Origin of the sequence: Pseudaminobacter salicylatoxidans (genome assembly GCF_003148475.1) — a bacterium.
In the GTDB taxonomy this organism is placed as follows: domain Bacteria; phylum Pseudomonadota; class Alphaproteobacteria; order Rhizobiales; family Rhizobiaceae; genus Pseudaminobacter; species Pseudaminobacter salicylatoxidans.
Genome location: NZ_QGGG01000004.1, coordinates 56,222 through 111,549, shown reverse-complemented (window position 1 = coordinate 111,549; position 55,328 = coordinate 56,222). Strand labels below are relative to the sequence as shown.

Annotated in this window: 58 protein-coding genes and 1 riboswitch (2 of these 59 running past the window's edge); of the genes, 27 read left to right on the top strand and 31 right to left on the bottom strand. The window is 64.4% G+C overall.

From position 1 onward, the window contains the following. Positions 1-427, top strand: partial view of an AI-2E family transporter gene (locus C7441_RS07120; protein ID WP_244916080.1) — the 3' portion only. 776 nt of this gene lie to the left of the window's left edge; 427 of the gene's 1,203 nt are visible here — the last part of the coding sequence; the start codon falls outside the window, past its left edge; it ends in the stop codon at positions 425-427. A gap of 20 nt (positions 428-447) precedes the next feature. Here the strand turns inward: C7441_RS07120 and C7441_RS07115 are convergent, their stop codons facing one another. Continuing rightward, complete coding sequence (locus C7441_RS07115) at positions 448-1,020, bottom strand: TetR/AcrR family transcriptional regulator (protein ID WP_109612270.1); 573 nt, start codon at positions 1,018-1,020, stop codon at positions 448-450. Positions 1,021-1,147: 127 nt separating this feature from the next. On the opposite strand from C7441_RS07115, the gene C7441_RS07110 reads away from it, so the two are divergent. Beyond that, on the top strand, positions 1,148-2,434 hold the full coding sequence (locus C7441_RS07110; RefSeq protein ID WP_109612269.1) for an MFS transporter: 1,287 nt from the start codon (positions 1,148-1,150) through the stop codon (positions 2,432-2,434). 42 nt (positions 2,435-2,476) lie between these two features. Here C7441_RS07110 and C7441_RS07105 read toward each other — a convergent pair whose 3' ends face one another. Continuing rightward, complete coding sequence (locus C7441_RS07105; protein ID WP_109612441.1) at positions 2,477-3,226, bottom strand: class I SAM-dependent methyltransferase; 750 nt, start codon at positions 3,224-3,226, stop codon at positions 2,477-2,479. A gap of 119 nt (positions 3,227-3,345) precedes the next feature. Here C7441_RS07105 and gloB point away from each other — a divergent pair, with 119 nt between their 5' ends. Continuing rightward, entirely contained in the window at positions 3,346-4,113 is a 768-nt protein-coding gene (gene gloB, locus C7441_RS07100) for a hydroxyacylglutathione hydrolase (protein ID WP_109612268.1), read from the top strand. Beyond that, the gene (locus C7441_RS07095; protein WP_170125037.1) at positions 4,113-4,556 is read left to right on the top strand and encodes a cupin domain-containing protein; all 444 of its coding nucleotides are present in this window, start codon (positions 4,113-4,115) and stop codon (positions 4,554-4,556) included. Before gloB ends, C7441_RS07095 begins: the two co-directional genes overlap by 1 nt. Positions 4,557-4,572: 16 nt before the next feature. Here C7441_RS07095 and yddG read toward each other — a convergent pair whose 3' ends face one another. Beyond that, the gene (yddG, locus tag C7441_RS07090; RefSeq protein WP_109612267.1) at positions 4,573-5,460 is read right to left on the bottom strand and encodes an aromatic amino acid exporter YddG; all 888 of its coding nucleotides are present in this window, start codon (positions 5,458-5,460) and stop codon (positions 4,573-4,575) included. A 76-nt stretch (positions 5,461-5,536) separates the two neighbouring features. Further along, positions 5,537-6,379, bottom strand: coding sequence for a DUF3108 domain-containing protein (locus tag C7441_RS07085; protein WP_244916079.1), 843 nt, complete (start codon positions 6,377-6,379; stop codon positions 5,537-5,539). 172 nt (positions 6,380-6,551) lie between these two features. Between C7441_RS07085 and C7441_RS07080 the strand changes: the two genes are divergently transcribed. From C7441_RS07080 to C7441_RS07065, 4 genes are all read left to right on the top strand, one after another. After that, positions 6,552-7,145 carry a biotin transporter BioY gene (locus tag C7441_RS07080; RefSeq protein ID WP_109612266.1) on the top strand — a complete coding sequence of 198 codons (594 nt, stop codon included), beginning with the start codon at positions 6,552-6,554 and terminating at the stop codon, positions 7,143-7,145. A 156-nt stretch (positions 7,146-7,301) separates the two neighbouring features. Further along, entirely contained in the window at positions 7,302-7,595 is a 294-nt protein-coding gene (gene rpmB / locus C7441_RS07075) for a 50S ribosomal protein L28 (RefSeq protein WP_109612265.1), read from the top strand. A 96-nt stretch (positions 7,596-7,691) separates the two neighbouring features. Then, entirely contained in the window at positions 7,692-8,372 is a 681-nt protein-coding gene (locus C7441_RS07070; protein ID WP_109612264.1) for a queuosine precursor transporter, read from the top strand. Positions 8,373-8,375: 3 nt separating this feature from the next. After that, positions 8,376-9,071, top strand: coding sequence for a spermidine synthase (locus C7441_RS07065; protein WP_109612263.1), 696 nt, complete (start codon positions 8,376-8,378; stop codon positions 9,069-9,071). Between the two features lie 9 nt (positions 9,072-9,080). Here the strand turns inward: C7441_RS07065 and C7441_RS07060 are convergent, their stop codons facing one another. Beyond that, positions 9,081-9,575 carry an Lrp/AsnC family transcriptional regulator gene (locus C7441_RS07060; RefSeq protein ID WP_483407029.1) on the bottom strand — a complete coding sequence of 165 codons (495 nt, stop codon included), beginning with the start codon at positions 9,573-9,575 and terminating at the stop codon, positions 9,081-9,083. 56 nt (positions 9,576-9,631) lie between these two features. On the opposite strand from C7441_RS07060, the gene C7441_RS07055 reads away from it, so the two are divergent. Continuing rightward, positions 9,632-10,732 (top strand): saccharopine dehydrogenase family protein, encoded by a 1,101-nt coding sequence (locus C7441_RS07055; protein WP_109612438.1) that lies wholly within the window; start codon positions 9,632-9,634, stop codon positions 10,730-10,732. A 93-nt stretch (positions 10,733-10,825) separates the two neighbouring features. Here the strand turns inward: C7441_RS07055 and C7441_RS07050 are convergent, their stop codons facing one another. The 5 genes from C7441_RS07050 to C7441_RS07030 form a co-directional block, all read right to left on the bottom strand. Beyond that, entirely contained in the window at positions 10,826-11,812 is a 987-nt protein-coding gene (locus C7441_RS07050) for an esterase-like activity of phytase family protein (RefSeq protein WP_109612261.1), read from the bottom strand. A 454-nt stretch (positions 11,813-12,266) separates the two neighbouring features. Then, the gene (gene cobT / locus C7441_RS07045; protein ID WP_109612260.1) at positions 12,267-14,165 is read right to left on the bottom strand and encodes a cobaltochelatase subunit CobT; all 1,899 of its coding nucleotides are present in this window, start codon (positions 14,163-14,165) and stop codon (positions 12,267-12,269) included. 11 nt (positions 14,166-14,176) lie between these two features. Continuing rightward, on the bottom strand, positions 14,177-14,524 hold the full coding sequence (locus C7441_RS07040) for a GFA family protein (protein WP_109612259.1): 348 nt from the start codon (positions 14,522-14,524) through the stop codon (positions 14,177-14,179). Between the two features lie 13 nt (positions 14,525-14,537). Beyond that, positions 14,538-15,524, bottom strand: coding sequence for a cobaltochelatase subunit CobS (gene cobS, locus C7441_RS07035; RefSeq protein ID WP_019172264.1), 987 nt, complete (start codon positions 15,522-15,524; stop codon positions 14,538-14,540). Between the two features lie 119 nt (positions 15,525-15,643). Beyond that, on the bottom strand, positions 15,644-16,255 hold the full coding sequence (locus tag C7441_RS07030; RefSeq protein WP_019172263.1) for a J domain-containing protein: 612 nt from the start codon (positions 16,253-16,255) through the stop codon (positions 15,644-15,646). 156 nt (positions 16,256-16,411) lie between these two features. On the opposite strand from C7441_RS07030, the gene C7441_RS07025 reads away from it, so the two are divergent. After that, positions 16,412-16,714 (top strand): BolA family protein, encoded by a 303-nt coding sequence (locus C7441_RS07025; protein WP_019172262.1) that lies wholly within the window; start codon positions 16,412-16,414, stop codon positions 16,712-16,714. A 153-nt stretch (positions 16,715-16,867) separates the two neighbouring features. Here C7441_RS07025 and metA read toward each other — a convergent pair whose 3' ends face one another. After that, entirely contained in the window at positions 16,868-17,806 is a 939-nt protein-coding gene (metA, locus tag C7441_RS07020; protein WP_109612258.1) for a homoserine O-acetyltransferase MetA, read from the bottom strand. 56 nt (positions 17,807-17,862) lie between these two features. Continuing rightward, positions 17,863-17,941: riboswitch (SAM riboswitch) on the bottom strand. 135 nt (positions 17,942-18,076) lie between these two features. Between metA and hisC the strand changes: the two genes are divergently transcribed. Both hisC and C7441_RS07010 read left to right on the top strand, forming a co-directional pair. Next, positions 18,077-19,189 carry a histidinol-phosphate transaminase gene (hisC, locus tag C7441_RS07015; protein WP_109612257.1) on the top strand — a complete coding sequence of 371 codons (1,113 nt, stop codon included), beginning with the start codon at positions 18,077-18,079 and terminating at the stop codon, positions 19,187-19,189. A 3-nt stretch (positions 19,190-19,192) separates the two neighbouring features. Further along, positions 19,193-20,137 (top strand): prephenate/arogenate dehydrogenase family protein, encoded by a 945-nt coding sequence (locus tag C7441_RS07010; RefSeq protein WP_210205612.1) that lies wholly within the window; start codon positions 19,193-19,195, stop codon positions 20,135-20,137. A gap of 44 nt (positions 20,138-20,181) precedes the next feature. On the opposite strand, the gene C7441_RS07005 is transcribed toward C7441_RS07010, so the two are convergent. Beyond that, positions 20,182-21,168, bottom strand: a complete 987-nt coding sequence (locus tag C7441_RS07005) for a DUF2125 domain-containing protein (RefSeq protein ID WP_109612437.1) — start codon at positions 21,166-21,168, stop codon at positions 20,182-20,184. Positions 21,169-21,322: 154 nt separating this feature from the next. Here C7441_RS07005 and C7441_RS07000 point away from each other — a divergent pair, with 154 nt between their 5' ends. Then, a complete protein-coding gene (locus C7441_RS07000) occupies positions 21,323-21,844 on the top strand; it encodes a gamma-glutamylcyclotransferase (RefSeq protein WP_109612436.1) in 522 nt (173 codons plus the stop codon). Positions 21,845-21,974: 130 nt separating this feature from the next. Then, positions 21,975-22,925: an aldo/keto reductase gene (locus C7441_RS06995; RefSeq protein WP_109612435.1), complete on the top strand. Its 951-nt coding sequence runs from the start codon at positions 21,975-21,977 to the stop codon at positions 22,923-22,925. A 150-nt stretch (positions 22,926-23,075) separates the two neighbouring features. Here C7441_RS06995 and C7441_RS06990 read toward each other — a convergent pair whose 3' ends face one another. The 4 genes from C7441_RS06990 to ftsE all read right to left on the bottom strand — a co-directional run bounded on the left by C7441_RS06990 (position 23,076) and on the right by ftsE (position 26,466). After that, complete coding sequence (locus C7441_RS06990; RefSeq protein WP_109612255.1) at positions 23,076-23,861, bottom strand: lysophospholipid acyltransferase family protein; 786 nt, start codon at positions 23,859-23,861, stop codon at positions 23,076-23,078. A gap of 142 nt (positions 23,862-24,003) precedes the next feature. Then, complete coding sequence (locus C7441_RS06985; protein ID WP_019172253.1) at positions 24,004-24,720, bottom strand: YdcF family protein; 717 nt, start codon at positions 24,718-24,720, stop codon at positions 24,004-24,006. Positions 24,721-24,818: 98 nt separating this feature from the next. Beyond that, positions 24,819-25,814, bottom strand: coding sequence for a cell division protein FtsX (locus C7441_RS06980; RefSeq protein WP_019172252.1), 996 nt, complete (start codon positions 25,812-25,814; stop codon positions 24,819-24,821). Further along, positions 25,807-26,466, bottom strand: coding sequence for a cell division ATP-binding protein FtsE (ftsE, locus tag C7441_RS06975; protein WP_109612254.1), 660 nt, complete (start codon positions 26,464-26,466; stop codon positions 25,807-25,809). The genes C7441_RS06980 and ftsE overlap by 8 nt, the downstream gene beginning before the upstream one ends. Before the next feature lie 188 nt (positions 26,467-26,654). On the opposite strand from ftsE, the gene C7441_RS06970 reads away from it, so the two are divergent. The 3 genes from C7441_RS06970 to C7441_RS06960 are packed head-to-tail and all read left to right on the top strand — an operon-like array spanning position 26,655 to position 28,511. Beyond that, positions 26,655-27,299, top strand: coding sequence for a hypothetical protein (locus tag C7441_RS06970; RefSeq protein WP_109612253.1), 645 nt, complete (start codon positions 26,655-26,657; stop codon positions 27,297-27,299). A gap of 4 nt (positions 27,300-27,303) precedes the next feature. Continuing rightward, positions 27,304-27,846 carry a hypoxanthine phosphoribosyltransferase gene (gene hpt / locus C7441_RS06965; RefSeq protein ID WP_019172249.1) on the top strand — a complete coding sequence of 181 codons (543 nt, stop codon included), beginning with the start codon at positions 27,304-27,306 and terminating at the stop codon, positions 27,844-27,846. 8 nt (positions 27,847-27,854) lie between these two features. Continuing rightward, positions 27,855-28,511 (top strand): glutathione S-transferase family protein, encoded by a 657-nt coding sequence (locus tag C7441_RS06960; RefSeq protein WP_109612252.1) that lies wholly within the window; start codon positions 27,855-27,857, stop codon positions 28,509-28,511. Here C7441_RS06960 and C7441_RS06955 read toward each other — a convergent pair. After that, a complete protein-coding gene (locus C7441_RS06955; RefSeq protein WP_109612251.1) occupies positions 28,495-29,385 on the bottom strand; it encodes a lipid kinase in 891 nt (296 codons plus the stop codon). The genes C7441_RS06960 and C7441_RS06955 overlap by 17 nt on opposite strands. Positions 29,386-29,470: 85 nt before the next feature. Then, entirely contained in the window at positions 29,471-30,394 is a 924-nt protein-coding gene (locus tag C7441_RS06950) for a DMT family transporter (protein WP_109612250.1), read from the bottom strand. Positions 30,395-30,611: 217 nt separating this feature from the next. Here C7441_RS06950 and C7441_RS06945 point away from each other — a divergent pair, with 217 nt between their 5' ends. Continuing rightward, on the top strand, positions 30,612-31,535 hold the full coding sequence (locus tag C7441_RS06945; protein WP_019172245.1) for a LysR substrate-binding domain-containing protein: 924 nt from the start codon (positions 30,612-30,614) through the stop codon (positions 31,533-31,535). A 68-nt stretch (positions 31,536-31,603) separates the two neighbouring features. Continuing rightward, entirely contained in the window at positions 31,604-32,221 is a 618-nt protein-coding gene (locus C7441_RS06940; protein WP_019172244.1) for a glutathione S-transferase family protein, read from the top strand. A gap of 35 nt (positions 32,222-32,256) precedes the next feature. On the opposite strand, the gene C7441_RS06935 is transcribed toward C7441_RS06940, so the two are convergent. From C7441_RS06935 to argH, 4 genes are all read right to left on the bottom strand, one after another. Further along, complete coding sequence (locus C7441_RS06935) at positions 32,257-34,911, bottom strand: TIGR02302 family protein (protein ID WP_109612249.1); 2,655 nt, start codon at positions 34,909-34,911, stop codon at positions 32,257-32,259. Between the two features lie 107 nt (positions 34,912-35,018). Continuing rightward, the gene (gene lysA, locus C7441_RS06930; protein WP_109612248.1) at positions 35,019-36,284 is read right to left on the bottom strand and encodes a diaminopimelate decarboxylase; all 1,266 of its coding nucleotides are present in this window, start codon (positions 36,282-36,284) and stop codon (positions 35,019-35,021) included. 61 nt (positions 36,285-36,345) lie between these two features. Then, positions 36,346-36,552, bottom strand: a complete 207-nt coding sequence (locus tag C7441_RS06925) for a hypothetical protein (RefSeq protein WP_019172241.1) — start codon at positions 36,550-36,552, stop codon at positions 36,346-36,348. Positions 36,553-36,635: 83 nt separating this feature from the next. Further along, positions 36,636-38,036: an argininosuccinate lyase gene (gene argH, locus C7441_RS06920; protein ID WP_109612247.1), complete on the bottom strand. Its 1,401-nt coding sequence runs from the start codon at positions 38,034-38,036 to the stop codon at positions 36,636-36,638. Between the two features lie 30 nt (positions 38,037-38,066). Here argH and tlpA point away from each other — a divergent pair, with 30 nt between their 5' ends. Next, positions 38,067-38,774 carry a thiol:disulfide interchange protein TlpA gene (gene tlpA, locus C7441_RS06915; protein ID WP_109612246.1) on the top strand — a complete coding sequence of 236 codons (708 nt, stop codon included), beginning with the start codon at positions 38,067-38,069 and terminating at the stop codon, positions 38,772-38,774. A 94-nt stretch (positions 38,775-38,868) separates the two neighbouring features. Here the strand turns inward: tlpA and C7441_RS06910 are convergent, their stop codons facing one another. After that, complete coding sequence (locus C7441_RS06910; protein ID WP_109612245.1) at positions 38,869-41,280, bottom strand: bifunctional diguanylate cyclase/phosphodiesterase; 2,412 nt, start codon at positions 41,278-41,280, stop codon at positions 38,869-38,871. A 293-nt stretch (positions 41,281-41,573) separates the two neighbouring features. On the opposite strand from C7441_RS06910, the gene ugpB reads away from it, so the two are divergent. From ugpB to C7441_RS06885, 5 genes are all read left to right on the top strand, one after another. Then, a complete protein-coding gene (ugpB, locus tag C7441_RS06905; protein ID WP_109612244.1) occupies positions 41,574-42,884 on the top strand; it encodes a sn-glycerol-3-phosphate ABC transporter substrate-binding protein UgpB in 1,311 nt (436 codons plus the stop codon). A gap of 101 nt (positions 42,885-42,985) precedes the next feature. Further along, positions 42,986-43,912, top strand: a complete 927-nt coding sequence (ugpA, locus tag C7441_RS06900) for a sn-glycerol-3-phosphate ABC transporter permease UgpA (RefSeq protein ID WP_109612243.1) — start codon at positions 42,986-42,988, stop codon at positions 43,910-43,912. Between the two features lie 83 nt (positions 43,913-43,995). After that, complete coding sequence (gene ugpE / locus C7441_RS06895; protein WP_019172235.1) at positions 43,996-44,844, top strand: sn-glycerol-3-phosphate ABC transporter permease UgpE; 849 nt, start codon at positions 43,996-43,998, stop codon at positions 44,842-44,844. A 12-nt stretch (positions 44,845-44,856) separates the two neighbouring features. Then, positions 44,857-45,924, top strand: coding sequence for a sn-glycerol-3-phosphate import ATP-binding protein UgpC (locus tag C7441_RS06890; protein WP_109612242.1), 1,068 nt, complete (start codon positions 44,857-44,859; stop codon positions 45,922-45,924). Positions 45,925-46,012: 88 nt separating this feature from the next. Continuing rightward, a complete protein-coding gene (locus tag C7441_RS06885; RefSeq protein ID WP_109612241.1) occupies positions 46,013-47,452 on the top strand; it encodes an FAD-binding oxidoreductase in 1,440 nt (479 codons plus the stop codon). 190 nt (positions 47,453-47,642) lie between these two features. On the opposite strand, the gene C7441_RS06880 is transcribed toward C7441_RS06885, so the two are convergent. The 6 genes from C7441_RS06880 to C7441_RS06855 form a co-directional block, all read right to left on the bottom strand. Further along, positions 47,643-48,521 (bottom strand): 3-hydroxybutyryl-CoA dehydrogenase, encoded by an 879-nt coding sequence (locus tag C7441_RS06880; RefSeq protein WP_109612240.1) that lies wholly within the window; start codon positions 48,519-48,521, stop codon positions 47,643-47,645. 115 nt (positions 48,522-48,636) lie between these two features. Next, entirely contained in the window at positions 48,637-49,566 is a 930-nt protein-coding gene (locus tag C7441_RS06875) for an electron transfer flavoprotein subunit alpha/FixB family protein (RefSeq protein WP_019172231.1), read from the bottom strand. Between the two features lie 24 nt (positions 49,567-49,590). Beyond that, positions 49,591-50,340 (bottom strand): electron transfer flavoprotein subunit beta/FixA family protein, encoded by a 750-nt coding sequence (locus C7441_RS06870; protein ID WP_026060405.1) that lies wholly within the window; start codon positions 50,338-50,340, stop codon positions 49,591-49,593. Between the two features lie 225 nt (positions 50,341-50,565). Beyond that, positions 50,566-51,336, bottom strand: coding sequence for a rhomboid family intramembrane serine protease (locus tag C7441_RS06865; protein ID WP_109612239.1), 771 nt, complete (start codon positions 51,334-51,336; stop codon positions 50,566-50,568). Between the two features lie 30 nt (positions 51,337-51,366). Then, positions 51,367-51,948 carry a cob(I)yrinic acid a,c-diamide adenosyltransferase gene (locus tag C7441_RS06860; RefSeq protein ID WP_019172228.1) on the bottom strand — a complete coding sequence of 194 codons (582 nt, stop codon included), beginning with the start codon at positions 51,946-51,948 and terminating at the stop codon, positions 51,367-51,369. A gap of 22 nt (positions 51,949-51,970) precedes the next feature. Continuing rightward, positions 51,971-52,168, bottom strand: a complete 198-nt coding sequence (locus tag C7441_RS06855) for a twin transmembrane helix small protein (protein WP_019172227.1) — start codon at positions 52,166-52,168, stop codon at positions 51,971-51,973. Positions 52,169-52,406: 238 nt separating this feature from the next. Here C7441_RS06855 and C7441_RS06850 point away from each other — a divergent pair, with 238 nt between their 5' ends. Beyond that, complete coding sequence (locus C7441_RS06850; RefSeq protein ID WP_019172226.1) at positions 52,407-53,297, top strand: YihY/virulence factor BrkB family protein; 891 nt, start codon at positions 52,407-52,409, stop codon at positions 53,295-53,297. Here C7441_RS06850 and C7441_RS06845 read toward each other — a convergent pair. Continuing rightward, entirely contained in the window at positions 53,264-54,154 is an 891-nt protein-coding gene (locus C7441_RS06845; RefSeq protein ID WP_109612238.1) for a DMT family transporter, read from the bottom strand. The genes C7441_RS06850 and C7441_RS06845 overlap by 34 nt on opposite strands. A gap of 164 nt (positions 54,155-54,318) precedes the next feature. Here C7441_RS06845 and C7441_RS06840 point away from each other — a divergent pair, with 164 nt between their 5' ends. Then, positions 54,319-54,606: a hypothetical protein gene (locus tag C7441_RS06840; protein WP_109612237.1), complete on the top strand. Its 288-nt coding sequence runs from the start codon at positions 54,319-54,321 to the stop codon at positions 54,604-54,606. Between the two features lie 73 nt (positions 54,607-54,679). Here C7441_RS06840 and gluQRS read toward each other — a convergent pair whose 3' ends face one another. Beyond that, a protein-coding gene (gene gluQRS / locus C7441_RS06835) for a tRNA glutamyl-Q(34) synthetase GluQRS (protein WP_109612236.1) crosses the window boundary here: on the bottom strand, positions 54,680-55,328 show its 3' portion. It continues 236 nt past the right edge of the window; 649 of the gene's 885 nt are visible here — the last part of the coding sequence; its start codon lies off the right edge, out of view; it ends in the stop codon at positions 54,680-54,682.

Genomic DNA, 55,328 nt, shown 5'->3' with positions numbered 1-55,328 from the left:
GCCCTCGCCGGTCACGCTCGGCGTGCTCACCGGCGTCATGGCGCTCATTCCCGGTGGCGCGCCGCTGTCGTTTACGCTGGTCTCGGCCTATCTGGTGGCGCGCGGCACGCCGGTGGCGGGGCTCGGCCTCTTCGCCTGGGGCTCCATCGAGCTGTTCATCGTCGACAAGACCTTGCGGCCCAAGCTGGTCGGCGGGCCGATCAAGCTGCCGTTCCTGCCCACCTTCTTCGGCCTCATCGGCGGCGTGAAGACCATGGGCTTTCTCGGCCTGTTCATCGGCCCGGTGCTGATGGCCTTGCTGGTGGCGATCTGGCGCGAATGGCTGCGGGAAGTGGAGCAGACCGACGCCGTCAGCGGCACCGTCGCCCAGACAACGGACGAGCTTCTGCCCGAACACGAGACGAAACGGCTGACGGGCTCGGAGTAGTTTTTCGCGGCCGGCGAAACTTAGCCCTTCAGGCTTGCCGAAATCAGCCGGTCGGCGTTTTCCGCCACGCTGGCGGCCGGGCCGCCGGGGCCGAAAAGCTGGCCGGAGACAAAGGCCCCCTCGATCAGCAGCAACAGGCCGTCGCCCAGCATGTCGGCATCCCCGGCGCCCATTTCGGCGGCCATGGCGCGCAGGCGGCGACGCAGTTCGCGTTTGTTGGCTTCGCCCACCAGCCGGGCCGGATGGCCATGCTCGGGATATTCGATCGCCGCATTGGTCATGCCGCAGCCGCGATAGTCGAGCTGAACGGCGCGGTGCCCTACCCGGGTCAGGAAGGCGCGGATCTGGGCGCGCGGATCGCCGGGATGCGCAGCCACGGCTTCGTCGAAACGCTCCCAGAACTCGATCTCGTAACGGCGCAGATAGCTGGCCGCCAGCTCATCCTTGGACGAGAAACTGCGATAGAGGCTTGGCTTGGTCACGCCCGCCTGCCGCACGATCTCGTCCACGCCGATGGCGCGGATGCCCTGCCGGTAGAAAAGATTGCGCGCCACGCTCAAAATGCGCTCCGCCGCGCGCGGGGGGTGCTGCATATCCCCACGTGAATTGGCAGTTTCTGGCAGGTGCGAGGCGGCTTTTTCCGTTGGCATAAACAAGCTCTCTTGACTGTTACTGACCGGTACGTACTAATGCGCGCTCCATTACGTACCGGTCAGTAACATGAGCATAGTTCAAAAACGCCCCTTTGGCCAGCGCTACGCCTTCGTCGTCGTCGCGGTGATCTTCCTGTCGCTGCTGATCGCGGCGGGCTTGCGCTCGGCGCCCAGCGTGCTGATGCTGCCGCTGGAGGATGCCTTTGGCTGGCGGCGCGATACGATCTCGCTGGCCGCCGCAATCGGCATCTTCCTCTATGGCCTGGCCGGTCCCTTTGCGGCTGCGCTGATGGAGCGGGTGGGCTTGCGCCGCACATTGCTTGCGGCGCTGGCGCTCATGTCCGCCTCGACCGCCACCAGCCTTCTGATGACGGAGCCGTGGCACCTGATCGCGACCTGGGGCGTGTTTTCCGGCATTGGCTCGGGCGCGGTGGCGACCGTGCTGGGCGCGACCATCGTCAACCGCTGGTTCAAGACCAATCGCGGGCTGATGATGGGCCTGATGTCGGCCTCCAGCGCCACCGGCATGCTGGTGTTCCTGCCGTTCCTGGCGGCGCTCGCCCAATCCGGCGGCTGGCAGCCGGTGGTCGTCACGGTGGCGGTGGCCACCGCCGCCCTGCTGCCGCTGGTCTATTTCTTCGTGCCGGAGCGACCTTCCTCCATCGGCATCACGCGCTATGGCGCGGAGCCGGGCGAGAGGGACGAAGCGCCGCTGGCAGGCGGCGGCAATTTCCTGACGGTCACGTTTTCGACGCTGCGCCAGTCGGCCAGGACGCGCGTGTTCTGGTATCTCTTCGCCACCTTCTTCATCTGCGGCTTCACCACCAACGGGTTGGTCGGCACCCATCTCATCGCCTTCTGCGGCGACATGGGCATTCCCGAGGTGAAGGCTGCCGGTCTCTTGGCGCTGATGGGCGTATTCGATCTCATCGGCACAACGCTGTCGGGTTGGCTTACCGACCGTTTCGATCCGCGCAAGCTGCTCGGCGTCTATTACGGCATACGCGGCCTTTCGCTGGTCTATCTGCCTTATTCCGGCTTTTCGGGAACGAGCCTGACCATTTTCGCCATCCTCTACGGGCTCGACTGGATCGCCACCGTGCCGCCGACGCTGCGGCTTTCCAACGAGGCGTTCGGTGATCGTTCCGGCCCGCTGGTGTTCGGCTGGATCGTGGCCGGTCATCAGGTAGGGGCAGCTTGCGCCGCCTTTTTCGGCGGTGCGCTGCGCGAGATGCAGGGCGACTATGTGCTGGCCTTCCAGATCGCGGGCATGACGGCGATCGCCGCTGCCGCGCTCTCGTTGCTCATCGACCCGAGCGAAACGCTGCGCCGTCGCGCCGCGCAGGCGGCATGACTGTAAGGGAGGTCGCGTTCTGTCGCGCCTCCTTTTGAAAAATCAAAGCCCCGTTTTCCGCGCGTGCCTTCCCGCGCCCTGCGGCGTCAGCACCGGCACGAAGACGCGGCGGGAGGCGCGCTGCGCCACCGGCAGGCCCTGGTAGACGCGCTTTTGCGCCTCCACCACGATGACGCCGGAAAAGATCGGCCAGAAGCGGCGGCCCGTGCGCTCCAGTATGTTGTGGAGCCGCAGGACGGTTCTCCTGTGCGATGGCGGAAACAGCAGCGCTTCCGACCAGGCGGCGGGGGTGAAGTTTGCATCGCGCAGCAATTCGTTGAGCTGGCCGCGCGAGAACGGCCGGCCGGTGCCGAAGGGCGTATGCTCGAAACGTGCCCAGACGCCGCGCCGGTTGGGCACCACGATGACGACCCGGCCCGATGGCGCGAGCACCCGCCAGATCTCCTTCAGCGTCTCGCGCGGGTTTTCGGCATGTTCCAGCGAATGCACCAGCAGCATGCGGTCGATGGACGCGTCAACCAGCGGCAGTTCCTCGTCGAACACCAGCGCCGTGGCGGAGGGGCGTCCCGATGGCCAGGCCACAGCGCCTTGCGTGGCCGGCATGAAGGCGAAGGTGCGTTCGGTGTCGGCGCCGAAGCGGTCCAGCCAGGGCAGGGCATAGCCCAGCCCCACCAGCCGTTCATTAGGAATGCCCGCCCAGATTGCAGCCAGCGCCATGCCGATCGAATGCTCGACCGTATGCCCAAGCGGGGTGGCGTAGAAGGAGCGCAGATCGACGATATCCGAATTCATGCTGCGGACGGTAGCGACCTTGCCGCCGCAGCACAACAAAGCTCGACGGGATATATGCGCGCGGGGGATGACAGGTGGCTGTCGCCGCCCTATCGTCCGCCCCGAAAGGGAGATGTGCGATGACGATCGAGATCGAACAGTTCATGTGCCGCAGCGACAATTTCGGGCTGCTGCTGCACGATGTCGAGAGCGGCCAGACCGCGCTGATCGACGCGCCGGAGGAGGCGCCGATCATCGACGCCATCCGCCGCACCGGCTGGAAGCCGAACATGATCCTCACCACGCATCATCACGGCGACCATGTCGAAGCCAATCTGACGCTGAAGGAGCGGCTCGGCCTGCGCATCGTCGGGCCGAAGGCCGAGGAAACGAAAATCCCCGGCATCGACGAGGCGGTGCAGGAAGGGGCCGTCATCCCGTTAGGGCATCACGGCATTTATGTGATCGAGACGCCGGGGCATACGGCCGGCCATGTCTCCTACTACATTCCCACGGCCAATGTGGTCTTCACCGCCGATACGCTGTTTGCGCTGGGCTGCGGGCGGCTGTTCGAGGGTCCGCCGGCCCTCATGCTCGATTCGCTGAAGAAGCTTGCAGCCCTGCCGCCGGACACGACCGTCTATTGCGGGCACGAATACACGCAGTCCAATGCGCGCTTCGCGCTGACGGTAGACCCGACCAATTCGGCGCTGCGGGAACGCGCGGCCAGGATCGACCGGCAGCGCAGCGAGGGCAAGCCGACGCTGCCCACGACAATCGGCGAGGAACTGACCACCAATCCTTTCCTGCGCTGGCACGACCCGACGATCCGGCGCAATCTCGGCATGGAAAACGCCTCCGATGAGGCGGTGTTCGCCGAAATCCGCAAGCGCAAGGATTTGTTCTGATGGTCGTAGCGATGGACGCCGCGTCCATCATCGAGACGCTGGGCATGAAGCCGCATCCGGAGGGCGGCTGGTATGTCCAGACCTTCCGCGATGCGAGCGCCGCCAATGCGCGCGGGCATTCCACGGCGATCTATTTCCTGCTCAGGGCCGGCGAGGTTTCCGCCTGGCACCGGGTGAAGGATGCGGCGGAAGTCTGGCACTTCCACGCCGGCGCGCCGCTTGAAATCGCCATGCACCGGGAAGGCGGCGATGTGACCCGTCATCGGCTCAGCACGGACCTTGCCGCCGGCGAACGCCCGCAGCACGTCGTGCCGGCCGGCTTCTGGCAGACGGCGAGGAGTCTTGGCGAATGGACGCTGGTGGGCTGCACGGTCGCGCCCGGCTTCGAGTTCTCGCAGTTCGAACTGGCAGCGGAAGGCTGGGAGCCTCAGGCGGCCGGGTGAAGCGCTGCCGTTCCCGTCACGCCTCGGCGCTTGCCGGCTTGGTTTTGCCGAACAGCATGGATTTTGCCGCAAGGACCGCGCCACCGGTGATGAGGATGCAGGCGGCAATGATGCTTGGCGTCGGCTCGGCAAATCCGGCCAGGATGAGCACCAGTGTCGAAAGCAGCGGCGCGGCATAGCTGGCGGCGCCCAGCACCTGGATGTTACCGTGCTTCACGCCAAAGTCCCATGTGTAGAACGCCGCGCCCACCGGCATCAGGCCGAGCCCCAGCACCGCCAGCCACTGGCCGGCGCTTGCTGGCAGCACCGTCTGCTCCAGCGCCAGATGGCACAGGAACGAGAGAGCGGCCGTCGCCGCGCAGAACCATGTCACCACCGTCGTCGGAACGGCAGGGAAGCGGCGCGACGCCAGCGAATAGCCCGACCACAGGAAAGCGCAGACGCCGGCCATGGCGTAGCCGAAGCTGTAGCTCCTGTCGAAGGAAAGCCCGCCACCCTTGGTGACGATGAGGAAAGTGCCCGCCAGACCGAGCAGCGCTCCGGCGATATGGTTCCAGCGCAGGCGCTCGCCCGGCATCAGCGCCGAACCCAGCACGATGAGCAGCGGCCACAGATAGGCGATCAGGCTCGCCTCCACCGCCGGCGCGTTGCGCAGCGCGGTGAAATAGAAGAAGTGATAGCCGAACAGGCCGCCAATGCCGATGACCCACACTTGCGGCGGGATTTTCGGCGCGTTCGCCGGCGGCTTCATGAACAGGCGCGCAACGAGGCCGACGCAAGTGCCGATGGCGAAGGTGATGGCCGACAGGAGGAAGGGCGGCACCTGACCCGAGGCGTCGGTGAGCAGCGCAAGCAGTGCCCACATGGCAACCGCCGCAAAACCGATCAATGTGGCACGACCCATTCGTTCCCCCGCCGGGGCGGCCGGCGCCCCTTGCCTGAGCATGATCCTTCCGGTTTCCCCTCCGGGGACCATGCTTTCAATTCACTGCTTCGAACTTCCGCGCCTCTATTGTTATCGTTCCGATCTGCGTGCCGACCGTGGCGCGGACAGGCGCATATACCCCGGTTGTGCCGATGGGCGCAAACGAGATGGCGATCTTGCTGCGGTTTTTCAGATATTCGATCGAGCGGTGGCCCTTCTTGTAGCCTGCCACCGGCACGAATCGCGCGCGGCACGTCACGGCTTCGCCCGAATAGCCGGGCAGCGAGACGGGCCCCTTCGAGACATAGTCGAGCACGAGATTGGCGCGCATTTCGCCATCGAACATCTTCACCGTGCGGCCGCACACTTTCTCGGCGCTGTCGGCGCGGATCAGGGTGCCCGAAAGCGGATCGGTCACCGCGCGCAGGTCGGCATCCGCCACCTTCACCCAGTCGCGGCCGCGTTTCTTGAGCGGCGGGATGTTGACCACCTTGCTGACATTGCCGCCGGCAAAGCCGATCTGGGTTTTCTTCTTCTTGTCGCCGGAGGTGTAATTGGTCACGAAATCGTCGGGCAGGGGGCCGGCGCCGGCAAAGCGGCCCCTGGCCGTCACCGTGCCTTTGGTGTCGTCGAAGATCTGCGCGATGCCGGCGCTCGACATGCTGCCGCTCACCTTGAAGCGATTGCCGTCGAACGTGCTCTCGAAATGCGAGCGTGCGATGGTGAGGCCGAGATAGGAAACCGTATACTCACTGCGGAAGGCCGCCGCCGAAGCCGGCACGGCGAATCCTCCCGAAAGGGCGGCCGCGGCCATCGCCATCGAAACTGCCTGAAAGATACCCGCCATCAGAGGCGCCTCTTCGTAAAACCCCGGCGTATCGACGCCGATACGCGCCAAGCCCCTTCGACTGGCCAGAAACCGCATGATTCCGGCGATTCTGTGAGCTTGCGCGGGGCATTCCGTCCAGACATAGGGCCGGCTGAGCCGGATTTCCCGTCGGGTCGATATTGCACCGCACCATGAGCCGTGGAATAGTCCGCCGCCTGAAAGACAAATGTGGAGTTCCCTCATGAGCAATTCGACTTCCACCGCCGCTGCGCGCGCCTTCGTGCCGCTTCGCCTGACCGATCGCCCTCTGGCGCTGCGCGCCGCGGTGGTGGCCTTGGGCACGCTGTTCCTCGCCGCCTCGTCCTGGGTCGAAGTGCCGATGCTGCCGGTGCCGATGACGATGCAGACCTTCGCGGTAACGCTGATCGGCGCGCTCTATGGCTGGCGGCTGGGCGCGATCACCGTGCTTGCCTGGCTGGGTGAGGGTCTGGTCGGCATGCCGGTTCTGGCGGGCGGTGCCGGCGGCGTTGCCCACTTCGCCGGCCCCACCGCGGGTTATCTGTTCGCCTTCCCGCTCGCGGCCGCCCTGGTCGGCTGGCTTGCCGAGCGTGGCTGGACCGGTCGCGGCAATCTGCTGCGCAGCTTCGGGGCCATGCTTCTGGGCAATGCCTTCATTCTCGTGACGGGCGGCGCATGGCTGGCCGCGATGATCGGCATCGACAACGCCATCACCTACGGCGTCGCTCCCTTCGTCCTTGGCGCCATCGTCAAGTCGACGCTGGCTACGGCAAGCGTGGAAGCCACGCGCCGCGCCGGCAAGGCTGGCCAGCGCTGAAGTTCCGCTCCGCATTGTCCCACGCGCCCTTGACGCGTGGGACAAATGCCACTAATGGAACGCCAACTTTTCCATGCGGCCGCTACACCAGACTGCGCCCATGTATTTTTGGTGCGCCGCAGTCGCATTGGCCCGTTTAGAACGAAGGTAGTGAAAATGTCTCGCGCTTGTGAACTGACCGGCAAGGCCGTCATGACCGGCAACAATGTTAGCCACGCCAACAACAAGACCCGGCGTCGCTTCCTGCCGAATCTCGTCAATGTGACGCTGATCTCCGAGGCCCTGAACCAGAACGTTCGCCTGCGCATTTCGGCCAACGCGCTGCGCTCGGTCGAGCATCGCGGTGGTCTGGACGCTTTCCTTGCCAAGGCCGACGCCAGCGAGCTTTCGCAGCGCGCGCGCCTGCTGAAGAAGCAGATCGCCAAAAAGCAGGCCGAACAGGCAGCCTGATTTCGCATTTTCCGGCGGGGGACAACCGCCTGACGATGGAGCGCGGTCGGAATGTCCGGTTCGCGCTCCACTGGTTCCATCACCCAGGTTAAAAAAATGAACTCTTCTGTCCGTTATCTGCCCTTCGTGGTCGCCATGGCGCTTGTGGTCGTGGCTTCGAACATCCTTGTGCAGTTTCCCGTGCAGGGACAGCTCGGCTCGCTCCAGCTTGCCGACCTGCTGACCTGGGGCGCCTTCACCTATCCCGCCGCCTTCCTCGTCACCGATCTCGCCAACCGGCGTTACGGTCCGCGCATGGCGCGGCGCGTCGTGTTCATCGGCTTCATGACAGCGGTGGCCTGCTCCATCGTGGTGCCGCCGCTGTTCTACCGTTACGGGCTGATCGAGTTCGGCACGGCCGCCGACCGGCTGGCGCGCATCGCCGCCGCGTCTGGTGCGGCCTTCCTGTTCGGCCAGCTTCTCGACGTCACCGTGTTCAACTGGCTGCGCCGGCAGAACTGGTGGCGCGCGCCGGTGTTCGGCTCGCTGGTCGGTTCGGTCATCGACACGATCATTTTCTTCTCCGTCGCCTTCGCGCCGGCCTTTGCCTTCATCGGCCCGAGCGACGATTTCGCGCTGGAAATGGCGCCGCTGTTCGGCGTGCTGCACGTCGAGGCCGCGCGCTGGCTGTCCTGGGCGCTGGGCGACCTGTCGGTGAAGCTGCTGATCGCGGTCTTCGCGCTGATTCCCTATCGCATCATTGCCGCCCGCTGGAGCCAGCAGCCGGTGGCTGCCTGACAGATGCTGCCCTGGGTCCAGCTTGATTCGGCAATGGCGCCGGGAGGCGGCGAGCTTCGGCTGAAGCAGCGCGGCACGGAATTCTCGATCATGCTCGGGACCAACGAGCTGATGAACAGCCGTCTCAGCGGCTCCGAGGAGGCGCTGGCGAAACTGTCGTGCGACCGCATCAGGGCGCGGCGGTCGCCGCATATGCTGATCGGCGGGCTGGGCATGGGCTTTACGCTGCGCGCCGCGCTTTCCGAACTCGGCGCTGACGCCCATGTCACGGTTGCGGAACTGGTGCCCTCTGTCGTCGCCTGGGGGCGCGGGCCGATGGCGCAGGTGTTTGGCGGCTGCCTCGACGATCCGCGCGTGACGGTCCGGGAAACGGATGTGGGCGCGCTCATCAACGCGGCCAAATCGCTCTATGACGCCATCCTGCTCGATGTCGACAACGGCCCCGAGGGACTGACGCGGCCGGCCAACGACGCCCTCTACAGCCTTGCCGGTTTGAGCAGGGCGCGCGCGGCATTGCGGCCCGGCGGGATTCTTGCCGTGTGGTCGCAGGGGCCGGACCGCTCCTTCACGAATCGGTTGCGTCAGGCAGGGTTTGCCGCCGAGGAAGTGAAGGTTCGCGCCGGCGGCAAGCGTGGCGCACGGCATGTCATCTGGCTGGCTGCCAAACCGGGCGAATCGGGCGGAAAGCGACCGGCCTGAACGCTGCCTTCAGCGATCTATCCGCGTCGAGAGGATGATGGACGACAGCGTGCGCTCCACGCCGTCGAGCGCGCCGATGCGGTCGATCAGCTCGTCCAGGTCGCGCACCGAAGGCGCTTCCACCACGATGATCATGTCGAAATTGCCGCTGACCGAATGCAGCATGCGCACCTCCGGCATGCGCCGCAGCACGGTCTCGACCGAGGCCGACAGCTTGGGCAGTGCGGTGACGAGGATATGCGCCCGCACCAGATTTCTTTCGTAATCGGGCGACAGTTTTACGCTGTAGCCGGCGATGATCCCGCTTTTTTCCAGCCGCTCCAGCCGGCTTTGCACCGTGGTGCGCGACACGCCGAGCCGGCGCGCCAGTTCGGCCGTGGAGGCGCGCGCGTTTTCGCGCAGCAGGGCGATCAGGGCGCGGTCGGCATCTGTCGTCACTATGCGTAATCCTTTCGTCGAATTGAAGGAAATGTATATCTGATTCGTCCAAAGCGATACTGTCATCCGACGTCGGGCGGCATTACGATACCTCCATAATCTGCATTATGAGGGGCAAGGCCATGAAAGAGATCGTCGTCGTCGGCGCCGGCAAGATCGGTGCAACCATTGCGGACATGCTGGCGGTCACGGGTGACTATCGCGTTACCGTGGTGGACCGCTCGCAGGCGCAGCTCGATGCGCTGGAAGTGGGCGCCAATATCGCCACCCGCCAGCTCGACATCGGCCAGGACGGCGCGCTGGAAAGCGTGCTTGCAGGCAAGTTCGCGGTGCTGAGCGCGGCTCCCTTCCATCTCACCACGCGGATTGCGGAAGCGGCCGCCAAGGCCGGCGTGCATTATCTCGACCTCACCGAAGATGTCGCCAGCACGCGACGCGTGAAGGAACTGGCGGCGAGTGCCACCACCGCCTTCATCCCGCAATGCGGCCTGGCGCCGGGCTTCATCTCGATTGTCGCCAACGATCTCGCCAGGCATTTCGACACGCTGGACAGCCTGCGCATGCGCGTCGGCGCGCTGCCGCAATACCCGTCCAACGCGCTGAACTACAACCTCACCTGGAGCACCGACGGCGTCATCAACGAATATTGCGAGCCCTGCGAGGCGATCGTCGATGGCGAACTGACCGAGGTGCCGCCGCTGGAGGAGCGTGAGGAATTCTCGCTCGACGGCGTCACCTACGAGGCTTTCAACACCTCGGGCGGATTGGGCACGCTGTGCGAGACCTACAAGGGCAAGGTGCGCACGCTGAACTACCGCACCATCCGTTATCCCGGCCACGCCGCCATCATGAAGGCGCTGCTCAACGATCTCGGCCTGCGCGACCGCCGCGACGTGCTGAAGGACATTATGGAAAATGCCCTGCCGGCGACGCTGCAGGACGTGGTGGTGATCTTCGTCACCGTCTCGGGCCGCAGGAACGGCCGCCTCCTGCAGGAAACCTACGCCAACAAGATCTATAGCCGCCGCGTCGGCGAAACGGTGCGCAGCGCCATCCAGATCACCACGGCTTCCGGCATCTGCGCCGTGCTCGACATGCTGGCCAATGGCGCGCTGCCGCAGAAAGGGTTTGTGCGCCAGGAAGACATCGCGCTCGACGCTTTCCTCGCCAACCGCTTCGGTCGCAACTACGCGCAGGCGGTCAACACCACGCTGGCCGCGTAAGGCCGCGTCCGCGCGGCATCCAAAGTTCGCCTCACACCTCTCCCTCCTTTCGCGAGGGAGAGGTGATTTTTTTGAGCGAACCGGCCGCGCCCCTCACTCGCCTTGCAGCGAAAACTCCAGATAGAGGCTGCGCTGCAGGAAGGACTGGTTGTCGTCGGACATCAGCGACACGATCAGCGCGCCGTCGGCGCGGCGCCACACGTCCATCGCTTCCATATTGTCGATCTGGTAGTTCATGCCGGCCTGCATCAGCACCGGCCCGTCGGCGACCTTGCCGTTGCCGATGCTGTCGGCCGGCAGGCGGCGCAGCCGCATCCTCACCCCGCTCAGGACGGAGAAGCTGCGCTCCAGCAGAAGCAGGTCGCCATTGGGCAGGAACGCGCCGTCGGTGATGTCGAAATCGTCATGGCGAACGACCGTGAACACGCCTTTTTCCGGTCCGGACAGGACGGCGGCAAAGACATTGCCTTTCGAATCGAGGCTGCGCTCCGACACCACCACCAGTGCTCCCGTCAGCGCACTGCCGGGTGGTGACCAGGCGACTGTTTCGAGGCCCCGATTGATGCGCAGCTCATGCTTCGGCACCAGGAAATCGAGCTTGCGCAAGGGGGGCTGCATATTTTCCGGGTCGATATGAAACTGGACGAGGCGATGGTTGCGCTCGAAGCCGACCGTGGCGACGCCGTCCCTGATGGCGAGGCTTTCGGCATCGGCCTGCCACTTGTCGTCGATCGGCGAGCCGGCCTCGTCCGTCATCCGGACCATGCGGAAGTCGGAAATGCCGCTCGGGCGCTGTTCGGCATCGTGGTTAACCTGCCCGAAGAACCAGAAGCCGGTATCGGCCACGCCGATGAAATCCTTGCCCGGCGTCATGAAGCGCATGGCCGAAAAGCCGCCGAAATTGCGCCCCGACGACACCATTTCCAGCCCGCCAATGAATTCCAGCGGCCCGAACCGCGTGCGATCCCGGCCGATCTCGAATTGGGTGATCGGCCGGGTGGTGACCTCCATGCGCTCGATGGGCGCCGGTTCGGCTTGGGCGGCGGGTTGCGCAACGACGGTTATCGGCAATGCCAGCACCGTTGCGCACAGCAGGGAGCGTGCGAACGCCGCTGCCTTGCAAGCGCTGTCGCATAGGAATGCTTTGACGGGTTTGTGTGGCCTTTTATCCCCACCCCTGACTCCTCCCCACAAGGGGGAGGGGGAAGACGATTTTGCCATTACCGCTGCCCAAAACGATGGACGTCGGCGTGGGGCCGGGCATGCAGCAAAGTTCCCATCCCCCTTGAGGGGAGGGGCAGGGGTGGGGGTGACTTCAGAAGGTCGCTGCACTGTAGAGCGTGGGCACTTCCCTCCGCTCAAATGGGAGAGAGCTGCCGAACGCAGGAAGGCGGAGTGAGGGCTGTCTGCTGTCGCCAGGGCAGCGGGCGTTCCGACGAGCGCGGTTCCGCTGCCCCAGCCTGGTTTTCCTAGCCGCATTTGCGCGACGCCAGACGCTTCGGTCTGGTTGCAAAATGCTCTGGCTCGGCCAGCCTCATGAAGCCCGCCGCAGGCCGCCGCGGCGGGTGTCGCGCTGGGACTCCTCGGCAAACAGCGAGGCGAGCTGTTCGGTCATAGCGCCCGCCAGTTCCTCGGCGTCCACGATGGTGACGGCGCGGCGATAGTAGCGCGTCACGTCGTGGCCGATGCCGATGGCCAGAAGCTCGACTGGCGAGCGCGTCTCGATCAGCTCGATCACCGCGCGCAGATGGCGCTCCAGATAGTTGCCCGGATTGACCGACAGGGTGGAGTCGTCCACCGGCGCACCATCCGAGATCATCATCAGGATCTTGCGCTGTTCGGGTCGGCCGATCAGGCGCTGATGCGCCCACAGCAGCGCTTCGCCGTCGATATTCTCCTTCAGCAGGCCCTCGCGCATCATCAGGCCGAGATTGCGCCGTGCACGCCGCCAGGGCGTGTCGGCGCTCTTGTAGATGATGTGGCGCAGGTCGTTGAGGCGGCCGGGACTGGCCGGCTTGCCGTCCTTCAGCCATTTCTCACGGGCCTGTCCGCCCTTCCAGGCGCGGGTGGTGAAGCCGAGGATTTCGACCGAAACGCCGCAGCGCTCCAGCGTGCGCGCCAGAATGTCGGCGCAGGTCGCCGCGACCGTGATCGGGCGACCGCGCATGGAGCCCGAATTGTCGAGCACCAGCGTCACCACCGTGTCGCGGAACTGCGTGTCGCGCTCCTGCTTGAAGGAGAGCGGCTGCATCGGGTCGATGATGACGCGCGACAGGCGCGCGGGATCGAGATAGCCCTCTTCGAGATCGAAATCCCAGGAGCGGTTCTGCTGCGCCATCAGGCGGCGCTGCAGCCGGTTGGCGAGCCGCCCCACCACGCCCTGCAGGTTGACGAGCTGCTTGTCGAGGAAGGCGCGCAGCCGGTCGAGTTCCTCTTCGTCGCACAGTTCCTCGGCGCCCACCGTCTCGTCGAAGGCGGTGGTGTAGACCTTGTAGTCGATCTCGCGCGGAAGATTGGTGAAGGGATCATCCTTGCGGCGGGCTTCGCCCGGCGTCTCGGCATCGGCATCCTCATCATCCGCCATCTCCTCGGAGGTGGCGTCGGAGGCTTCCATCTCGCCGCTCTGGTCTTCCTCGGCGGAGGCCTCGGATTCCTGCGGTTGCGACTGCTCGGCGCCGGAATCGTCCTGATCGCCTTCCTCGCTGTTCTCGCCGGTCTCGGGCTGGTCCTCGCTGTCTTCCTCGTTTTCCTCTGATTGCTCCTCGTCGCCCAGTTCCTCGGCCATGTCCATGGAGGCGAGCATGTCGCGCACGACGCGGGCAAAGGCCTGCTGGTCATCGAGCTTGTTGGCGAGATCATCGAACTCGGGGCCGGCCTTGTCCTCGATCCAGTCGCGCCACAGCGAAACCAGCTTCTCGCCGCTCTTGGGCACGGGACGGCCGGTGAGCTTTTCGCGCACCAGCAGCGCCACCGCCTCTTCCAGCGGTGCGTCGGCCTGCTCGCGCACATCGGCGAGGTTGGCCTTGGTGTACTTGTCCTCGAGCATGTGGGCGATGTTGTCGCCCACGCCGGTCAGAGCCCGGCTGCCGATCGCTTCCACGCGCGCCTGTTCCACCGCGTCGAACACGGCGCGCGCATGCTTGCCTTCGGGGGCGAGCCTTGCGTGGATACGGTTGTCGTGACAGGCCTTGCGCAGCGCCATGGAGTCGCCCAGGCCGCGGGTCACGGCGATGTCGGCAGCGCTTGCCTTCTTGGGCAGTTCGGGCAGCCGCGCGCGCTGGCCGGCGAGCGCAGGCCGATCCTTGGCGAAGGCGACTTCAAGCTCGTTGTCGCCGGAAATGGCGCGCATGCAGACGGTGACCGCCCGCTTGAAGGCGTCCGTGTCGCCGCCTGTGCGCGGCTTGCCGCGTGTGTTGTCGCCGGGTCCTGCCATGTGATTACCTGTCAGCGCGAGCGGCCGTCCACCTGTTGCGGTTTGACAGCGTCGAGATCAACTTCATCGAGGCAGCGGACGTTCACCGCCACCATTCTTGTGCCGTCCGGCATAGCGCCGCGCGCGAAAGATTCCATGCCGCATGTGCCGCAGAAGAGATGCTCGATCGTTTTCGAGTTGAACCGATAATCCACGAGATCATCGCCTCCGCTGGTCAGCGAGAAGCTTTCGGCAGGCGTGAAGGCAAGGATGCTTCCACGCCTGGAACAGTAAGAGCAGTTGCAGGTGATCGGGTTGGAAAGGTCCACGTCAACGTGGAAGCGAACTTTTCCGCAATGGCAGCCGCCGTGATAGGTCACCTGTTCCTCCTGTTTACCCCAGAACGACGTTGGCCGAGGATTCCGGCAGGTCCTCACCGAAGGCGCGCTGATAGAACTCGGCCACGATCGGGCGTTCGAGCTCGTCGCACTTGTTCAGGAAGGTCAGGCGGAAGGCCATGCCGACATTGTCGAAGATCTCGGCGTTTTCCGACCAGGTGATGACCGTGCGCGGGCTCATCACGGTCGACAGGTCGCCATTGATGAAGGCCGAGCGCGTCATGTCGGCCACGCGCACCATCTTGTTGACGATCTCGCGGCCCTTCTCGTTGCGGTAGTGCTTCGACTTGGCCAGCACGATCGCCACTTCGTTGTCGTGCGGCAGATAGTTCAGCGTGGTCACGATCGACCAGCGGTCCATCTGTGCCTGGTTGATCTGCTGCGTGCCGTGGTAGAGGCCGGTGGTGTCGCCCAGGCCCACCGTGTTGGCGGTGGCGAACAGGCGGAAGGCCGGATGCGGGCGGATGACGCGGCTCTGGTCGAGCAGCGTCAGGCGGCCGGAAGATTCCAGCACGCGCTGGATCACGAACATCACGTCCGGGCGGCCGGCGTCGTATTCGTCGAACACCAGCGCGACATTGTGCTGATAGGCCCAGGGCAGGATGCCGTCCTTGAACTCGGTGACCTGCTGGCCTTCCTTGACCACGATGGCGTCCTTGCCCACGAGGTCGATACGGCTGACATGGCTGTCGAGGTTGACGCGCACGCAAGGCCAGTTGAGGCGCGCGGCGACCTGCTCGATATGGGTCGACTTGCCGGTGCCGTGATAGCCCGAGACCATGACGCGGCGGTTGTAGGCAAAGCCTGCAAGGATGGCCATGGTGGTCTGCTGGTCGAACAGGTAATCCGGGTCGATGTCCGGCACATGCTCGGTGGTCGCCGAATAGGCCGGCACGACCATCCTGGATTCGAAGCCGAACTTTTCTTTCACCGATACGGTCGTGTCGGGCAGGTTTGCGATGTCGCGGTCGACTTTATTCATCACATCTCCACGCGCGGAAGCATATCATCCGCCGTCATCCTATCTTTGTCCGGGAGCGGTCTTAGAGCTTTTTGTCTCCTGGCGAAAGCCATTGCGAAAAGCCCATCCGAACCTGACGCTCAACACAAGCCAGCTTGCTTGAGCACGCGATAGGCCTGCAGCACATCGCGGAATCGATCTTCCGAACCCCTGTCTCCACCATTCGCATCGGGATGGTGGCGTTTCACGAGTTCCTTATAGCGCGCCTTGATGTCTGCGCCAGTCGCCTTTGTGGTAAGGCCAAGCGTTTCCAGCGCCTTGGCCTCAAGGGGCTTGGCCTTGCGCTCGCGCGGCGCGGCGTTGCCGCCCCCGAACATGTTGAACGGATCGCGGACGTTGCGGTAGTAGCCGGCGCGCCCCGAACGGTGCTGCGCCATGTCGGGCGACGAGCGCAGGCTGGCATTGGTGCCCATGGTCCAGGTCGGGCGATGCCCGGTCAGCGCTTCCTTCTGGTAGCGGGCGATCTCGCTGTCGGGCACGCCGGAGAAATAGTTGAAGCCCTTGTTGTATTCGCGCACATGGTCGAAGCAGAAACGGAAATACTCGCCCTCGCGCATCCGCCCAACGGGCGCGCGATGGGTGCCGGGCTCGTTGCAGCCATCCCATTGGCACGCCGGTGCCTGCGCCTTCGCCTCGGCCTGCGGATCTGGGCGCACGCGGATTTTGTCGAAATATTTCGGATAGGGTTTCATTTCAGCTCATTTAGGGGAAATCCTCCCCCCGAAACAAGAATTGACATTTCAGCATTGATCCTCCTAACCCGCTGAATCGGGAAAGAGTGATCGATCGACCCGCAGGTCCGCGCAGCGTTTGCGTGAGCACCCCATATGTGGGCAAAGGAGACGGCCATGTCCATAAAAACCACGATGGAAACCAAGCTGAAAGAAGCTTACGCGCCCGAACGGCTCGAGGTCATCAACGAAAGCCACCTTCACGCCGGGCATCATCACGAGGAATCCGGCCATCACGTGACATATGACGGCACCGGCGAGACGCATTTTCGCGTGCGCATCGTTTCGGGCGCCTTCGAGGGCATGAGCCGCATCGACCGGCACCGCTCCGTCAATGCGCTGCTTTCCGACGAGTTGAAGGCGGGCGTGCATGCGCTGGCCATCGAGCCGGCCGCTCCCGGCGAAAAGACACGCTGGTAACAAGCGCGGCAGGCCGCCGCCGAAGACCGGCGCCAGCCCTCGCGGCGGATGCCAGGACAGCGGGCGTTGTGCGAACGCTGTTTTGCTGCCCAGCTTGGTTTTCCCGGCCGCATTTGTGCGACGCCAGACGATTCCGCCTGGCTGCAAAAAGCTCTAGGCCACGTCTGCCGGCAGCGACTTTCCGACGGCCTCGAGGTCGTAAGGCGTGGTCTGGTAGACCTGGTTGATCCAGTTGCCGAACAGCAGATGGGCATGCGAGCGCCAGCGGTTCAGCGGCCGGCGAGCCGGATCGTCGTCGGGATAATATTCGTGCGGCACCTCGATTGCCGCACCGGCGGCCACGTCGCGATCGTATTCCTCCTTGAGCGAGGTGGAATCATATTCGATGTGGTTGAACATATAGAGCCGGTTGCCGGTCGTTTCGGCCAGCAGGCAGGGGCCGGTCACGTCCGATTCCATGAGCATGTTCAACTCCGATCCCGTGGGGATGTCGGAGCCGCGCACCTCCGTCCAGCGCGAGACCGGAATGGCGAAATCGTCCGAAAAACCCGCGAGGAAAGGCGAGGCGGGCGCGTGGTTGCGGTGGCGGAAGACGCCGAAAGCCTTCTTGTCCAGCGTGTATTTGGGGATGCGATGGAAATGCCAGGCAGCCGCCATCGCCCCCCAGCAGATGAAGAAGGAGGAATGGACGTTCGTGGCGGTCCAGTCGAAGATGCGCTCCAGCTCGTCCCAATAGGTGACATCCTCGAAGGGCAGGAGCTCGACAGGCGCGCCGGTGACGATGAAGCCGTCGAACTTGCGGTCCCGCACCTCCTCCCAGGTCTGGTAGAAGGAGATGAGGTGTTCCTCGGGCGTGTTCTTGGCCTTGTGGTTGCCGATGCGCACCAGCGTCAGCTCGACCTGGAGCGGCGAGGCGCCGATCAGCCGCGCGAACTGCGTTTCCGTGCGGATCTTGTTGGGCATGAGGTTCAGGAGCCCGATCTGCAGCGGACGAATGTCCTGGCGCAGCGCCGTCTGCTCGTCCATCACGGATACGCCTTCGCGTACAAGCACCTCGCGGGCGGGGAGCTGATCGGGAATCTTGATCGGCATCACACAAGCTCCAAAACAAAAAAAGACCGGCGGCGAAATCGCGACCGGTCCCAACGAATTTATCGTCATCGGTCCCTTTAGCGACTTGTTTAACGTGGCTGCAAGCCGACCGGCCAAATCACCACGGAACGTAGAGCACTTTTTACGTCCGTGTCGGGCCCGCGTCAATCACCTCAAGTCAGGACCAAAAGCTTTTCCTCGACAACCCCGGCCATGGCTAGTATTTCCCTCGCGTCCCTACAGTCCAGCAAAGTCGGATAGTTTTCAGCCATGACGAACGCGAATGACGTGAGCCGCCCGCAGCCCAAACCCGGCATCATGGACATCGCCGCCTATGTGCCCGGCAAGAGCGGCGCGCCGGCAGGCGTCGCCAAGGTGCACAAGCTGTCGTCGAACGAAAACCCGCTCGGCGCTTCGCCCGCGGCGATCGAGGCCGTGCGCGAGGCAGCCACGTATATGGAATTCTACCCCGATGGCGCCGCCACGAGGCTGCGCGAGGCGATCGGCGAGGTCTATGGCCTGAACCCGGCCAATATCGTCTGCTCGAACGGTTCGGACGAGATCATCGGCCTTCTGGCGCAGACCTTCCTGCAGCCGGGGGACGAGGGCGTCTTCACCGAGCACGGCTTCCTCGTCTACCGCATCTACATCCAGGCGGCTGGCGGCGTGCCGGTGGTTGCCAGGGAGACCGACGAGAAGGCCGATGTGGACGCCATTCTCGCGGCGGTGACGGACAAGACGAAGATCGTCTTCCTCGCCAATCCGAACAACCCGACCGGCACCTACATTCCTTACGAGGAAGTGCGCCGCCTGCATGCGGCGCTGCCCGGACACGTGCTTCTGGTGCTCGATGCCGCCTATGCCGAATATGTGCGTCGCAACGACTACGAGTCCGGCATCGAGCTCGTCTCGACCTCGCAGAACGTGGTCATGACCCGCACTTTCTCCAAGATCCACGGCCTTGGCGGCGCGCGCATCGGCTGGGCCTATGCGCCGGCCCACATCGTGGACGCGCTGAACCGCGTGCGCGGGCCCTTCAATGTCAACGCCATGGCGATCGAAGCCGGCGTGGCCGCCATGCGCGACCGCGCCCATGTCGAGCGCACCGTGGCGCATAACGACAAGTGGCTGTCCTGGCTCTCTGACGAACTGACCGGCCTCGGCCTGCGCGTCACGCCCAGCGTCGGCAATTTCATCCTCATCCACTTTCCGGACGACGGCAAACACTCGGCGGCAGCGGCCGACGACTATCTCACGGCGCGCGGCTATATCCTGCGGCGCGTTGCAGGCTACGGTTTTCCCAACGCGCTGCGGATGACAGTCGGAACCGAAGAAGCCAATCGCGGCGTAGTCGCCGCACTTACCGAGTTTTTGAAAAGTTAGAAAATGTCCGTTCCAATGTTTGAGAAGATCGCCCTCGTCGGCATCGGCCTGATCGGGTCGTCGCTGGCGCGGGTCATCCGCCGTGAAGGCCTTGCAGGCCATATCGCGATCGCCACCCGCAGCCTCGATACGCTGAAGCGCGCCGAGGAACTCGGGCTCGGCTCGTCCTACTCCACCAGCGCCGCGGAGGCGGTGAAGGGTGCCGATCTCGTCATCGTCTCGGTGCCGGTCGGCTCCTCCGGCGCGGTCGCCGAGGAGATTGCGCCGGCGCTGAAGCCCGGCGCCATCCTCACCGATGTCGGTTCCACCAAGGGCTCCGTCATCGCGCAGATGAAGCCGCATGTGCCGGAAGGCGTGCACTTCATTCCGGGCCACCCGCTGGCGGGCACGGAAAAGTCCGGCCCCGATGCCGGCTTTGCCGAACTGTTCGAAAACCGCTGGTGCATCTTCACGCCGCTGCCGGACACCGATCCCGATGCGCTGGAAAAATTGTCGCAGTTCTGGCGCCGTTGCGGCTCCAACATCGACACGATGGACCCCGACCACCACGACATGGTGCTGGCCATCGTCTCGCACCTGCCGCATATCATCGCCTACAACATCGTCGGCACCGCCGACGATCTGCAGCAGGTGACAAAATCCGAGGTCATCAAATATTCGGCGTCCGGCTTTCGCGATTTCACGCGTCTGGCGGCTTCCGATCCGACGATGTGGCGCGACGTGTGCCTGCACAACAAGGACGCGATCCTGGAAATGCTGGCGCGGTTCTCGGAAGACCTCGCCTCGCTGCAAAGGGCGATCCGCTGGGGCGACGGTGAAAAGCTGTTCGACCTGTTCACGCGCACGCGCACCATCCGGCGCTCGATCATCGACGCCGGCCAGGAGGTCGACGCGCCCGACTTCGGCCGTCAGGTCGCCGCGCATCCGGAAAAGCTGGCGAAGGGCTGAGGCCGGAATGCCTGCGGGGCATCGACCTCCGATGCCCCTTCGGCCTATTGCAAGGGCGGTAGGCGGCCGAGCTTGATGAAGCCGAGCGTGGCCTTGCCGCGCGAGATCTTCAGCGGCATCGAGGGCGAGTCGCCGAGGATGGCGAGCGCCATGAAACCCTGCTGTATCTGCTTGCGCAGTTCGGGGATGGCGTTGCCGAGCGAGGTCGCCATGCCCTGCGGGTCGCGCACCGTGACCCGCAGGTCGGCATCCAGCAGCCCGTCCTGCGCCACCGAGAAGGTGCCGGTCAGCGAAAGCCCGGTGCTTTCGCCGGTCGAGAGGTCCAGCATGCGGATCGTGCCGGACTGGCCGCGCAGGCTTTGCACGCGCTCGTTGATGAGCTGGACGCCGTTGTTGACGGTGATGTCGCTCTGGCCCGACAGCGGCGGCACCGTGCGCCCGCCGACCACGGACGGATCGAGCGTCAGGTCCGAAAAACTGCTCGCCAGATCGATATTCGCGCCGTTCGGGCGCATATGGCTTTCGAAAGTCTTGATGGTGGCGAGTTCGGTGCCTGTCACCGTGCGGGCATGAAGCTCCTTGCCTTCGACCGAAAGGCGCTGCGGCAGCGGCTGCGCCAGCCGCACGCTGGCGCGCAGATTGCCCCAGTCCAGCGCAAGCGGCTGGATTTGCGGGACATCGATCCGCGCGGGGCCGTCAAGCTCGCCGACGAGATGCCTGGGGTCGTAGATCTGCCCCACCGAGCGGAAACTGCCGGTCGCGATGCTCACCCCCTGCCTGGCATCCTCGAAATAGATGCGGTCGCAGAACAGGCCGAGCCGGAACGGAAAGCCGCGGGCCGAGACATTGGTGCATTCGGCCACCACGCCATTGCGGTTGAGATTGGCGATATTGGCCCTGGCCTCGTTCTCGAGCTTCCCGGCAAGATAGAACCAGCCGGCGCTGTAGCCGCCGAACAGGACGACGATGAAAAGCGCCAACCAGAGGAAGCGGCGGTTGTAGTTCGGCTTGCGGCTGGCGTCAGTCGACATTTTTTCCGGCGATCCTTTCACGAGGTCGGTGAACCTGGGACGATTTTTCCTGTCGGGCGGTCTTTCCGGCAAAAAACCGGTTTCCCCTTTTTGCAATGATCCTTTACCCATGGCCCGGCGGCATGCGCACCGCAAGCGGAGTTGGCTTGGCGATATGGGCGATTTTTGGGTTTTTGGCTATGGTTCGCTGATTTGGCGCCCCGGTTTCGCGCATGTGGAGACGCAGCGCGCGCGCCTGTACGGCTATCGCCGGTCGCTTTGCGTGCGTTCCCACGTCCATCGCGGAACCCCCGAAAGGCCGGGGCTGGTGCTGGGGCTCGACCGGGGCGGCTCCTGCGTGGGGCTGGCGTTTCGCGTGCCCGGCGACCTGCATGACGAGGTGGTGGGCTATCTGCGCGCCCGCGAACTCGTCACCCATGTCTATCTCGAACGCACCCGCCTGATTCGCCTCGATGCGGGCAAGACGGTCGAGGCGATCTGCTACGTGGTCGACCGCAATCATACGCAATATGCCGGAAATCTCGATGAAGCGGAGGCCGCGCGAATCGTTTCCGGTGCGACCGGCCAGTCCGGCCGCAACGAGGAATATGTCCTCAACACGCTTCAGCATCTGGAGGCGCTCGGCATTCGCGATCACTGGCTGGAGCGCGTGGCCGGGAGATTGGGGCCGGCGTGAGCCTCGCGATCTTGTGAGGTGGATATTCAATCGTTCGGGTTTGATCGGCTCATGTCCTGACATAGCCTGAGCAAATGTCCGCGCGGGTCGCGGGTGCAAACGCATATTGGAATTGATGGGAGACAGGATTTTGCAGAAGCGTCGTCTGGGCCGCACCAGCCTTGAAATCGCGCCGCTGGTTTTCGGCGGCAATGTCTTCGGCTGGACGGCCGACGAGAAAACCTCCTTCGATCTGCTCGACCGGTTCGCGGATGCGGGCTTCAACGCCATCGACACGGCCGATGTCTATTCGCGCTGGGCGCCGGGCAATTCAGGCGGCGAATCCGAAACCATCATCGGCAAATGGATGAAGGCGCGCGGCAATCGCGACAGGATCGTCGTCGTCACCAAGGTCGGCTCCGACATGGGGCAGGGCAAGCGGGATTTGTCCGCCGCCTATATCATGCGCGCCGTCGAAGCCTCGCTGAAGCGGCTGCAGAGCGATTTCATCGACCTCTACCTGTCGCACTGGCCGGACGAGACGACGCCCTATGAGGAAACGCTCGACGCCTATCGGAAGCTGATCGAGCAGGGCAAGGTGCGCCATGTCGGCGCCTCCAACCTCGACGCCGGACAGCTTGGCGCGGCGCTCAAGGTTGCAAAGGAGAAGGGACTGCCGCGCTACGACGTGCTGCAGCCGGAATACAATCTCTACGGCCGCGCCGCCTTCGACGGGCCGTTGCGCGACCTGTGCATGGCCGAGGACATCGGCGTCATCAACTATTACGGTCTCGCCAGCGGCTTCCTTTCGGGCAAGTATCGCAGCGAAGCCGATCTCGGCAAAAGCGCGCGCGGCGAAGCGGTGAAGAAATACCTCAATCCTCGCGGAATGCGTATTCTGGCGGCGCTCGATGCGGTTTCGGCCCGGCACGGGGCCAGGCCTGCAGAAGTCGCGCTGGCGTGGATCATTGCGCGCCCCGGCGTCACCGCGCCGATAGCCAGCGCCACCTCGCTCGCGCAGGTGGACAGCCTGATCCGCGCGGCTGAACTGAAGCTCGACGCGGCCGACATTGTGCAACTGGACAAGGCCAGCGCGATCTGAGCTGGCTTGCAGAAAAGCGACAGCCCCGTTCCGGTCATGCCGGGACCGGGCTCCGCCTTCAGACCTACGAGATGACTTTCCTTTGAATCGTCATCTCATTCCAGGTTTTGTTCTTGAAGCATGATCCCGAAAGCCTGCAACTTTTCGGGATCATGCTTTCGCGCCCAGTTCCTTCAGCCGCGCGGCGGCGGTGGGCGGAAGCGCGGGTCTGTCGGTGCGGACCGACTCGATCAGCAGCTCGTCGCAGGCGGCTTCGGTTTCGGCAATCAGCCGCTTCATGAATTCTTCCTTGCCCAGCCCCGGCGGGATTGGCGGCAGGAAGCGCGCCTTGATCGTTCCCGGATAGCGCATGAATTTGCGGCGCGGCCAATAGAGCCCCGCTACATGCGCCACCGGCACGACCGGCAGGTTGAGCTGGGTGTAGAGCTCCACGATGCCCCATTTGTAGGCCGGTTCGGCACCCGGCGGGCGGCGTGTGCCTTCCGGATAGATGATGAGCTGGCGGCTGTTTCGCGCCAGTTCGGCCTTGGTGGCGGCCACCGCCATGCGCAGCGCCTTGGAGCGGCTGCCGCGGTCGACCGGGATCATGCGCATCTTGGCGATGTACCAGCCGAAGACGGGAATCCAGGTCAGTTCGCGCTTCAGGATGTAGAGCGCATCGGGAATGTCGGGCAGGAACGAAAACGTATCCCAGAAGGACTGGTGCTTCGGGGCGATGATGTAGGAGCCTTCCGGCAGGTTTTCCTGTCCGGTTATCTCGCTTCTGGTGCCGGCGATCTTCTCCTGCAGCCACAGGCTGGAGCGGGCCCAGAATTTCGGAACGATCCAGGCGCGTTCGCGCGACACCAGGAAATAGAACGGCGTCCAGAAGATCATCTGGACGATCAGGTTGGCGTAAAAGACGAAGTTGAAGGCAAGTGAGCGGATTGCGGTCATGAGCGGCCCGAGAACAGTGTCAGGGCTGGTTACACCAACAACCGCGAAAGGAAAACCGTAGCGTATGATTCCGGGCGCGAAACGCTGCGCGCCGCGTATGCGCAAATCCGGCCGCGATCGAGCCTGAACCGGCGCGGCGGCTTTATCTGGTGGTCGCCGTGGTGGTGGCGTCCACCATGATCGTGCCGTCCGGCGTGGAGCGCAGCGGCACCACGGCTCTGGCCAGCGCGCCGAGATATTTCGTGTATTCGGTCAGCATCACCCGCAGCGCCGCCTTGTTGGTCATCAGCGTGCCGCCGTCGATGCGGCTGTTGACGACCGGATAGGGCTGCACCTCGACCTCGTCGATCAGGCGGCTCATTTCCAGCAGGCTGCGCGGCATGTGATAGTTGTTGGTGACCAGGATCACGCTCGAATAGTCATGGGTGCGAACCCATTTGGCGCTTTCCTCGGCATTGCCGATCGTGTCCAGCGCCGCGCGGTCGATGTCCACGCAGCAACTGAACAGCGCGTTGTCGCCGCCGGTCGCACGCTGCAACGACTTGCGGCTGGCAACGGGGTTGACGCCGCTGATCAGCAGCCGCTTGCCCTTGCCCGATTTCAGCAGGTGGACGGCGGCATCGATGCGTGCCTGTCCGCCGGTCAGCACGATGATGGCGTCGGCCGCCGGCGGATTGGGCGGCGTGGTGAGGCGGCTGATATAGTCGGCAAACAGGCCGAAGCCGACGGCGAAGGTGACGCCGAGCCCGAGGATGCCGAAAATCGAGGCGCGCAGGACCTTGCCGAGGCGCGAGCGCCTGACTGTCAGAAATCCCTCCCTCGCGCCGTTGCCGGCATCCCTGACTTCAAGCTCAGTCATGGCGGCATGGTAATCCGTGTCGGGCGGGGATGCACAGGGCGTCTCCGCACATTGCGTTACATCTGGAAGCGCTTCGTGAGGCTTTTTCATGACCCATGTCACAGCCCCTCATGATGGCTGACATCGATGTCGTTCAGATAGGTTACCACGGTTACATGCGACGTGGCCGCGGTAAGCACGCCGATCAGCGCGACGACGAGGGCGGCGCCCGCATAGCCGGCCGCGCCAATGGAGAAATTCCCGAACAGGGCGGTTGCCTGGTCGGCCTGCGGCGTTGCCAGATTGCGCGAGGACCACCACCAGAACAGCACGAACACCACCATCGCGGCGGCACCGCCGGCGGCAGCACCCTTCATGCCGATGAGCAGGAAATGCCGGCGGAACTCGCGGGCGATGAACCTGGCTTCCGCGCCGACATAGTGCAGCACCTCGATGATGTGGCCGTTGCCGGCCATGGCGCCGCGCGTGGCGAACACCACCGTCAGCACGGTGGCCGACAGCATCAGCACCAGCACGGCCATGCCGAGCGTCACCGTGGTGTGGGCCATGGCGACCAGCCGGTCCACCCAGGTGCGGTGGTCGTCCAGCGACACCCCCGGCACTTCCGGCTGCAGGAGCTGGCGCATGCCGTTGAAATCGGGCGGATTGTCCTGGTCGATGGTGACGATGACCAGCCGCGGCACCGGCAATTCGTCTATGTCGAGGCCCGAGCCCAGCCATGGTTCGAGCAGGCGCGCGGTTGCCGCCCGATCCACGATCTTGACGCCGCGCACGCCGCTGAACTGGCTGGCGATGCGGGCGGCCTTCTCCAGAGAGGCGTCCATATCGACGCCCTCGACGGGCTTGACCTGAATGGTGGCCTCACGGGCGATCTGGTTCTGCCACACGGAGGCGGTGTCGCGCACCAGCGTGACGGCGCCGAGCGTGAGGCAGGAGAGGAAAGTCATGATGGCGATGACGAAGACCAGTGCGCGGCCGGCGATGTTGGCCGGGGGCACGATCGGCGCAACCCGCCTCTCCACGCGGGCGCGCGGCGCGGCCTGCGTCACCGGCACGACATGATCATAGGTTTCGTCGCCATGGGGCTCAGTCATAGATGTCGAGCCTTCCATTGGCGAGGATGAGGCGGCGCGCATCGACCTGATCCATCAGTGCGAGGTCGTGGGTGGCGATCACCACCGCCGTGCCCAGCCGGTTCAATTCGATGAAGAGCCGCAGCAGGCGGCGCGCCAGCGGCGGATCGACATTGCCGGTCGGCTCGTCGGCCAGCAGGATCTGCGGCTGCTCGATCAGGGCGCGGGCAATCGCCGCGCGCTGCTTTTCGCCGCCTGAAAGCACCGGCGGCAGAACATGCATGCGGTCGCCCAGCCCGACCCATTTCAAAAGCTCGGTGACGTCGCTGCGGTAGCTTGCCTCCTCGCGCCCGCGCACGCGCAAGGGCAGCGCCACGTTCTCGTAGGTGGTCATGTGGTCGAGCAGGCGGAAGTCCTGGAACACGACGCCGATGCGCCGGCGCAGCAGCGGTAGCTCCTGCCGGGTGATGCTGGAACGGTCCTTGCCGAAGACGGTGATGAGCCCGCGCGTGGGCTTGAGCGACAGGAACAGCAGGCGCAGCAGTGTCGTCTTGCCCGCGCCGGACGGGCCGCTCAGGAACTGGAATGAGCTTTGCGGAATGTGCAGGGAGATGTCGCGCAGGATCTCCGGACCCATTCCGTAGCGCAGGCCGACATTCTCGAAGCGAATCAATTGCGGAAACCTTGCATGTTCAGGGTCGCGTGGCGGCCCGATTGCTCGAAACGAGCTTCGGGCGAGATGGTTAACGGTTGGTTAAAATTCACTCGAAAAGCGGACCTGATTCGCTGCACGGGGAGAAGCATTAACCAATTCCGCTTAGCTCTGGAATCCGGATAGCTTCGAGAGGACGCCCATCGGCTATGGCAGACGGTCGCACCGCGCGCCCGGTTTCCGGCGAGATTCTGACCGCCGTGCGCGAAGGCGCGGCGTCGCGGCAGGCGATGGACGCCGGCATCGTCGAAGCCGATTTCGAAATCGTTTCGGCGTGTGCCCAGCCCATGCCGGTGCTGCCTGCGGCCTTCATTCCCGCAATCCAGTCATCGGCCGCCACAGGCATGACGATGCTGCACCGGAACGGGGAGAAAAAGCGGCAGAAAGCGCGGTCCTTCGGGTGCCGCGCCGGTCCGGCCTTCTGGATATTCGGCGCAAGCCTCGCCTTCACGGCGTTCTGGGTGTCGGGCGGACATGCATGGGTGCGGCAGTTGCCGTTTTCCGCTGCCGGCCCGGCCGAAGGCTTGAGCCTTTCCGGCATCAGGTCGCGCGTCGAAATAACCTCCGGCCGGCCGGTGCTGTTCGTCGATGGCGAGGCGACCAATCATGGCGTGCTGGCCGTGCCGCTGCCGGGGCTGGAAATCAACGTGACCGGCGAGGACGGACGCGTTACGTTCTACAAGCTGGGGACATCGCAGGAACCCCTGGCGCCGGGCGGCAGATTTGCCTTTTCGTCGCGCCTTGCGGTACCTAAGAACGGCGTAAAGGCCGTCAAGGTCGCGTTTGGAGAGTAAGACGATGCCGGTTGTCCGCGGCAAGGATATCGAAGTTCTGTTTAGTGCCTCGGCGATTGCGCGCCGAAACCTGGAACTGGCCAAGGAGATCGCCTCGCGCGATTATACCGACCTTCTGGTCATCTCGGTGTTGAAGGGGTCGTTCATCTTCGCGGCCGATCTGATCCGCGCCATGCATGATGTCGGGCTGTCGCCGGAAGTCGAGTTCATCTTCATCTCCAGCTATGGTTCGGGCACCACCAGCGGCGAAGTGCGCGTGCTGCGCGACATCGACAACGAGGTGAAGGGCCGCGACGTGCTGCTGATCGACGACATTCTCGAATCGGGCAAGACGCTGTCCTACGCGCGCGATCTCATGCTGTCGCGCGGCGCCAAGAGCTGTTCGCTTGCCGTGCTGCTCGACAAGCGCATGCGCCGCCAGACCTCGCTCAATGCCGATTATGTCGGCTTCGACTGCCCCGATTCCTTCGTGGTCGGCTATGGCATGGACGTGGCACACGCCTTTCGCGAACTGCCCTTCGTGGGTGTCGTGACGGGCGACGCCTGACGCGCGCCATGAGCGTGACGCTGCATGGCTACCGCTACAGTGTCTATCTGCGCATCGCCCGGCTGGCGCTCGTCGAGAAGGGCGTCTCGTGGGATCATGTGGAGGTCGATCCGTTCGCGGAGACGATCCCGGCGGATTATCTGGCCTTGCATCCGTTCGGCCGGGTGCCGACCCTCGTCCATGACGGTTTTGCTCTCTACGAAACGACGGCGATAATACGCTACGTGGATGAAGCCTTTCCGGGCGAACCGCTCCAGCCTTCGGACGCACGCCGGCGGGCGCGCATGAACCAGATGATCGCCATTGCCGACAGCTACGGCTATTGGCCGATGGTGAGGCAGGTTTTCACGCAGCGCGTTTTCAACGTGGCTTCGGGTCTGGCTCCGGACGAAGCCGTTCTGGCCGAAGGGCTTCGGGGCTCGCGCCGCGTGCTGGCGGCGCTGGAAGACCTGGCGGCAGGCGGCGACTTTCTGGTCGGCGACAGGCTCAGCCTCGCGGACCTGCATGTGGGCGCGATGGTGGCCTGTTTCACCGCGGCCCAGGAAGGCGCGGCCGAATTGCGCGCATTCCCCAAATTGCATGGCTGGTGGCAGGCCATGCGCAGTCGCGACTCCTTCGGGCGGACGGAGCCCGGATTGCCGGGCCCGATCAGCTCTTCGGCGTAAACACCTGAAGCGCCTGCGGGCGAATGCGGAAATGCGCCGGGGTGGTGGTGATAAGTTCGCCGTCGGTATTCACCGGCCTCGGCTTGCTGGTGCGGATCGTCACTTCCGTGGTGCGGAAGGCGCGCACATCGTCCCAGCGCCCATGCGTGCCTTTGCGCAGGCTCGGCAACAGCGCCAGGAGCCGCCACCAATGGTCGACCTCCAGGCTGTAGAAGTCGAGCATGCCGTCATCGGCGGTGGCGCTTTCCTCGACCGTCATGCCGCCGCCATAGTGGCGCCCGTTGCCGACCGAAACCTGCATGGTCCTGATCTTCTCGGTCGTCCCGTCATGATCGAGATAGGCGCTGAAGAGCTGCGAGCGTGCCAGCAGCCGCGCCGCGACGATGGCATAGCCCAGCTTGCCCCAGCGCTTCTTGGCCTGCTGGGTCAGGTCGGCGGCAAGCTCGGCGCTGAAGCCGATGCTGGCGACGTTGAAGAACAGATGGCCGTTGACCTCGCCGAGGTCTATGGGCGACAGCGCGCCGATGACGATGAGGCTGGCGGCCTTCACCGGATCGGGCGGAATGCCGACCGTGCGCGCGAAATCGTTGGCCGTGCCGAGCGGCAGCACGCCAAGCGGCAGGCCGGCATCGACGAGGCCGGCAGCGGCTATGTTCAGCGTGCCGTCACCGCCGCCGAGCACCACCAGGTCGAAGTCGGGCGCGCGGCGGCGAATGAGGTCGGAGAGCGTTTCGTTCCCGCTCGCCCGCTCCTCGATAACCGTCATGCCGCCTCTGGACATCACGTTCACGGCGGCGGCGATGGAGCCTGTGCCACGGCGGGCCTTGGGATTGACGATCAGCAGCGCGCGCCGGGACGGCTTGGATTTCGGCAAGGGCAACCCTTTGTCTGTTGGAGCCGGGCAGGTCTGCGCCAGATAGTGTGCGATACCGGCATTTAAAGGGCAGGCGCGGTTTGTCTCAGGCCGCGACCCGGCCGCCGGCCCTTCCGTTCAGTGCAAAGATGCCTGCGCCGACAATGAGCGCGGCGCCGAAGATGGTCGCGGCATGCGGCACTTCGGCGAAGAACAGGAAACCCCAGAGTGGCGTCCACAATATGCCGCTGTATTCGAATGTCGCGACGATGTTTGCCGGGGCCAGCCGGTAGGCCTGCGACAGCAGGATCATGCCGGCTGAAGCGATGACCCCGCACGAGGCCATCATGAGGAAGTCGCCGGTGTCGGGCCACACCCAGCTCCGCGTCAGGAAGCGCAGGCTGGGATGGGCGAAGTCGCCAGGGTTCGACACGGCGAAGATGCCGGCGGTGACGAGGGCGCCGAGCAGATAGATGCCGTTCTGGTAGAAGCTCATGACGGTAGGCGATTCGGTCGTGCCGAGCTTGCGGGCCGTCATCTGCGCAAAACCGTACAGTCCCGCCGATAACAGGGACAGAAGTGCCGCCCATTCGAACACATCGCCGCCGGGCCGCAGCATCACCAGCACGCCGACCAGGCCGACCGACACGGCGGCGAAGCTCTGCCAGGAAACACGCTCGCCCAGATAAGGTCCGGCCAGCACCATGATGAACAGCGGCGCCATGAAGTAGAGCGCGATGGCATTGGCCATCGGCAGCGCGGCAAGTGCCAGATAATAGGCCGTGTAGGACGAAAACAAGGTCAATGCCCGCAGCGTGAGCAGGCCGAAACTGCGTGAAACAAGAGCGGCAAGCCCGACGTCGCGATGTACGATAAGCAGCAGGATGGGCAGCGCCACAACGGAGCGGATCGCCATCACCTCCATGACCGGGTAACGGCCCGAAACCGCCTTGATGAGCGGGTCCTGCAAGGAAAAGATCATGATGCCGAGGCACAGGCTGACGACGCCGGCGAGGATACGGTTGTGCATTTTCGCCTCTACACACCCCAAAACGCCCGCCGCAGCGGGGGTCAGAACAAAAAGAACCCGCAGTCCTTGGGACAGCGGGTGAGTGAGGACTTTTTGCCCCGATAAGCGTGGCCGAATCAGCCGCGCCTCGCTCGCATCTCGGTCTCGGATGGCAATATCGTCAGTTGATTGACATGTTTCAAGCGAATTGGAATGATGCCTGCCATTAGGATTTCTTATGGCACAGGCAATGACCATCCATCTCGACAGCGACCTTCTGCGAACCTTCGTGGCCGTGGCGCAGACCGGCAATTTCACCCGCGCCGCCGAGCAGGTGGGGCGCACCCAGTCGGCCGTTTCGATGCAGATCAGGCGGCTGGAGGACATGGTCGGAGACACGCTGTTCGAGCGTGGCTCGCGGGGAGTTTCCCTGACGCAGCGCGGGCAGGATCTGATCATCAATGCGCGCCGCATCGTGTCGCTGATAGATGAAACCGTTGCCTCGCTCACCGCCAAGCCGCTGGACGGCCCGGTGCGGATCGGCATTCCCGAGGAATACAGCTACTCCATCCTGTCGCGCGCGCTCGGCACTTTCTCCAAGCTGCATCCCAAGGTGGAGATCACCGTCCGCTACGCCCATTCCGCCTCGCAGATGGCGGCTCTGGAGGCAGGCGAGCTGGATTTGGCCGTGGTGTTCGAATGGAAGGATTTTTCAAACGGCGAAGTGCTGATGCGCGACCCCACGGTGTGGGTGACGTCGGAACTGCATCGGCAGCATGAGGAAACCCCGTTGCCGGTGGCGCTCTATGACCGTGATGGCTGGGGCAAGGATTTCGCGCTGCGATCGCTGGATGAGCGCGGCCATGCCTATCGCGTCGCCTACACCAGCGACACCACCGGCGGCCTGAAGCTCGCGGTCGCCTCCGGCCTGGCGATTGCGCCGGTGTCGCGCTCCAACATCCCGCCGGATTGCCGGGAGCTGACGGCAGCCGAAGGCTTTGGCGACATCGATGCCTCCAACGTCGTGCTTCATCGCGCGCCGGGCGCACACAGCGAGGCGATCAAGGGCATGGCCGAGGCGATCCGCGAAGCCTTCTATTCACGGCTGGTGGTGACGGTGCCGCCATCGGAAGACGATCGGGCGCTTTTTCCCGTATCCTGACAAGCTCCTGACAGATGGCTGTCAGGAGAGGGCTGCTACCGTCGCTGCGACAAGCGGAGAGGAATGCCATGATCAAATTCTATCACATGCCCTGGACGCGTTCGTTCGGCGTGCGCTGGCTTCTGGAGGAACTGGGCGAGCCCTACGAACTGGAACTGGTCAACATCCGGGCATCCGGCGGGGTGCCGGAAAGCTATCGCACCATCCAGCCCAACAAGAAGGTGCCGGCCATCGACCATGACGGCACGATCGTGACCGAGCGTGCGGCGATCTCGATCTATCTGTCGGATGCGTTTGCGCAAGCCGGGCTGGCGCCCGCAATCGGTGACAAGGCCCGCGCGGCGTGGCTGACATGGCTGGTCTATGCCGACTCGGTGTTCGATCCCGTCGTGGCGGCCAAGGCGCATGGCATGGATTTCATGGGTGGCGGCTATTCCTACGGCTCCTTCGAGGAGCTGCTTGCAAATCTCGACCGAGCCCTGTCGTCCCGGCCCTATATCGCCGGCGATCGCTTCACCTCGGCCGACACGCAGATCGGCAGCGGCGTTCACTACGCAATCAATATACTCAAGGTGCTGCCCGAAAAACCTTCATTCAAGGCCTATCTCGAACGGCTGCAGGCGCGGCCAGCCTATCAGCGGGCGATGGCGCTCGATGCCGAACTGGCGCAGAGCATGGCCGGGTAAAGCCGCAGCGGGCGACGCTGCCTCGGCCGCCCGGCTCAGCGCATTTCGAGCAGGCGTTCCAGATAGCGCTTTTCGAGTTCCGGGCTCAGCGCGTTGCCGAGGCGCTTGCGGATGGCGTCGAGAATCTGGCGCGCGCGCTGGACGTCGATTTCGTCCGGAACCTTGACCGAATTGCCGAAGTCCGGGCCGGTCGTCCCCTGCGGACGGCCGAGCGGATCGCGATTGGCGCCTTGCTGCCGGCCGTTGGGGCCGCCATTGCCCTCATCGCCTTCCATGGCCTGCTGCATCTGCTTCATCATGTCCTGCGCACCCCGGCGCAGGGCTTCCAGCGCGCGGCCCTGCTGGCCGACGGCGCGGTTGCCATCACCATCGCCGAGCGCGCCCTCCGCCTGGCCCATCGCGTCTCCGGCCTCGCCGAAGCCCTGACCCGGCTGGATGCCGAGGCCTTCCAGGCTCCTGGTCAGTCCCTGCAGGTCCTTCTGCAACTGACCCTGGCCCTGCTGAAGCTGCTTGAGGGCGTCGGCCAGTTCGTCGGGCGTCATGCCCTGGCCCTGCTGACCTTGCCCCTGCTGTCCATGCTGCCCTTGTTGCCCCTGCCGTCCCTGTTGGCCCTCGCCTTGCTGGCCATCCTGGAACTGCTGAAACTGATCGCTCATGCCGTCCTGCCAGTCGCCGAACTCGTCGCCCTGCTGGTCGCCGCGCTGCATCTGGTCGAGGCGGAAGGTTTCGTTCATCATCTCCTGCTGACGGCGCATGATGTCGCCGAGCTTGTCCATTTGCTGGCGCATCTCGCTCTGGCCGTTCTGGCCCGGCTGCTGCTGGCGGCCGGCCTGCAGATTGTTCATCATGTCCTGCAACTGCGACAGAAGCTGCTCGGCCTGGTCGCGGTTGCCCGATTTCGCCAGATTCTCGATCTGGTCCATCAGCCGCTCGAGGTCCTTCTGGCGCAGTTCCTGCGCGCCCTGCGGCATCTGCTGCCGGGCCATGTTCGGGTCACGCTGGGCGCGCTCGGCGAATTCGCGCAGGAAATCGTTCATCGCCTGACGCAGTTCCTTCATCAGCCGGTCGATTTCCTCGTCGCTGGCGCCGTTCTGCAGCGCCTGCTTGAGTGCTTCCTGTGCCTGGCGAAGGCGCTTTTCGGCCGTCGACAGCGCGCCATCCTCGATGGCGAGGGCCATTTCCCAGAAATAGTCGGCGACGGCGCGCAACTGGTCGTCGCTTTGCGCAAGCTTGAGCTTGGTGCGGCCGGCCATCAGGCCGAGATAGGCGGCGACATCGGTGATGGTGTCTTCCGGGCGCAATGTGATGGCGTCGATGAGATCGAGCACATGGGGCTTGCGGTTGGCGTCGAGCGACAGAATGCGGCGCTGCTCCACCACCGCGCGCGCAAGCGGATTGGCGAAAGGCCGTTCCGGCAGGGCGAATGTCCTGGTCTCGCTCCGGGCTTCTTGCCCCGCATCGTCGGTGGCCGTCAGCGTCAGACGCACGGTGCTGCCCGCCCAGGGATGGCCGGTGAGGTCGCGCGAAAGCCTGACCTTGCCGTCGCCGCCGCGCCGGGGAAGTGACAGGGGAAGTTCTGGCGCCTTGTAGAGCGGATGCGCGTCCGTGGGCTGCGGGTCGGCAAGCTCGAACTCGGCCTTGGCGGAGGCGGCGCCATAATCGTCGAGGATTTCGTAGTTCAGCTCCAGCGCACCATTGCCCGCGCGTTTCGGCTCACCCAGAAAGCGGATTGTCGGCGGCTCGTCGGGGGTGATCGAGAAGGTCCATTTGCGCAACTCGCTTCCGCCCGAGCCGAGCGACAGCACGCCATCGGCATCGAGCTTGCCGGCGAACTGGCGCGGCGCCGACCCGGCCGAAGTCGTTGCGGCCGAAGCGGGCTGCTGCGTAGTGCCGGGAGCATTCTGGAGCGGAATTTCATGCGTTTTGCCGGAGCTGTCGGTGAAGGACAGGGTCTCGTCACCGGCGCCTCCGGTGACACGCAGCGAAACCTCGCTGCCCTGCGGCACGGTGAAGGGCGTAGCCTCGCGGCCGGAGGCATCGGCGGTGAGGAACAGCGGCGCTTTGCCGGTATAGGCCGGCGGCGTCACCCAGGCGTCGATGCGCGGCGGGATGCTGTCAAAGACCGTGCCCGGCCGGAACGCGTCGGCGATGCGCCCGCCGAAGGGGCTTTGCGAGAAGGCGAAGGCCACCACCAGAAGCAATGCCGCCGCCGCGCGCAGGGCCCACGGATCGCGTTCGGGAACGCGGGTATGCGGCAGGTCGCTGCCCACATCGGCAAGCTTTTCGGCCATGCGACGCTGGTGTTCGCGCCAGAGCGCCTGTGCGAAGGCGCCGGCCTCGCCGCTCGGGCGGTCGGTCTGCACGAGCACAGGCGTGTGCGGCAGTTCGCTTGCGGTTTCGATGCGGCGGTCGATTTCCGCCGGCGTGGGCTGGCGATAGAAGCGCAGCGGATAGAGCGCGCCCAGCGTGGAGATCAGGAACAGGCCGAGCAAGCCAAAACGGGCAAGCTCTGGCAGGATGCGGAACACACCGAGCCACGACAGGCTGACGAACAGGCTGATCACCACTAGAAGCGGCAGCACCAGCGGCCAGCCGCGTTCCAGCATCATGACGGCAAGCGTCGCCACCCTGGCGCGACCAAGGCGCCCGGCAAAGCTGTTGCCTTTCATGTTTTGCGGCGTCTGCGTCATCAACCCTTCCAGGTGCGCAACGAGCGCAGCCTATCCGCTTAAGATAGCAGCAAACGCGGCAAAGGCGAGGCGAAGACGGGAAATCGTGATCGCACCCGACCCGACGCCTACAGCCAGTCGGGCAGCGAATCGAGGCCGATCAGCTCGTCGAAGGAGCCGCGCGGGCGCACCACGTGGAAGCTGTCGCCATTGACCAGCACCTCGGGCACCAGAAGCCTGGTATTGTAGGTGCCGGACTGCACCGCGCCATAGGCGCCGGCGGTCGAAACGGCGATGAGGTCGCCGGCCGTCATGCGCGGAAGGTCGCGGTCGAGGCCGAGATAATCGCCCGTCTCGCAGACCGGGCCGACGATGTCGACCGTCATGCGCGGCGCATCGACCGGATGTTGCAGCACGGGGCGGATGTCGTGGAAGGCGTCGTAGAGCGTCGGCCGAATCAGGTCGTTCATGGCCGCGTCCACGATCAGGAAGTTCCTGGCGTCGCCTTCCTTCACATAGATCACTTCCGACACCAGTATGCCGGCATTGCCGACGATCAGGCGGCCGGGTTCGAACATCACCTTGAGGCCGAGCTTGGCGACATGCTTCTTCACCACCGCCGCATAGGCCTCGGGCGAGGGGGGCGGGGAGTTGTCGGCCTTGTAGGGAATGCCCAGCCCGCCGCCGAGATCGACATGGTCGATGGCGTGGCCGTCGGCCTTCAGCGTGGCGACCAGCTCGGCCAGCAGCGCGAAGGCATCGTCGAACGGCTGCAACTCGGTGATCTGGCTGCCGATATGCATGTCGATGCCGGTGATGCGGATGCCCGGCAGCTCGGCCGCGCGGGCATAGACGGCGCGCGCCCGCTGCCAGGGAATGCCGAACTTGTTCTCGGCCTTGCCGGTGGAGATCTTCTTGTGGGTCCTGGCGTCGACGTCCGGGTTGATGCGCAGCGAGATCGGCGCCTGCTTGCCGGCGGCGACCGCGCGCGCCGAAAGCCGCTCCAGCTCGGGTTCGGATTCGACGTTGAAGCACAAAATGTCGTTGGCCAGCGCCAAATCCATCTCGCGCGCCGTCTTGCCGACGCCGGAAAAGACGATGCGGCTGCCTGGAATGCCTGCCGCCAGCGCGCGGCGCAGCTCGCCTTCCGACACCACGTCCGCACCCGCGCCAAGGGCGGCCAGCGTCTTCAGCACGGCCTGATTGGAATTGGCTTTCAGGGCATAGCAGACCAATGCGTCGAGATCGGCGAAGGACTCGCGAAAGACGTTGAAATGTCGCGTCAGCGTGGCGGTGGAATAGCAATAGAAGGGCGCGCCGACCGCGGCCGCGATCTCGGACAGGGGCACATCTTCGGCGTGGAGAACGCCGTTGCGATATTCAAAGTGGTTCACGGGCGGGATTCCGGTGGAAAGTCGTGTCGAGAAGCACCGGCCTGATGGCTGGAGGGCGCGATCAGATCAGGCCGTCGAGGATGAAGGGCCTGTCCTTGACGGGTTTCTCGGGCTCGGGCGGCAGCGGCTCCTTGGCTTTTTCCGCGTCCTTGCGCGCCTGCACGGCGGCCTCATAGGGCGTGTCCAGGCCGGATTTGCGGCCGCAGGCCGATGCCAGGGCGATCACGGCAATAAGCGCAAGCGCGGTGAAAAGTCTGTTGCCGGTCATCCGTCCCATCCGTTCGAGAAATGCGTACATGCTTCTAGCGAAAATTTGCGGGCTTTGCACCCTGACAAATATTCGGGCGTGCCTCACGCCTTGGCGATGCGCTTCGTCCAGTAGTCGATCTGGCGGCGCACCTCGGTCGGGGCCGTGCCGCCGAAGGAGGTGCGGCTTTTCACCGAATTCTGCACCGAAAGCACCGAGAAGATATCCGTGGTGATGCCCGGATGGATCGCCTGCAGCTCTTCGAGCGTCAGCTCCTCCAGCCCCACCTTCTTGCCCTCGGCCAGCGCCACCGCGCGGCCGGTCACGTGGTGCGCCTCGCGGAAGGGGAGCCCCAGCGTGCGCACCAGCCAGTCGGCGAGGTCGGTCGCGGTGGAGTAGCCGGAACCGGCGGCTTTCTGCATGGCTTGTTCGTTGACGGTCATGTCGCCGACCATGCCGGTCATGGCGGCCAGCATCAGGTCGAGCGTTTCGGCGGCGTCGAAGACGGCTTCCTTGTCTTCCTGCATGTCCTTGGAATAGGCCAGCGGCAGGCCCTTCATCACCGTCAGCAGGCCGATCAGATGGCCGTTGACGCGGCCGGTCTTGGCGCGCACCAGCTCGGCGGCGTCGGGGTTCTTCTTCTGCGGCATGATGGACGAGCCGGTCGAAAAACTGTCGGAAAGCCGGATGAAGCCGAATTGCGGCGTCGACCAGATGACAATCTCCTCGGCCAGTCGCGACAGGTGCGTGGCGCAGATCGAGGCGATCGACAGGAATTCCAGCGCGAAATCGCGGTCGGAAACGCTGTCGAGCGAATTGCGGGTCGGCTCGCGGAAGCCGAGCGCCCTGGCCGTGCGGAAGCGGTCGATGGGGAAGCCCGTGCCGGCAAGGGCCGCGGCACCCAGCGGGCTTTCGTCCATGCGTTCGATGGCGTCGCGCACGCGCGACAGGTCGCGCCCGAACATCTCCACATAGGCCATGCAGTGGTGGCCGAAGGTAACGGGCTGTGCCGTCTGCATGTGGGTGAAGCCCGGCATGACGGTGGCGGCGTGTTCCTCGGCGCGGGTCAGGAAGACCTCGATCAGCCCCTTGAGGGCTTCGGCGACGCGGTGGAACTCGTCCTTCACCCAGAGGCGGAAATCGACGGCCACCTGGTCGTTGCGCGAGCGCGCCGTGTGCAGGCGCCCGGCGGCCGGGCCGATCAGCTCGGCAAGGCGGGCCTCGACATTCATGTGGATGTCTTCGAGCTGTTTGGAAAACTGGAAGTCGCCGCTTTCGATCTCTTTCAAAATCGTGTTCAGGCCGTGAGCGATTTTTTCTTGATCCTGCTCCTCAATGATGCCCGTTTCGGCAAGCATTTCGCAATGAGCTATGGAACCACGGATATCCTGCGCGTAAAGCTTCCTGTCGAAGTCGATTGAGGCATTGATGGCCTCCATGATCGCGGCCGGACCCGAGGCAAAACGTCCGCCCCACATCGCGTTGCTGGCCTTCTTGTCGCTCATCGTGGTAACCGGGCTCCGGAGATAAAGTGAATGGCAGATCGAAAGAAACTCATACCGACCGTGCGCCTCCTGCTGCTGGCTGCAGTTGCTGGCGCGTTTGCCGGTGCCGTTGCGGTATATGTCAGCAAGACCCTCAATGGCAACACGGAGGCGGAGCAGATGGCGCAACAGCAGCCTGCCGTCACGTCTTCCGGGTCCACGGACGGCGCGGCCGACAAGGTCTGCGCGGCCAAGGCCGGAAAGGCCAGGGCGATCGGCGATGCCGCAACCGGCGAGGTGGCCGCCATGCTGCCGGCCGATCCGCCGCAGTCGCTCAAGGGGCTCGCCTTCACCTCGCCCGACGGCAAGCCGATGACGCTGGCCGACCACGCGGGCAAGACGCTGCTGGTCAATCTGTGGGCCACCTGGTGCGCGCCCTGCCGTGCCGAGATGCCGGCGCTGAATGCGCTGGAGAAGGAAAAGGGCGGCGACACGTTCGAGGTGGTCGCGGTCAATGTCGATACCGGCGGCGACGAGAAACCGAAGAAATTCCTGTCGGAGATCGGCGTCGATACGCTGAAGCTCTATCGCGACAACACGATGAACGTGTTCAACGACCTCAAGACCCGCGGGCTGGCGCTCGGCCTGCCGGTGACGCTGCTGGTCGATGGCGACGGGTGCCTGCTTGCCCACATGAACGGGCCGGCCGAATGGGCCAGTCCGGATGCGGCGAAGCTGATCGAGGCCGCCGTCAGGTAAGCGGCCGGAGCGTGATCCCGAACCGAAGGACCGCGTAAACGAAAAGCGGAAGCCGCTTTTCGCGGAAAGTTCATGCTCCGGGGAGGTTCCCTGCTCAGGCCAGTTGCGTGCGCAACGGCTTGTCGGCTTCGTTTTTCGCCGCCGGCGCCGCATTGCCGGTGATCGTGGAAAAATCGCCGATCGGTCCCGGTCGCCCGATGAAGTAGCCTTGCCCGATCTGGCAGGCTTCGGCTCCCAGGAACGCAAGTTCGTCGGAGCTTTCGATGCCTTCGGCCAGTACCGGCAGACCAAGGCCCCGGCCGAGCCCCAGCACGGCGCGCACGATGGCTGCGACCTGCTCGTTCTTGTCCACGGACTTGATGAAAGAGCTGTCGATCTTGATCTTGTCGAAGGGAAAGGCGCGCAGGTTGGAAAGCGAGGAATAGCCAGTCCCGAAATCATCCATCGCCAGGCGCACGCCAAGCGCCTTGACCTGGCGCAGCACGGCGAGCGCGCGGTGCATGTCCTTGATCAGTGCCGTTTCGGTGACTTCCAGTTCGAGACGCTGCGGCGGCAGGCCGGTTTGCAGCAGGATTTCGTGCAGGCGCTGCGTGAAATTCGGATTGTGAAGCTGGATCGGCGAGACATTGACCGCCACGGTGAGGGACTGTTGCCACGAAACCGCCTCGCGGCAGGCCGTCGCCAGAACCCATTCGCCGATCGGCACGATCAATCCTGACTCCTCGGCGATCGGCACGAACTGCGCCGGTGCGAGCAAGCCGCGTCGCGGATGGTTCCAGCGGATGAGCGCCTCGAAGCCGATCATCCTGCCGCTGCTGATTTCCATCTGCGGCTGGTAGACGAGGCTGAACTCGCCGGTAGTCAGCGCCTGGCGCAACTCGTGCTCCAGGGCGCGGCGGTCGCGCGCTTCCGCGCCCATCGAAGCTTCGAAAAACCGATAGGTATCCTTGCCATCCGCCTTGGCGCGATAGAGTGCGGTGTCGGCATAGCTGATCAGTGTCGTCTTGTCCGGCGCGTCGGCCGGATAGAGCGCGATGCCGATGCTGGTGGAGATCACGCCTTCGCCTGCCCGGTGCCTGTTTTCCTCGCGCAGCGCTTGCAGGATGCTGCGGGCGACGCGCTCGGCGGCGGAGCCGTCCGACAGGTTGGGAAGGATGACGGCAAACTCGTCACCGCCCAGCCGCGCCATCATCTGGCCCGCGCGCAGCCGGCCCGAAACGCAGCGCGCCACCGTCTGCAGCATGGTGTCGCCCGCGCCGTGGCCGAACTGGTCGTTGACTTCCTTGAAGCGGTCGAGATCGAGCAGCAGCAGTGCGACCTGCCGGCCTTCGCCCTCGGGCATGGCGGCGATTTCAGCATCCAGCTTGGCCGTGAAGCTGCGGCGATTGGGCAGGCCCGTCAGCGGATCGAAATGGGCAAGCCGCATGATGTCGGCTTCCGCCTTCTTGCGCTCGCGCACGTCGCGCACGGCCAGCACCATGTGTGGCTTGCCGCAATAGTCGATCTCGCGGGCCAGCAGTTCGACCGGAATGGCGGTGCCGTCGGCGGCTTTCAGTTCGGCCTCGCGCATCGTGGCTCCCCACTGGTCGAGCCGGTCGAAATCCGACGAAGAGCCGAACAGATCGCCCAGCGAAAGGCCCGCGATCGCATCGCGATCCAACCCCGTCAGTTCCAGCACGCTGTCATTGGCGCTGACGACCCGCTCGCCGTCGCAAATGACCAGGCCTTCCACGGCCGCATTGGCAAGGCCATGCATCCGTGTCGCCTCCAGCCTGTTCTGGCGGAAGCGCAGATCGACCCAGAGCGCGGCGCCCGACAGACACAATATGGCCAGGCTGACCGCCGCGACCGCTGCCGCGAGCGTGGTGGGATCGACCGAGTAGGAGGAGATTTCGACAGCGGCATCCGGGGTGATGGAGGCCGCCGCCATGGCGATGAAATGCAGCGCGCAGATCGCCAGTGTCATCAGCGTCGCGGCAACCGCCGTTGCGCGACGCGAAGGCCTTTCGAGGGCGACGGCGATGGAAGCTGCACCCAGTGCGAGGCCGGATCCGAGCGCGAGCGTCACCAGAGGCGGCGACCAGGTGATGTGGCCCTGTATCTCGAAGGCCGCCATGCCGACGAAATGCATGGCGGCTATGCCGCCGCCGATGATGGCGCCGCCGACGAGGCGATTTTCCAGATCGCCATGACGGGTTGCGGCCCGCATGCCGACGCCGGTCAGCAACACCGCGAGGATGAGCGACAGCGCCGTGAAACCGCCATCATAGGCGCTGGGAATGGAGGGAGAGAACGCCAGCATCGCGATGAAATGCGTGGCCCAGATGCCGAACCCCGTCGAGGTGGCCGCAACCGCCAGCCAGAAAGTCTGGCCCGTGGAATGCGAGCGCATGACATGCTGAAGCAGTTTGATGGCGGAAAAGGATGCAATCGCGCAGACCGCGGCCGCCAACAGAACGAGCCTGAGATCATGCTCGTTTACAATGCAATTGTAGACCGTCAACATGCTCCACCGCCCCCGCAGATCAGCTTGCTTTGGTCCTGTTTACCAGCACAGGTTGAAATATCGGTTAAGTTTTTCGGCGCGTTCCTCCCGATATTTCCGGGATAAACTTCATGGTTTCGTTCCGGGGCGGGCGGATGCAGCCGGCGCCCGCCGGCGCCGATGGCGAACGAAGGTGATGCGAAATGCACACGAAAATTCATCGAACCGCAACAAAAGCGTTGTCCCACTGTCGCAATCGACCGATACTCCCCTCGCGGAGCCCACATCTTCGCCAATGAAAACGGGAGAGAGATATGAAATTTCAAGGCCTTGCGGCTGGCGCAGCAGCTGCCTTCACCTTGCTTTCCACTTCATCCGCATTTGCCGTGACCGAGATTTCGTGGTGGCACGCCATGACTGGCGCCAACAATGAGGTCGTCGAGCAGCTTTCCAAGGAATTCAACGAAAGCCAGGGCGACTACAAGATCGTGCCGGTTTTCAAGGGCACCTATCCCGAGACGCTGAATGCCGGCATCGCCGCCTTCCGCGCCAAGCAGCCGCCTGCGATCATGCAGGTCTTCGATGTCGGCACCGGCGTGATGATGGCCGCCGAGGGCGCCGTGAAGCCGGTGGCCGAAATCCTCTCCATGGGCGGCGGCACGTTTGACAAGAGCCAGTACCTGCCCGGCATCGTCGCCTATTATTCCAAGCCGGACGGCACGATGCTGTCGTTCCCGTACAATTCCTCCTCGCCGATCCTCTATTACAACAAGGATATTTTCGAAAAAGCCGGGCTGGATGTGAACAATCCGCCCAAGACCTGGCCGGAAGTGTGGGAAGCGGCGCGTAAGATCAAGACCAGCGGCGCGGCGTCCTGCGGCTATACCTCCACCTGGCTCACCTGGATCCATCTGGAGAATTTCGCCTCCTGGAACGACCTGCAATATGCCACGCATGAGAACGGCCTCGCCGACACCAATGTCGAGCTGAAGTTCAACTCGCCGATCTTCGTGAAGCATTTCCAGGAAATCGCCGATCTGGCCAAGGACGGCGTGTTCCGCTACGGCGGGCGCACCTCGGAGGCCAAGCAGATCTTCCTGGCCGGCGAATGCGGCATCTTCACCGAATCCTCCGGCGGCCTGGGCGATATCGTCAAGTCCGGCATGAACTACGGCATCGGCCAGCTTCCCTACGAGCCGGATGCAAAGGGCGCGCCGCAGAACACCACGCCGGGCGGCGCGAGCCTGTGGGTCTTCGGCGGCAAGTCCGACGAGGAGTACAAGGGCGTTGCCGAGTTCTTCAAGTTCCTGTCGAAGACCGACATCCAGGCGCGCCTGCATCAGGTTTCCGGCTATCTGCCGGTGACGCTTGCCGCCTATGAGGAAACCAAGAAGTCCGGCTTCTACGACAAGAACCCCGGCCGCGAGACGCCGATCCTGCAGATGATGGGCAAGGCGCCGACCGAGAACTCCAAGGGCGTGCGCCTCGTCAACCTGCCGCAGGTGCGCGACATCCAGAACGAGGAGTTCGAAAAGATGCTGGCCGGCGAGCAGACCGCGCAGCAGGCGCTCGACAATGCCGTGCAGCGCGGCAATGCGGCGATCCAGCAGGCGCTGGGCAACTGACGAGCCGCTCTCTCCCGAGCGATGCCAGCCGCGCGTGACCTGCACGCGGCTGGCATATGCATGAGAGAGGGTTCCATGCGGTCGCCTGAAGCGCGGCGCGCATGGGACGCAGGCAGGAAGACATCGGAAGCGGAGGAAGTTCCCTGTCCCCACGCGTGATCTTTCCCAATAAAATCCTTCCCTACCTGCTGGTTGCGCCGCAACTCGCCATCACGGCGGTTTTCTTCTATTGGCCGGCCAGCCAGGCGCTCTACCAGTCCATGCTGCGCGAGGACCCGTTCGGGTTGAATTCGAAATTCGTCTGGTTCGACAATTTCGCCCGCGTGCTGGCCGATCCCAATTATCTGAACTCGGTGCGCGTGACGGCCGTCTTCTCGCTGGCGACGGCTTTCGTCGCCATGGCGGTGGCGCTGTTGCTGGCGGTGATGGCCGACAAGGTCGTTCGCGGTCGGGGCATCTATCGCACCCTGATGATCTGGCCCTATGCGGTCGCGCCGGCCATCGCCGGCATGCTGTGGCTGTTCCTGTTCAACCCGTCGATCGGCTCGCTCGCCTATATGCTGCGCTGGCTCGGCATCAACTGGGACCCGCTGCTCAACGGCCCGCAGGCCATGGTGCTGGTGGTGGCGGCCGCGGCCTGGAAGCAGATCAGCTACAATTTCCTGTTCTTCGTGGCCGGCCTGCAGGCAATCCCCAGGACACTGATCGAGGCGGCGGCGATCGACGGCGCGGGCGAGACCAAGCGCTTCTGGACGATCGTGTTCCCGCTGCTTGCGCCCACCACCTTCTTCCTGCTGGTGATCAATACGACCTACGCCTTCTTCGACACCTTCGGCATCATCCACGCCGTCACCGGCGGCGGGCCGGGCAAGGCCACGGAAACGCTGGTCTACAAGGTCTACAATGACGGCTTCGTCAACCTGATCCTGGGCGATTCGGCGGCGCAATCGGTGATCCTGATGGTCATCGTGATTGCGCTCACCGCCTTCCAGTTCCGCTTCGTGGAAAGGAAGGTGCATTATGGGTGAGGCCGTTCGATGAATGTCTTGATGAGCATGGCGGGGTTTACTCCAGATGCAATTGCCCTGCCCTCAAGGGCGGAGGAAATCGCATGATCGGCCAGAGCCCTATCCGCATCGGCATCGCCCATATCGTGCTGATCCTCGGCATCGTGGTGGTCGCCTTCCCGATCTACTACACCTTTGTGGCCTCGACGCATTCGCTGCAGACCATCCTGCGCCCGCCGCTGCCGCTGGTGCCGGGAGACAGGTTCTTCGAGAACTACTGGACGGCGCTGTTCGGCGGGGTGGGGCGCATCGGCGGCGTGTCGGTCGGCACGCTGCTCCTCAACACCACGGTGATGGCGCTCGGCATCGCGGTGGGCAAGATCGTCATCTCGATCCTGTCGGCCTATGCCATCGTCTTCTTCCGCTTTCCGCTGCGCATGATGTTCTTCTGGCTGATCTTCATCACGCTGATGCTGCCGGTGGAGGTACGCATCCTGCCCACCTACAAGGTGATGGTCGATTTCGGCCTGATCGACACCTATGCCGGCCTGACGCTGCCGCTGATGGCCTCGGCCACGGCGACGCTTCTGTTCCGGCAGTTCTTCCTCACCATTCCCGGCGAACTCGTCGAGGCCGCGCGCGTGGACGGGGCGGGACCATGGCGCTTCTTCAAGGATATTTTGCTGCCGCTGTCGAAAACCAATATCGCGGCGCTGTTCGTCATCCTCTTCATCTATGGCTGGACGCAATATCTGTGGCCGCTGCTGGTCACCAACCGCAACGACATGGGCACCATCGTGATCGCGCTGAAGAAGATGATCTCGTTTGCCGACGCCGACACCGAATGGCATCTGGTGATGGTCACCTCCATCCTCGCCATCGTGCCGCCGATCCTGGTGGTGCTGTTCATGCAGCGCTGGTTCGTCAAGGGCCTGGTCGAAACCGAGAAGTGAGAAGAAGAAACGATGGCCACAGTCGACCTCAGGGACGTCAGAAAGACCTATGCCGGCAATGTCGAGGCGGTGAAGGGCGTTTCCATCGCCATTGCCGACAAGGCGCTGTGCGTGCTGGTCGGCCCCTCGGGCTGCGGCAAGTCCACGCTGCTGCGCATGATCGCCGGGCTGGAAACGATCACCGACGGCACGGTCGCGATCGACGGCAAGGTGGTCAACACGACCGGCCCGGCCGAGCGCGACATCGCGATGGTGTTCCAGAACTATGCGCTCTACCCGCATATGAAGGTCTACGACAACATGGCCTATGGCCTGCGCAACCGCGGCACGCCGCGCGACGAGATCGACAGGCGCGTGCGCGAGGCGGCCGAAAAGCTGGAATTGGGAGCGCTGCTCGACCGGCGCCCGCGCGAACTTTCGGGCGGCCAGCGCCAGCGCGTGGCCATGGGGCGCGCCATCGTGCGCAATCCGAAAGTGTTCCTGTTCGACGAGCCGCTGTCCAATCTCGACGCCAAGCTGCGCGGCCAGATGCGGGTCGAGATCAAGAATTTGCAGCGTTCGCTCGGCGTCACCAGCGTCTATGTCACCCACGACCAGCTTGAGGCGATGACGCTGGCCGATACGCTGGTGGTGATGAATGCCGGCCGCGTCGAGCAGGCCGGCAATCCGCTCGACATCTATGAGAAGCCTGCCTCGACCTTCGTGGCGAGTTTCATCGGCGCGCCGCCGATGAACCTTCTGTCTCTGTCGCAAAACGGCGATGGGCCGGCGCTGCCGGATGGCGCGAAGCTGGCGGCGGCGCCCAAGGGGGCGGCGACGCTTGGTTTCAGGCCCGAGGATGCGGAGGCGACGGTCGCCAATGGCGCCGCGCATGAGGGGCTTTCGCTGCCGGCGACGGTCGAGGGCGTGGAGCCGGTCGGGGCCGAAAGCTTCCTTTACTGCGCGGCAGGCGGCGGGCGCATCGTCGTGCGCGTGGCAGGCCGCGCCACCGCAAATCCGGGCGACCGGCTTGAAGTGAAGGCGAAACCGGAAAAACTGCACTGGTTCGACCGCGAGGGACGGCGGGTGTCCTCGATCTGATTTCGCACGGCCCGGCTTGTGCGATGAAAGATTGAGGCGCAAAATTTGACAGATCGGGGACGGTCATCACCCTAATGGGAGGTATGTCATGACCGAGCTTGATCTCATAACTCTCGATTCAACCAAAGTGACCATCGACGGTGCCGCGCTTGAAGGGCTGGGCGCCGGCCTGCGCGGCCGTCTGCTTCGTGAGACGGACGTGGAATATGAGGCCGTGCGCGCCATCTGGAACGACATGATCGACTTCCGGCCGGGGCTGATCGTGCGTTGCGCCGGGACTGCCGATGTCCTCAGGGCAGTGCGTTTTGCAAGGGACAACAGGCTTCTCGTCGCGGTGCGCGGCGGCGGCCACAACATTGCCGGAAGCGCGCTCTGCTCCGGCGGCCTGATGATCGATCTTTCGCTCATGAAGTCGGTCCGGGTCGATCCGGCGGCGGGCCATGCCTGGGTGGAACCTGGCGCAACGCTTGCCGATGTCGATGCCGAGACGCAGGCCTTCGGGCTGGCGGTGCCGACCGGCATCAACTCCACCACCGGCATTGCCGGACTGGCGCTTGGCGGGGGCTTCGGCTGGCTGACCCGGAAATTCGGCCTGACCGCCGACAATCTGCTTTCGGCGGATGTCGTTACCGCCAATGGCGCGCTGGTGCGGGCAAATGTCAGCGAACATCCGGATCTGTTCTGGGCGTTGCGCGGCGGCGGCGGCAATTTCGGCATCGTCACGGCTTTCGAGTTCCGGCTGCACAAGGTCGGCCCCGAGGTGCTGTCCGGCCTCGTCGTCCATCCGTTCGGCGAGGCGCGTACCATCCTGCAGCAATATCGCGAGCAGCTTGCGGCAACGCCCGACCAATTCAGCTGCTGGGCGGTCATGCGCCAGGCGCCGCCATTGCCGTTCCTGCCGGCCGAATGGCACGGCAAGGAGGTGCTGGTTCTGGCCATGTGCGACTGTGCAACGCTCGAAGCCGGCGAGAAGGACGCGGCGCAGATGCGGGCGATCGGCAAGCCCATCGCCGATGTCGTCGGCCCGCACCCCTTCGTCGGCTGGCAGCAGGCGTTCGATCCCTTGCTGGCGCCCGGCGCGCGCAACTACTGGAAGAGCCACGATCTGGCCGAGCTTTCCGATGCTGCCATCGACCTGCTGATCAATGCGGTTCGGGAGCTGCCGGGGCCTGAATGCGAGATCTTCATCGGCTATGTCGGCGGCGCGGCCAGCCGCGTTCCGGCCGGCGCCACGGCATTTCCGCAGCGCCTGCCGCATTTCGTGATCAACGTCCATGCGCGCTGGCGCGATCCGGCAATGGACAAGGCCTGCATTGCCTGGGCCCGCAGCCTGTATGAGGCGGCCAGGCCGCTGGCGATCGGAACGGCCTATGTGAACTTCATGCCCGGCGACGAGGCGAACCGCGTCGAGGCAGCCTATGGCGCGAACTACCATCGGCTGGCGGAGGTCAAGCGGCGCTATGATCCGCAGAACCTGTTCCGCGTGAACCAGAACGTGCGTCCGCTGGAGACGCTGCGCGCCGCTTAGAGCATGTTGCAGCCAAGTGGAATCACTTGGCGTCGCATACATGCGGTGAAATCAGCTGGACCATGATGTCGTCCGAAAGCCGCATCATACTTTTCGTCATCATGGTCTGGCAAAAAAGAAGGAGCGCGACAGGCGCGCTCCTCTTCAATACCGGTGGTCAGAATGCCTTGAAGCGCTGGCCGCGCTCCCTTCAACGGGTGGGCACGGGGTGTTCACCGCGATAGTCGTAGAAGCCGCGACCGGTCTTGCGGCCAAGCCAGCCGGCCTCGACATATTTCACCAGAAGCGGGCAGGGGCGGTATTTGGAGTCCGACAGGCCGTCATGCAGCACCTGCATGATCGACAGGCAGGTGTCGAGGCCGATGAAGTCGGCAAGCTGCAACGGTCCCATCGGGTGATTGGCGCCGAGCCGCATGGCGGTGTCGATGGCCTCGACCGAGCCTACGCCCTCATAGAGCGTGTAGATCGCCTCGTTGATCATCGGCAGCAGGATGCGGTTGACGATGAAGGCCGGAAAATCTTCCGAGACGGTCGCGGTCTTGTCGAGGCGTCGCACGAATTCCTTGGAGGCCTCGAAAGTCTGGTCTTCGGTGGCGATGCCGCGCACCAGTTCCACCAGCTTCATCACCGGAACCGGGTTCATGAAGTGGATGCCGATGAAGCGCTCCGGGCGGTCGGTCTGCGAGGCGAGGCGGGTGATCGAGATCGACGAGGTGTTGGTGGCGAGGATGGCTTCGGGGTTGAGCACGGGGCAGATCTGCGCATAGATCTTGCGCTTGACCGTCTCGTCTTCGGTGGCGGCCTCGATGACCAGATCGGCTTCGGCGAGATCGGCCATGTTGGGCGCGGCGCCGATGCGCGCCAGCGCTTCCTGCCGGATGTCCTCGGCCAGCTTTCCGCCCGAGACCTGGCGGGCCATGTTGCCGCTGATGGTGGCGATGCCCTTTTCGATGCGATCGCCGGAAATGTCGTAGAGGCGCACCTTGTATCCGGCCAGGGCCGCGACATGGGCGATGCCGCCGCCCATCTGGCCAGCGCCGATAATACCGATCGTCTCAATGTTGGTCATTACACTGATCCCGTCTTCTGGCCTCGAGGCCTGCTTTTTGTGCAGTGCAAACTAAATGGCCGGGGTGGTTTCGTCCACCCCGGCCACGGTATTTAATATGCTTGTCCGCCAGGCGTCAAAGCGCCTTTTCGAGTTCCGGCAGGATGGTGAAGAGGTCGCCGACGAGGCCGTAGTCCGCGACCTGGAAGATCGGCGCTTCCTCGTCCTTGTTGATGGCGACGATGACCTTCGAGTCCTTCATGCCGGCGAGGTGCTGGATCGCGCCCGAAATGCCGACGGCGATGTAGAGCTCCGGCGCCACGACCTTGCCGGTCTGGCCGACCTGCCAGTCGTTGGGCGCATAGCCCGCATCGACGGCGGCGCGCGAGGCGCCGACGGCGGCGCCCAGCTTGTCGGCCACCGGCAGGATCACTTCCTGGAACTTCTCGGCCGAACCGAGCGCGCGGCCGCCCGAGATGATGATCTTGGCCGAGGTCAGTTCCGGACGGTCGCTTTCCGACAGCTTGTTCTCGACGAACGAGGACAGGCCCGGATTGGCGGCGGCGGAAGCCGTCTCGACTGTGGCCGAGCCGCCTTCGGCAGCGGCCTGGAAGCCGGCCGTGCGCACGGTGATGACCTTCTTGGCCTCGCCCGACTGCACCGTCTGGATGGCGTTGCCGGCATAGATCGGCCGCTTGAAGGTGTCGGCCGACACGACCTCGACGATCTCGGAAATCTGCGAGACGTCGAGCAGGGCAGCCACGCGCGGGGCGACGTTCTTGCCCGAGGCGGTCGCCGGTGCGACGACGGTGTCGTAGTTGCCGGCCAGCGCCACGATCGTCGCGGCCAGCGGTTCGGCCAGACGCTCGGCGAGCTCGTCGGCCTCGATGAGCAGAACCTTGCGCACGCCGGTCAGCCTGGCGGCGGCGTCGGCTGCTGCCTTGGCGCCCTTGCCGGCGACCAGCACGTCGACATCAGAGCCGATCTTCAGCGCGGCGGTCAGCGCCTTGGCGGTCTGGTCGGAGAGCGAAGCGTTGTCGTGTTCGGCGATGAGGAGAATTGCCATGTCTTTGTCCTTTCCTTCCGAACCCTAGAGCACGCCGGCTTCGTTCTTCAGCTTGTCGACCAGCTCGGCGACGGAAGCCACCTTCACGCCCGCCTTGCGGCCGCCCGGCTCCTCGGTCTTCAGCACCTTCAGGCGCGGGGTGACGTCGGCGCCGAAATCGGCCGGCGACTTCTCGTCCAGCGGCTTCTTCTTGGCCTTCATGATGTTGGGCAGCGAGGCATAGCGCGGCTGGTTGAGGCGCAGGTCCGTGGTGACGATCGCCGGCAGCTTCAGATCCACGGTCTGCAGGCCGCCATCGACCTCGCGCGTGACCTTGGCATGATCGCCCTCGATCTCGACCTTGGAGGCGAAGGTGCCCTGCGCCCAGCCCAGAAGCGCTGCCAGCATCTGGCCGGTCTGGTTGGCGTCGTCGTCGATCGCCTGCTTGCCGAGGATGACCAGGCCGGGCGCTTCCGCCTCGACCACGCCCTTCAGCACCTTGGCGACGCCGAGCGGCTCGACCGTCTCGTCGGTCTTGACCAGAATGGCGCGGTCCGCACCCATGGCAAGCGCCGTGCGCAGCGTTTCGGCGGCCTGTGCCGGGCCGATCGACACCACCACGATCTCCTCGGCCTTGCCGGCTTCCTTGAGCCGGATCGCCTCTTCGACCGCGATTTCGTCGAACGGGTTCATCGACATCTTCACATTCGCCAGTTCGACGCCCGAGCCATCCGACTTAACGCGGATCTTCACGTTGTAGTCGACAACCCGCTTTACGGGCACGAGAACTTTCATGTGCTTGTCACCTCTCTGATGAAACTTCGGTGCGCTCTCTAGCAGAGCAGTGTCATGTCCATTTGTCGAATGACGACATATTGGACGGTAAAACAGAAATCCAGTCGTTTGCCGGTGGCGTCGGGCTTCCGTGCGCGGCGGACCCTAGTTAGCGTGGAAATCCGCGTCAATATCGGATGGCGAACCAAATCGGTTGAAAGCTTTGCGCCACCGGCTGAAAGGATTTCAGCGCCGTCCCCAGGGCGCGGTGTTGTCGTCCGCTACCGCGGCGGGCCGCGGCGCGGGGTCGGCGGAACGGGCGGGCTGCTCTTCCTCCTCGTGCTCGAACAGCGGCACGTCGCGGCTGCGCAACACCAGCACCAGCAAGCCGCCGGCCACGATGCCGCCGAGATGGCAGGCCCATGAAATCTGCTCGGCGTCGCCCAGGAAGAACATGGAAAGCTGGAACAGGATCCACAGGCCGAGCGAGATATAGGCGGGGATGCGCAAGGGTATGCGGCCGAAGGCCAGCACCCACACCTTCACGCGCGGATAGAGGATGAGATAGGCCGTCACGATGCCCGCCACCGCGCCGGACGCGCCGATCAGCGGCGCCTGCGAATCCGGCGTGACGAGCCCGTGGACGAGCGCGCCGGCGATGGCGCACAGTAGGTAGAAGGCGAGGTAGCGGAAATAGCCCAGCGCATCCTCGACATTGTCGCCGAACACCCACAGGAACAGCATGTTGCCGCCGAGGTGGAAGATGTCGTTGTGCAGGAAGGCGTAGGTGACATAGGTCAGCAGGGCCGGCACCATCGTCAGTTCCGCCGGCAGGATGGCCTTGTCGAAGGCCACCGACGGAATATAGCCCAGCCCCAGCATCCGCGCCTGGGTGGTGTATTCGTCCGGCGACGAGGTGAGGAAATACACCGCGACATTGATGGCGATCAGGCCGATCGTCACATACTGGTGCTTGATGTGCCTGAGGTGATTGGAATCGTAGAGCGGAATGAACATGGGTTCTTCTTCCGCCCTCCCGGCGGGATGCTACCTATTCTTGCCCGGAACCCATAGCACATCCGTGCTTCCATTGTCATTGACCACGCGGGCGGCGACAAAGAGGAAGTCGGACACGCGGTTGATGTATTTGATGCCGTCGCGGTTGACGTGCTCGGCCGGGTCCTGTGCCAGCGCCACCATGATGCGTTCGGCACGGCGCGCGACGGTGCGGGCCAGATGCAGCGCCGCCGAGGCCGGCGAGCCGCCCGGCAGCACGAAGGACCGCAGCGGCTGCAGGTTCTTGTTCAGGAGGTCGATCTCGGCTTCGAGGCGCGCGGTCTGTTCGGGAATGATGCGCAAGGGCTCGTAGCCGAGCGGCTTGCCGGTGTCGGGCGTGGCAAGGTCCGCGCCGAGGTCGAACAGGTCGTTCTGGATGCGCGCCAGCATGGCGTCGATCTGCGGGTGGTCCGCTGCCGTATGCAGCCGCGCCAGCCCGATGCAGGCATTGGCCTCGTCGACCGTGCCATAGGCCTCCACCCGTGTGTCGGATTTCAACCGCCGCTCCCCGGAACCGAGGCCGGTCGTGCCGTCGTCACCCGTGCGGGTGTAGATCTTGTTGAGCTTCACCATGTCCGTCCCCCCATCGAAATCGTCAGCCGCGGACGCCGCCGAAATAAAGCGCAAGGAGAATCAGCACCAGCGCGACCGCCTGCAGCACTATACGCATCTGCATGAGCTTGTTGGACCTGTTGCCCGAGCCGCCCCGCATCATGTTCATGAGCCCGCGCAGCAGCACGAAGACGACGCATGCCATGACGATGATTGCGAAGAAATTGAAAGTGCTTGCCATAGGATTTCCAGTTTCGTTTTCGGTCGGGCCGGGTTCGGGCAGCGCCAGGGCGCGCGGTCGATCCCGGCAGGCAATGCCCTTCACATAACGCGATCCGCGACGGGGGGATAGAAGGGCATGGCGCAAAACAGCATGAACCAGATGGAAGGGCGCAGAGAGCTGTGCGCAACCTGCGGTTCCGGCCGGGGCACCGCCCGTCAGGGTTGCCACGGGCAGTCAATGGCTCACATATTCGGCGATGGAAAGCGCCGAGGGAACACGCGCGGATGCGGCCGCATTGAGGAAAATCATCGCGATAAAGCGGGTGCTGTTCGACGCGCTCGGCCATTTCAACGACGATGACGGTTGGGCGATGGCGAGTTACCTGGCCATCTCGGCGCTGATGGCGCTCTTTCCCTTCCTCATCTTCGCAACCACGCTGGCGAGCTTTCTGGGCGCCAGGGCCTTTGCGGAAACCGCCGTCCATCTCGTCTTCGACACCTGGCCGGAACAGATCGCGGCTCCCATTGCAAGCGAGGTGGTCAATGTCCTGACCGTCCAGCGCGGCGACCTTCTGACCTATGGTGCGCTGCTGGCCGCATTCTTTGCCTCCAACGGCATCGAGGCGCTGCGCAGCGCGCTCAACCGCGCCTATCGCGTCACCGAGACGCGCTCCTTCATCTTTCGGCGGCTGCAAAGCCTTGCCTTCGTCCTGATCGCCACCATCGGTTTCGTCGCGATCAGCGTGCTGCTGGTGTTCGCGCCGTTGCTGGCGCGCCTGGCGGAAGCCCATTTCGAATGGATAAAGCCCTATATGGGCACCATCACGCTGTGGCGTTACATCGTCGCCTCGGCGGTGATCGTGCTCGGGCTTCTGGCTGTGCATATCTGGCTGCCGGCCGGCAAGCGCAGCTTCGTGTCGATCCTGCCCGGCATCGTCTTCACCCTGGCCGGCTGGCTGGTCGGCTCGACGGTCTTTGCCAGTTATCTCGACAATTTCTCGTCCTATGTGACGACCTATGCGGGGCTGGCCTCGATCATGATCGCGATCGTGTTCCTCTACATCGTCTCGGCGATCTTCATCCTGGGCGGGGAACTGAACGCCGCGATCACACGCTATCGCGAAGCCCGCGCGCGCGTGGGCGCCTGAGCGGTGGCAAGGCCGACGCCGAGCGTCGCCAGCACCATGCCGGCGATCTGCACCGGGGTCAGATGCTCGCCGAACAGCGCCCAGGCCATGATCGCGGTGACGACCGGCACCAGATAGAACAAGGACGACACCTTCGACATCTCGCCGTCGCGGATCATCACCATCAGCAGGAAGATCGCGCCGATCGACAGCACCAGCACCAGCCAGGCCATGGCGAAGATCAGTTCGCCATTGATGGTCACGGTGCGCGTCTCAAGGGCGAAGGAGGCAAGCGTCATCAGGACCGCGCCGCCAAGATATTGATAGAGCGTGCCGGTGACGAGGTCGCTGCCGGTGACGAAGCGCTTCTGCCAGATGGTGCCGGCGGTCATGCCGGCCATGCCGATCACCGCCGCCGTCAGCGTCTGCCACGTCACGCCGCTGCCGATTGTGCCGAGTTGAGGCGAAAGCACGACGACCACGCCCGCAAAGCCGGTGGCAAGGCCCGCCCAATGGCGTGGCTGCACGTCTTCGCCGAGGACGCGTCCGGCGACCAGTGCCGTCACCAGCGGCTGCAGGCCGGCGATCAGCGCCGCGATGCCTGCCGGCAGGCCCCGATGGATCGCCCAGAACACGGCGCCCAGATAGACGCCGTGCATCAGCGCGCCGGCAATGGTCGAATGCAGGGCTATGTGGGGTCCGACGCGACGCGCCCGCATCAGCATGATCAACAGCGCCAGCAGCGTGGCGGCCAGCGCGAAGCGTACCGCCAGGAAGGTGAAGGGTTCGGCCCACGGCATGGCATAGCGCGCGCCGATGAAGCCGGTGGACCACAGGATGACGAAGCTGGCGGGCAGGAAACGCTTGAGGGCTGGCATGATGCTTGACCCGTTGATCGGTGACGGCAGGCGTGGCCCACGCCGTTGATTGCTCTAATGCCATTCAGGACGGCAAGCAAAGTGAAACAATTGATCCATAAATTCACGATGATTGAGGACGATTTCACGGGACGCGGATTGTCGAAGCTTCGAAAGGAGCGGGCATGCTGTGGAATCTCGAACCCGGCTGGCTGCTGATGGCGGTCGCGCTCGTGGCGGTGGTCGCTTTCTTCTTCGGCGCGGCGCTCGATGCCATCATGCGCGAGGACGGCTTTGGCCCGGTCGGCAATATGGTGCTGCTGAGCGCCGGCTTTTTCGGCGCGATCCTTTGCGCCAATTTCTACGATATCGTCCTGAGCGACATGACATTTGCCATGGCGGTGGGGCTGGGCGGCGCTTTCGTGCTGTTTGCTCTGCTGGCCTTCGCGAAAGCGGCGATCTCGCGCCTTTGAGCCGGCATCATGGTCTATCAATTGATTTTGCCGCATGTGTGCGACGCCAGGTGGTTCCACCTGGCTGCAACCGCTAGAGCCCGACCATCCGGCGGATTTCCTCCGGCGTCACGCCGTTTGCGCGCAAGGCGGCAAGGCCGCTGTCGCCCAGGCTTTTGGAAAGCTTGCGCCCGTCGGGTCCGAGGATCAGGCGATGGTGGAAATAGCGCGGCTCGGGCAGGCCCAGCAGGGTTTGCAGCAGGCGCTGCACGGCGGTCGCGAAATAGAGGTCGCGGCCGCGCACCACATGGCTGATGCCCTGCAACGCATCGTCGACGATCACCGACAGATGATAGCTGGTGGGGATTTCGCGCCGCGCGATCACCACGTCGCCCCAGTCCTGCGGGCGCGCCGCGACGGTTTCCGCTCCGGCCAGCGTCATATCGGAAAATTCCTGCCATGAAAGCGGGGCGGCGACGCGGGCGAGGGCTGCGTCCATGTCCAGCCGCCATGCGAAGGGCATGCCGCTGTCGATGCGCCGCTGCCGCTCGGCGCGCGAAAGGGTTTTGTCTGAGGCGGGATAGAGCGGCGCGCCGTCGGGATCGCGCGGCCATCGTGCGCCGCTGGTCTCCACCTGTGCGATATGCGCGCGGATTTCGCCGCGGCTCATGAAGGCGGGGTAGACCAACTCCTCATCGATCAGGCGCTGCAGCAGCACCCGATATTCCCCGAAATGCTCCGAC

Coding starts and splice junctions, on each gene's coding strand:
- C7441_RS07115 (WP_109612270.1), bottom strand. CDS start 1,020: ATGCAGCACCCCCCGCGCGCGGCGGAGCGCATTTTGAGCGTGGCGCGC.
- C7441_RS07110 (WP_109612269.1), top strand. CDS start 1,148: ATGAGCATAGTTCAAAAACGCCCCTTTGGCCAGCGCTACGCCTTCGTC.
- C7441_RS07105 (WP_109612441.1), bottom strand. CDS start 3,226: ATGAATTCGGATATCGTCGATCTGCGCTCCTTCTACGCCACCCCGCTT.
- gloB (WP_109612268.1), top strand. CDS start 3,346: ATGACGATCGAGATCGAACAGTTCATGTGCCGCAGCGACAATTTCGGG.
- C7441_RS07095 (WP_170125037.1), top strand. CDS start 4,113: ATGGTCGTAGCGATGGACGCCGCGTCCATCATCGAGACGCTGGGCATG.
- yddG (WP_109612267.1), bottom strand. CDS start 5,460: ATGGGTCGTGCCACATTGATCGGTTTTGCGGCGGTTGCCATGTGGGCA.
- C7441_RS07080 (WP_109612266.1), top strand. CDS start 6,552: ATGAGCAATTCGACTTCCACCGCCGCTGCGCGCGCCTTCGTGCCGCTT.
- rpmB (WP_109612265.1), top strand. CDS start 7,302: ATGTCTCGCGCTTGTGAACTGACCGGCAAGGCCGTCATGACCGGCAAC.
- C7441_RS07070 (WP_109612264.1), top strand. CDS start 7,692: ATGAACTCTTCTGTCCGTTATCTGCCCTTCGTGGTCGCCATGGCGCTT.
- C7441_RS07065 (WP_109612263.1), top strand. CDS start 8,376: ATGCTGCCCTGGGTCCAGCTTGATTCGGCAATGGCGCCGGGAGGCGGC.
- C7441_RS07060 (WP_483407029.1), bottom strand. CDS start 9,575: ATGACAGTATCGCTTTGGACGAATCAGATATACATTTCCTTCAATTCG.
- C7441_RS07055 (WP_109612438.1), top strand. CDS start 9,632: ATGAAAGAGATCGTCGTCGTCGGCGCCGGCAAGATCGGTGCAACCATT.
- cobT (WP_109612260.1), bottom strand. CDS start 14,165: ATGGCAGGACCCGGCGACAACACACGCGGCAAGCCGCGCACAGGCGGC.
- cobS (WP_019172264.1), bottom strand. CDS start 15,524: ATGAATAAAGTCGACCGCGACATCGCAAACCTGCCCGACACGACCGTA.
- C7441_RS07030 (WP_019172263.1), bottom strand. CDS start 16,255: ATGAAACCCTATCCGAAATATTTCGACAAAATCCGCGTGCGCCCAGAT.
- C7441_RS07025 (WP_019172262.1), top strand. CDS start 16,412: ATGTCCATAAAAACCACGATGGAAACCAAGCTGAAAGAAGCTTACGCG.
- metA (WP_109612258.1), bottom strand. CDS start 17,806: ATGCCGATCAAGATTCCCGATCAGCTCCCCGCCCGCGAGGTGCTTGTA.
- hisC (WP_109612257.1), top strand. CDS start 18,077: ATGACGAACGCGAATGACGTGAGCCGCCCGCAGCCCAAACCCGGCATC.
- C7441_RS07010 (WP_210205612.1), top strand. CDS start 19,193: ATGTCCGTTCCAATGTTTGAGAAGATCGCCCTCGTCGGCATCGGCCTG.
- C7441_RS07005 (WP_109612437.1), bottom strand. CDS start 21,168: ATGTCGACTGACGCCAGCCGCAAGCCGAACTACAACCGCCGCTTCCTC.
- C7441_RS07000 (WP_109612436.1), top strand. CDS start 21,323: ATGGGCGATTTTTGGGTTTTTGGCTATGGTTCGCTGATTTGGCGCCCC.
- C7441_RS06990 (WP_109612255.1), bottom strand. CDS start 23,861: ATGACCGCAATCCGCTCACTTGCCTTCAACTTCGTCTTTTACGCCAAC.
- C7441_RS06985 (WP_019172253.1), bottom strand. CDS start 24,720: ATGACTGAGCTTGAAGTCAGGGATGCCGGCAACGGCGCGAGGGAGGGA.
- C7441_RS06980 (WP_019172252.1), bottom strand. CDS start 25,814: ATGACTGAGCCCCATGGCGACGAAACCTATGATCATGTCGTGCCGGTG.
- C7441_RS06970 (WP_109612253.1), top strand. CDS start 26,655: ATGGCAGACGGTCGCACCGCGCGCCCGGTTTCCGGCGAGATTCTGACC.
- hpt (WP_019172249.1), top strand. CDS start 27,304: ATGCCGGTTGTCCGCGGCAAGGATATCGAAGTTCTGTTTAGTGCCTCG.
- C7441_RS06960 (WP_109612252.1), top strand. CDS start 27,855: ATGAGCGTGACGCTGCATGGCTACCGCTACAGTGTCTATCTGCGCATC.
- C7441_RS06950 (WP_109612250.1), bottom strand. CDS start 30,394: ATGCACAACCGTATCCTCGCCGGCGTCGTCAGCCTGTGCCTCGGCATC.
- C7441_RS06945 (WP_019172245.1), top strand. CDS start 30,612: ATGGCACAGGCAATGACCATCCATCTCGACAGCGACCTTCTGCGAACC.
- C7441_RS06940 (WP_019172244.1), top strand. CDS start 31,604: ATGATCAAATTCTATCACATGCCCTGGACGCGTTCGTTCGGCGTGCGC.
- C7441_RS06935 (WP_109612249.1), bottom strand. CDS start 34,911: ATGACGCAGACGCCGCAAAACATGAAAGGCAACAGCTTTGCCGGGCGC.
- C7441_RS06925 (WP_019172241.1), bottom strand. CDS start 36,552: ATGACCGGCAACAGACTTTTCACCGCGCTTGCGCTTATTGCCGTGATC.
- argH (WP_109612247.1), bottom strand. CDS start 38,036: ATGAGCGACAAGAAGGCCAGCAACGCGATGTGGGGCGGACGTTTTGCC.
- tlpA (WP_109612246.1), top strand. CDS start 38,067: ATGGCAGATCGAAAGAAACTCATACCGACCGTGCGCCTCCTGCTGCTG.
- C7441_RS06910 (WP_109612245.1), bottom strand. CDS start 41,280: ATGTTGACGGTCTACAATTGCATTGTAAACGAGCATGATCTCAGGCTC.
- ugpB (WP_109612244.1), top strand. CDS start 41,574: ATGAAATTTCAAGGCCTTGCGGCTGGCGCAGCAGCTGCCTTCACCTTG.
- ugpA (WP_109612243.1), top strand. CDS start 42,986: ATGGGACGCAGGCAGGAAGACATCGGAAGCGGAGGAAGTTCCCTGTCC.
- ugpE (WP_019172235.1), top strand. CDS start 43,996: ATGATCGGCCAGAGCCCTATCCGCATCGGCATCGCCCATATCGTGCTG.
- C7441_RS06890 (WP_109612242.1), top strand. CDS start 44,857: ATGGCCACAGTCGACCTCAGGGACGTCAGAAAGACCTATGCCGGCAAT.
- C7441_RS06885 (WP_109612241.1), top strand. CDS start 46,013: ATGACCGAGCTTGATCTCATAACTCTCGATTCAACCAAAGTGACCATC.
- C7441_RS06880 (WP_109612240.1), bottom strand. CDS start 48,521: ATGACCAACATTGAGACGATCGGTATTATCGGCGCTGGCCAGATGGGC.
- C7441_RS06875 (WP_019172231.1), bottom strand. CDS start 49,566: ATGGCAATTCTCCTCATCGCCGAACACGACAACGCTTCGCTCTCCGAC.
- C7441_RS06870 (WP_026060405.1), bottom strand. CDS start 50,340: ATGAAAGTTCTCGTGCCCGTAAAGCGGGTTGTCGACTACAACGTGAAG.
- C7441_RS06865 (WP_109612239.1), bottom strand. CDS start 51,336: ATGTTCATTCCGCTCTACGATTCCAATCACCTCAGGCACATCAAGCAC.
- C7441_RS06860 (WP_019172228.1), bottom strand. CDS start 51,948: ATGGTGAAGCTCAACAAGATCTACACCCGCACGGGTGACGACGGCACG.
- C7441_RS06855 (WP_019172227.1), bottom strand. CDS start 52,168: ATGGCAAGCACTTTCAATTTCTTCGCAATCATCGTCATGGCATGCGTC.
- C7441_RS06850 (WP_019172226.1), top strand. CDS start 52,407: ATGGAAAGCGCCGAGGGAACACGCGCGGATGCGGCCGCATTGAGGAAA.
- C7441_RS06845 (WP_109612238.1), bottom strand. CDS start 54,154: ATGCCAGCCCTCAAGCGTTTCCTGCCCGCCAGCTTCGTCATCCTGTGG.
- C7441_RS06840 (WP_109612237.1), top strand. CDS start 54,319: ATGCTGTGGAATCTCGAACCCGGCTGGCTGCTGATGGCGGTCGCGCTC.